At 44.8% G+C, this 57,671-nt stretch carries 57 protein-coding genes (1 of these 57 running past the window's edge); 36 read left to right on the top strand and 21 right to left on the bottom strand.

Annotated elements, in window-relative coordinates:
• Together C7Y66_RS03235 and C7Y66_RS03230 are read left to right on the top strand one after the other, a co-directional pair.
• On the top strand, positions 1 to 966 hold the 3' portion of the coding sequence (locus C7Y66_RS03235) for an ATP-dependent DNA helicase RecQ (RefSeq protein WP_106544441.1). It extends 477 nt beyond the left edge of the window; 966 of the gene's 1,443 nt are visible here — the last part of the coding sequence; its start codon lies beyond the left edge, outside the window; the stop codon is at positions 964 to 966.
• A 15-nt stretch (positions 967 to 981) separates the two neighbouring features.
• Positions 982 to 2,019, top strand: coding sequence for a low specificity L-threonine aldolase (locus C7Y66_RS03230; RefSeq protein ID WP_106544440.1), 1,038 nt, complete (start codon positions 982 to 984; stop codon positions 2,017 to 2,019).
• A 38-nt stretch (positions 2,020 to 2,057) separates the two neighbouring features.
• On the opposite strand, the gene C7Y66_RS03225 is transcribed toward C7Y66_RS03230, so the two are convergent.
• From C7Y66_RS03225 to C7Y66_RS03215, 3 genes are all read right to left on the bottom strand, one after another.
• A complete protein-coding gene (locus tag C7Y66_RS03225; protein ID WP_106544439.1) occupies positions 2,058 to 2,459 on the bottom strand; it encodes a fasciclin domain-containing protein in 402 nt (133 codons plus the stop codon).
• Between the two features lie 130 nt (positions 2,460 to 2,589).
• Positions 2,590 to 3,456, bottom strand: coding sequence for a metal ABC transporter permease (locus C7Y66_RS03220; protein WP_106544438.1), 867 nt, complete (start codon positions 3,454 to 3,456; stop codon positions 2,590 to 2,592).
• Complete coding sequence (locus tag C7Y66_RS03215) at positions 3,456 to 4,211, bottom strand: metal ABC transporter ATP-binding protein (protein WP_106544437.1); 756 nt, start codon at positions 4,209 to 4,211, stop codon at positions 3,456 to 3,458. Before C7Y66_RS03215 ends, C7Y66_RS03220 begins: the two co-directional genes overlap by 1 nt.
• A 154-nt stretch (positions 4,212 to 4,365) precedes the next feature.
• Between C7Y66_RS03215 and C7Y66_RS03210 the strand changes: the two genes are divergently transcribed.
• From C7Y66_RS03210 to C7Y66_RS03175, 8 genes are all read left to right on the top strand, one after another.
• On the top strand, positions 4,366 to 5,463 hold the full coding sequence (locus tag C7Y66_RS03210) for a metal ABC transporter substrate-binding protein (protein WP_233222505.1): 1,098 nt from the start codon (positions 4,366 to 4,368) through the stop codon (positions 5,461 to 5,463).
• 3 nt (positions 5,464 to 5,466) lie between these two features.
• On the top strand, positions 5,467 to 6,363 hold the full coding sequence (locus C7Y66_RS03205; protein WP_199197223.1) for an urease accessory protein UreD: 897 nt from the start codon (positions 5,467 to 5,469) through the stop codon (positions 6,361 to 6,363).
• A 12-nt stretch (positions 6,364 to 6,375) separates the two neighbouring features.
• Positions 6,376 to 6,678, top strand: a complete 303-nt coding sequence (ureA, locus tag C7Y66_RS03200; RefSeq protein ID WP_015156628.1) for an urease subunit gamma — start codon at positions 6,376 to 6,378, stop codon at positions 6,676 to 6,678.
• Between the two features lie 82 nt (positions 6,679 to 6,760).
• Positions 6,761 to 7,405, top strand: coding sequence for a class I SAM-dependent methyltransferase (locus tag C7Y66_RS03195; RefSeq protein WP_015156629.1), 645 nt, complete (start codon positions 6,761 to 6,763; stop codon positions 7,403 to 7,405).
• A 70-nt stretch (positions 7,406 to 7,475) separates the two neighbouring features.
• Entirely contained in the window at positions 7,476 to 7,991 is a 516-nt protein-coding gene (locus C7Y66_RS03190) for a hypothetical protein (protein WP_015156630.1), read from the top strand.
• A 58-nt stretch (positions 7,992 to 8,049) separates the two neighbouring features.
• A complete protein-coding gene (locus C7Y66_RS03185; protein ID WP_106544435.1) occupies positions 8,050 to 8,937 on the top strand; it encodes a hypothetical protein in 888 nt (295 codons plus the stop codon).
• A gap of 196 nt (positions 8,938 to 9,133) precedes the next feature.
• Positions 9,134 to 9,508 carry a hypothetical protein gene (locus tag C7Y66_RS03180; RefSeq protein WP_106544434.1) on the top strand — a complete coding sequence of 125 codons (375 nt, stop codon included), beginning with the start codon at positions 9,134 to 9,136 and terminating at the stop codon, positions 9,506 to 9,508.
• A gap of 71 nt (positions 9,509 to 9,579) precedes the next feature.
• Complete coding sequence (locus tag C7Y66_RS03175) at positions 9,580 to 10,398, top strand: glucosamine-6-phosphate deaminase (RefSeq protein ID WP_106544433.1); 819 nt, start codon at positions 9,580 to 9,582, stop codon at positions 10,396 to 10,398.
• 70 nt (positions 10,399 to 10,468) lie between these two features.
• Here the strand turns inward: C7Y66_RS03175 and C7Y66_RS03170 are convergent, their stop codons facing one another.
• Entirely contained in the window at positions 10,469 to 12,307 is a 1,839-nt protein-coding gene (locus tag C7Y66_RS03170; protein ID WP_199197222.1) for an N-acetylmuramoyl-L-alanine amidase, read from the bottom strand.
• A gap of 202 nt (positions 12,308 to 12,509) precedes the next feature.
• On the opposite strand from C7Y66_RS03170, the gene C7Y66_RS03165 reads away from it, so the two are divergent.
• Positions 12,510 to 14,147 (top strand): CTP synthase, encoded by a 1,638-nt coding sequence (locus C7Y66_RS03165; RefSeq protein WP_015156635.1) that lies wholly within the window; start codon positions 12,510 to 12,512, stop codon positions 14,145 to 14,147.
• A gap of 45 nt (positions 14,148 to 14,192) precedes the next feature.
• Here the strand turns inward: C7Y66_RS03165 and C7Y66_RS03160 are convergent, their stop codons facing one another.
• The gene (locus C7Y66_RS03160) at positions 14,193 to 14,426 is read right to left on the bottom strand and encodes a Nif11-like leader peptide family natural product precursor (protein WP_015156636.1); all 234 of its coding nucleotides are present in this window, start codon (positions 14,424 to 14,426) and stop codon (positions 14,193 to 14,195) included.
• A 324-nt stretch (positions 14,427 to 14,750) separates the two neighbouring features.
• Here C7Y66_RS03160 and dxr point away from each other — a divergent pair, with 324 nt between their 5' ends.
• The 10 genes from dxr to C7Y66_RS03110 all read left to right on the top strand — a co-directional run bounded on the left by dxr (position 14,751) and on the right by C7Y66_RS03110 (position 24,899).
• Positions 14,751 to 15,947, top strand: coding sequence for a 1-deoxy-D-xylulose-5-phosphate reductoisomerase (gene dxr, locus C7Y66_RS03155; RefSeq protein ID WP_106544431.1), 1,197 nt, complete (start codon positions 14,751 to 14,753; stop codon positions 15,945 to 15,947).
• A gap of 86 nt (positions 15,948 to 16,033) precedes the next feature.
• The gene (locus C7Y66_RS03150) at positions 16,034 to 16,690 is read left to right on the top strand and encodes a hypothetical protein (RefSeq protein WP_106544430.1); all 657 of its coding nucleotides are present in this window, start codon (positions 16,034 to 16,036) and stop codon (positions 16,688 to 16,690) included.
• Positions 16,691 to 16,768: 78 nt separating this feature from the next.
• A complete protein-coding gene (locus C7Y66_RS03145) occupies positions 16,769 to 17,251 on the top strand; it encodes an adenosine-specific kinase (protein WP_106544429.1) in 483 nt (160 codons plus the stop codon).
• A 474-nt stretch (positions 17,252 to 17,725) separates the two neighbouring features.
• On the top strand, positions 17,726 to 18,067 hold the full coding sequence (locus tag C7Y66_RS03140; protein ID WP_106544463.1) for a DUF962 domain-containing protein: 342 nt from the start codon (positions 17,726 to 17,728) through the stop codon (positions 18,065 to 18,067).
• Between the two features lie 35 nt (positions 18,068 to 18,102).
• Positions 18,103 to 19,503, top strand: a complete 1,401-nt coding sequence (locus C7Y66_RS03135) for an amidohydrolase family protein (protein WP_106544428.1) — start codon at positions 18,103 to 18,105, stop codon at positions 19,501 to 19,503.
• A 363-nt stretch (positions 19,504 to 19,866) separates the two neighbouring features.
• Positions 19,867 to 21,435 carry a B12-binding domain-containing radical SAM protein gene (locus C7Y66_RS03130; RefSeq protein WP_106544427.1) on the top strand — a complete coding sequence of 523 codons (1,569 nt, stop codon included), beginning with the start codon at positions 19,867 to 19,869 and terminating at the stop codon, positions 21,433 to 21,435.
• Positions 21,436 to 21,663: 228 nt separating this feature from the next.
• Positions 21,664 to 22,386 (top strand): rhomboid family intramembrane serine protease, encoded by a 723-nt coding sequence (locus C7Y66_RS03125; protein WP_106544426.1) that lies wholly within the window; start codon positions 21,664 to 21,666, stop codon positions 22,384 to 22,386.
• A 74-nt stretch (positions 22,387 to 22,460) separates the two neighbouring features.
• Positions 22,461 to 23,063, top strand: coding sequence for a methyltransferase domain-containing protein (locus tag C7Y66_RS03120; protein ID WP_106544425.1), 603 nt, complete (start codon positions 22,461 to 22,463; stop codon positions 23,061 to 23,063).
• A gap of 73 nt (positions 23,064 to 23,136) precedes the next feature.
• The gene (nadD, locus tag C7Y66_RS03115) at positions 23,137 to 23,757 is read left to right on the top strand and encodes a nicotinate (nicotinamide) nucleotide adenylyltransferase (protein ID WP_106544424.1); all 621 of its coding nucleotides are present in this window, start codon (positions 23,137 to 23,139) and stop codon (positions 23,755 to 23,757) included.
• Positions 23,758 to 23,885: 128 nt separating this feature from the next.
• A complete protein-coding gene (locus C7Y66_RS03110; protein WP_015156647.1) occupies positions 23,886 to 24,899 on the top strand; it encodes a type I glyceraldehyde-3-phosphate dehydrogenase in 1,014 nt (337 codons plus the stop codon).
• 66 nt (positions 24,900 to 24,965) lie between these two features.
• Here C7Y66_RS03110 and thiL read toward each other — a convergent pair whose 3' ends face one another.
• From thiL to glnA, 5 genes are all read right to left on the bottom strand, one after another.
• Positions 24,966 to 26,009: a thiamine-phosphate kinase gene (gene thiL, locus C7Y66_RS03105; RefSeq protein ID WP_106544423.1), complete on the bottom strand. Its 1,044-nt coding sequence runs from the start codon at positions 26,007 to 26,009 to the stop codon at positions 24,966 to 24,968.
• Between the two features lie 63 nt (positions 26,010 to 26,072).
• Entirely contained in the window at positions 26,073 to 26,750 is a 678-nt protein-coding gene (locus C7Y66_RS03100) for a biotin/lipoate A/B protein ligase family protein (RefSeq protein ID WP_106219021.1), read from the bottom strand.
• A gap of 181 nt (positions 26,751 to 26,931) precedes the next feature.
• Positions 26,932 to 27,426 (bottom strand): YbjN domain-containing protein, encoded by a 495-nt coding sequence (locus C7Y66_RS03095; protein ID WP_106544422.1) that lies wholly within the window; start codon positions 27,424 to 27,426, stop codon positions 26,932 to 26,934.
• A 159-nt stretch (positions 27,427 to 27,585) separates the two neighbouring features.
• On the bottom strand, positions 27,586 to 28,641 hold the full coding sequence (locus C7Y66_RS03090; protein ID WP_106544421.1) for a class I SAM-dependent methyltransferase: 1,056 nt from the start codon (positions 28,639 to 28,641) through the stop codon (positions 27,586 to 27,588).
• Between the two features lie 327 nt (positions 28,642 to 28,968).
• Complete coding sequence (glnA, locus tag C7Y66_RS03085) at positions 28,969 to 30,390, bottom strand: type I glutamate--ammonia ligase (protein WP_039713633.1); 1,422 nt, start codon at positions 30,388 to 30,390, stop codon at positions 28,969 to 28,971.
• A 369-nt stretch (positions 30,391 to 30,759) separates the two neighbouring features.
• Here glnA and apcB point away from each other — a divergent pair, with 369 nt between their 5' ends.
• Entirely contained in the window at positions 30,760 to 31,269 is a 510-nt protein-coding gene (apcB, locus tag C7Y66_RS03080; RefSeq protein ID WP_015156653.1) for an allophycocyanin subunit beta, read from the top strand.
• Between the two features lie 91 nt (positions 31,270 to 31,360).
• On the opposite strand, the gene C7Y66_RS03075 is transcribed toward apcB, so the two are convergent.
• Both C7Y66_RS03075 and C7Y66_RS03065 read right to left on the bottom strand, forming a co-directional pair.
• Positions 31,361 to 32,323: a sugar-binding transcriptional regulator gene (locus tag C7Y66_RS03075; protein ID WP_106544420.1), complete on the bottom strand. Its 963-nt coding sequence runs from the start codon at positions 32,321 to 32,323 to the stop codon at positions 31,361 to 31,363.
• 214 nt (positions 32,324 to 32,537) lie between these two features.
• Positions 32,538 to 33,341 carry an SDR family NAD(P)-dependent oxidoreductase gene (locus tag C7Y66_RS03065; RefSeq protein ID WP_106544419.1) on the bottom strand — a complete coding sequence of 268 codons (804 nt, stop codon included), beginning with the start codon at positions 33,339 to 33,341 and terminating at the stop codon, positions 32,538 to 32,540.
• A gap of 207 nt (positions 33,342 to 33,548) precedes the next feature.
• Here C7Y66_RS03065 and C7Y66_RS03060 point away from each other — a divergent pair, with 207 nt between their 5' ends.
• From C7Y66_RS03060 to C7Y66_RS03035, 6 genes are all read left to right on the top strand, one after another.
• The gene (locus C7Y66_RS03060) at positions 33,549 to 34,847 is read left to right on the top strand and encodes a sugar ABC transporter substrate-binding protein (RefSeq protein WP_084739185.1); all 1,299 of its coding nucleotides are present in this window, start codon (positions 33,549 to 33,551) and stop codon (positions 34,845 to 34,847) included.
• A 226-nt stretch (positions 34,848 to 35,073) separates the two neighbouring features.
• Positions 35,074 to 35,994, top strand: a complete 921-nt coding sequence (locus C7Y66_RS03055) for a carbohydrate ABC transporter permease (protein WP_106544418.1) — start codon at positions 35,074 to 35,076, stop codon at positions 35,992 to 35,994.
• 3 nt (positions 35,995 to 35,997) lie between these two features.
• Positions 35,998 to 36,819, top strand: coding sequence for a carbohydrate ABC transporter permease (locus C7Y66_RS03050; RefSeq protein WP_106544417.1), 822 nt, complete (start codon positions 35,998 to 36,000; stop codon positions 36,817 to 36,819).
• 100 nt (positions 36,820 to 36,919) lie between these two features.
• On the top strand, positions 36,920 to 38,065 hold the full coding sequence (locus C7Y66_RS03045; protein WP_106544416.1) for an ABC transporter ATP-binding protein: 1,146 nt from the start codon (positions 36,920 to 36,922) through the stop codon (positions 38,063 to 38,065).
• Positions 38,031 to 39,515 (top strand): mannitol dehydrogenase family protein, encoded by a 1,485-nt coding sequence (locus tag C7Y66_RS03040; RefSeq protein WP_106544415.1) that lies wholly within the window; start codon positions 38,031 to 38,033, stop codon positions 39,513 to 39,515. The genes C7Y66_RS03045 and C7Y66_RS03040 overlap by 35 nt, the downstream gene beginning before the upstream one ends.
• Positions 39,516 to 39,629: 114 nt before the next feature.
• A complete protein-coding gene (locus C7Y66_RS03035; protein ID WP_233222503.1) occupies positions 39,630 to 40,712 on the top strand; it encodes a fatty acid desaturase in 1,083 nt (360 codons plus the stop codon).
• 53 nt (positions 40,713 to 40,765) lie between these two features.
• Here C7Y66_RS03035 and C7Y66_RS03030 read toward each other — a convergent pair whose 3' ends face one another.
• The 3 genes from C7Y66_RS03030 to C7Y66_RS03020 all read right to left on the bottom strand — a co-directional run bounded on the left by C7Y66_RS03030 (position 40,766) and on the right by C7Y66_RS03020 (position 43,525).
• Positions 40,766 to 41,533: an MBL fold metallo-hydrolase gene (locus C7Y66_RS03030; RefSeq protein ID WP_106544461.1), complete on the bottom strand. Its 768-nt coding sequence runs from the start codon at positions 41,531 to 41,533 to the stop codon at positions 40,766 to 40,768.
• A gap of 55 nt (positions 41,534 to 41,588) precedes the next feature.
• A complete protein-coding gene (locus tag C7Y66_RS03025) occupies positions 41,589 to 42,605 on the bottom strand; it encodes an ABC transporter substrate-binding protein (RefSeq protein ID WP_106544413.1) in 1,017 nt (338 codons plus the stop codon).
• A gap of 80 nt (positions 42,606 to 42,685) precedes the next feature.
• Complete coding sequence (locus C7Y66_RS03020) at positions 42,686 to 43,525, bottom strand: ABC transporter ATP-binding protein (RefSeq protein WP_106544412.1); 840 nt, start codon at positions 43,523 to 43,525, stop codon at positions 42,686 to 42,688.
• 572 nt (positions 43,526 to 44,097) lie between these two features.
• On the opposite strand from C7Y66_RS03020, the gene C7Y66_RS03015 reads away from it, so the two are divergent.
• Both C7Y66_RS03015 and C7Y66_RS03010 read left to right on the top strand, forming a co-directional pair.
• Entirely contained in the window at positions 44,098 to 44,970 is an 873-nt protein-coding gene (locus tag C7Y66_RS03015; protein ID WP_233222501.1) for an ABC transporter permease, read from the top strand.
• Positions 44,971 to 45,085: 115 nt separating this feature from the next.
• The gene (locus C7Y66_RS03010) at positions 45,086 to 45,685 is read left to right on the top strand and encodes a cysteine hydrolase family protein (protein ID WP_106218314.1); all 600 of its coding nucleotides are present in this window, start codon (positions 45,086 to 45,088) and stop codon (positions 45,683 to 45,685) included.
• A 287-nt stretch (positions 45,686 to 45,972) separates the two neighbouring features.
• Here the strand turns inward: C7Y66_RS03010 and gntT are convergent, their stop codons facing one another.
• The gene (gene gntT, locus C7Y66_RS03000) at positions 45,973 to 47,379 is read right to left on the bottom strand and encodes a guanitoxin biosynthesis MATE family efflux transporter GntT (RefSeq protein ID WP_233222500.1); all 1,407 of its coding nucleotides are present in this window, start codon (positions 47,377 to 47,379) and stop codon (positions 45,973 to 45,975) included.
• A 288-nt stretch (positions 47,380 to 47,667) separates the two neighbouring features.
• Between gntT and C7Y66_RS02995 the strand changes: the two genes are divergently transcribed.
• Positions 47,668 to 48,342, top strand: a complete 675-nt coding sequence (locus C7Y66_RS02995) for an SDR family oxidoreductase (protein WP_106544410.1) — start codon at positions 47,668 to 47,670, stop codon at positions 48,340 to 48,342.
• A 185-nt stretch (positions 48,343 to 48,527) separates the two neighbouring features.
• Here C7Y66_RS02995 and C7Y66_RS02990 read toward each other — a convergent pair whose 3' ends face one another.
• Positions 48,528 to 48,734: a hypothetical protein gene (locus C7Y66_RS02990; protein WP_146149730.1), complete on the bottom strand. Its 207-nt coding sequence runs from the start codon at positions 48,732 to 48,734 to the stop codon at positions 48,528 to 48,530.
• A gap of 90 nt (positions 48,735 to 48,824) precedes the next feature.
• On the opposite strand from C7Y66_RS02990, the gene C7Y66_RS02985 reads away from it, so the two are divergent.
• The 3 genes from C7Y66_RS02985 to C7Y66_RS02975 are packed head-to-tail and all read left to right on the top strand — an operon-like array spanning position 48,825 to position 50,106.
• Complete coding sequence (locus C7Y66_RS02985; protein WP_106544408.1) at positions 48,825 to 49,286, top strand: hypothetical protein; 462 nt, start codon at positions 48,825 to 48,827, stop codon at positions 49,284 to 49,286.
• A gap of 59 nt (positions 49,287 to 49,345) precedes the next feature.
• Positions 49,346 to 49,738, top strand: a complete 393-nt coding sequence (locus C7Y66_RS02980) for a hypothetical protein (RefSeq protein WP_106544407.1) — start codon at positions 49,346 to 49,348, stop codon at positions 49,736 to 49,738.
• On the top strand, positions 49,720 to 50,106 hold the full coding sequence (locus C7Y66_RS02975) for a hypothetical protein (protein ID WP_106544406.1): 387 nt from the start codon (positions 49,720 to 49,722) through the stop codon (positions 50,104 to 50,106). The genes C7Y66_RS02980 and C7Y66_RS02975 overlap by 19 nt, the downstream gene beginning before the upstream one ends.
• 61 nt (positions 50,107 to 50,167) lie before the next feature.
• On the opposite strand, the gene C7Y66_RS02970 is transcribed toward C7Y66_RS02975, so the two are convergent.
• Positions 50,168 to 51,457, bottom strand: a complete 1,290-nt coding sequence (locus tag C7Y66_RS02970) for a S41 family peptidase (protein ID WP_106544405.1) — start codon at positions 51,455 to 51,457, stop codon at positions 50,168 to 50,170.
• A 184-nt stretch (positions 51,458 to 51,641) separates the two neighbouring features.
• Between C7Y66_RS02970 and C7Y66_RS02965 the strand changes: the two genes are divergently transcribed.
• Together C7Y66_RS02965 and C7Y66_RS02960 are read left to right on the top strand one after the other, a co-directional pair.
• Entirely contained in the window at positions 51,642 to 52,994 is a 1,353-nt protein-coding gene (locus C7Y66_RS02965) for a deoxyguanosinetriphosphate triphosphohydrolase (protein WP_370143874.1), read from the top strand.
• A gap of 342 nt (positions 52,995 to 53,336) precedes the next feature.
• Positions 53,337 to 54,341, top strand: coding sequence for a glycosyltransferase (locus C7Y66_RS02960; RefSeq protein ID WP_106544403.1), 1,005 nt, complete (start codon positions 53,337 to 53,339; stop codon positions 54,339 to 54,341).
• An 18-nt stretch (positions 54,342 to 54,359) separates the two neighbouring features.
• Here the strand turns inward: C7Y66_RS02960 and C7Y66_RS02955 are convergent, their stop codons facing one another.
• From C7Y66_RS02955 to psaD, 3 genes are all read right to left on the bottom strand, one after another.
• On the bottom strand, positions 54,360 to 55,232 hold the full coding sequence (locus tag C7Y66_RS02955) for an inositol monophosphatase family protein (RefSeq protein WP_106544402.1): 873 nt from the start codon (positions 55,230 to 55,232) through the stop codon (positions 54,360 to 54,362).
• Between the two features lie 167 nt (positions 55,233 to 55,399).
• Entirely contained in the window at positions 55,400 to 56,938 is a 1,539-nt protein-coding gene (gene trpE / locus C7Y66_RS02950; RefSeq protein ID WP_106544401.1) for an anthranilate synthase component I, read from the bottom strand.
• 239 nt (positions 56,939 to 57,177) lie between these two features.
• Positions 57,178 to 57,606, bottom strand: a complete 429-nt coding sequence (gene psaD, locus C7Y66_RS02945; protein WP_015156676.1) for a photosystem I reaction center subunit II PsaD — start codon at positions 57,604 to 57,606, stop codon at positions 57,178 to 57,180.
• Positions 57,607 to 57,671 lie beyond the last annotated feature (65 nt).

Genomic DNA, 57,671 nt, shown 5'->3' with positions numbered 1-57,671 from the left:
GCATATCGCCGTTTGGGTACAGTGCGATCGGCTTTACTTCAGTCTAAACCAGTTGGGACAAAAATTGCGATCGCCGCTTTTACTGCAACTGCCGATCCGACAACTCAGCAGACAATTCAGCAAGTCTTACAACTACAACAACCAGCAATTTTTCGTCAAAATCCCTACCGTTCCAATCTCCAGCTTCAGGTAAAAATAGTTTGGACACCTAAAGGACGGAAACAACAATTAGAGAAATTTATTCAGTCACAACAGGGGGAAGCTGGGTTAGTTTACGTGCGTACCCGCCGCGATAGCGAAAGTTTAGCAGAGTGGTTGACGCAACGAGGATATATGACTGCGGCTTATCATGCGGGTTTGAGTCCAGCAGAACGCCGTAGAATTGAAGCTAGCTGGTTAAATGGAGAAATGCAGTTTGTTGTCTGTACCAGCGCGTTCGGAATGGGGATTAATAAACCTAATGTGAGATGGGTGATACATTTCCACTCTCCCTTATTATTATCAGAATACGTGCAGGAAGTTGGGCGTGCTGGTAGAGATGGAAAACCGAGTATTGCATTGACGTTAATTAGCGAACCTACAGGATGGTTAGATCCAGAAGATAAGCAGCGTCAGCAATTTTTTGAAAATAAAATGCGATCGCAATATTTAGTAGCACAGCAATTAGCCAAAAAACTTCCAGTTAAAGGAGAAGTGGAGGCTGTAGCACGAAAATTTTCTGATGGTGCGATTGCGTTATCTCTCCTCCACAGCACTAATTTGTTAGACTGGCAAGATCCATTTTATTACACGATCCGTCAACCAATTAAACTAAAGCCACCTAAACAATTTCTTGCCGTACAGCAGATGACTCAGTATCTTACAACGAAACAGTGTCGCTGGCAGTATTTGTTAAAATGTTTTGGTTTCAGTCAAGAATTACCATTTTCAGGTTGCGGACATTGCGATCGATGCAAAAAACATTAATTATGTAGATAGATTATGGTAAACAACCCAGAACAATTTGCCAGCGATAACTACTCTGGAATTTGTCCAGAAGCTTTAGAATATATGCTGAAAGCGAATGCAGGTAGTTCGCCTGCATATGGTAACGATGAATGGACGCAAAAAGCTTCCGATTATTTTCGGCAAATCTTTGAAACTGACTGCGAAGTATTCTTCGTCTTTAACGGCACGGCTGCTAATTCTCTATCTTTAGCTGCACTTTGTCAGTCTTACCACAGTGTCATTTGTCACGAAGTCGCACATATTGAAACCGATGAATGCGGCGCGCCAGAATTTGCTTCTAATGGTTCTAAGTTATTACTAGCAAAAGGCGAAGTGGGTAAGCTAAACCCAGCGTCAGTAGAAGCGATTGTCAGCAAACGTGCAGATATTCACTTTCCCAAACCTAAAGTTATTAGCTTGACACAAGCTACAGAATTAGGAACTTTATATTCTATCGACGAACTTTTAGCAATTAAAGCAGTTGCCCAAAAATATGACTTAAAAATTCATATGGATGGCGCACGCTTTGCCAATGCTGTCGTCGCAATGAATAAAACTCCAGCAGAAATTACCTGGAAAAGTGGCGTTGATGTCTTGTGTTTTTGTGGAACGAAGAACGGTACGGCAATGGGTGAAGCAATTATCTTCTTTAATAAAAGCTTAGCAGAAGACTTTGCCTATCGCTGCAAGCAAGCGGGACAATTAGCATCGAAAATGCGATTTATTTCCGCACCTTGGCTGGGTTTGTTAGAATCAGGTGCTTGGTTAAGAAATGCGCGTCACGCTAATGAATGTGCGGAATATTTAGAAAATCAACTTTTAAACATTGAAGGTGTAGAAATTCTATTTCCCAGACAAGTCAATGGTGTGTTCGTGCAGTTATCAGAACATACTATTAATCAATTACGTGCTAAGAACTGGCAATTCTACACTTTTATCGGTGCTGGTGGTGTAAGATTTATGTGTTCTTGGGGAACGACTAAAGAAAGAATTGATGAGTTGGTTGCAGATATTAAAACGTCGATCGCCTGATGTAGAGACGTTACATGTAACGTCTCTACAGATATAAATTACCCCATTAAAATAACGCGGTTAATTACATGAATCACGCCGTTATCAGCTTCAATATCTGGTGCTAATACTGTGGCATTTTTGACTTCAAAGCTATCAGTACAATTAATCGGAATTGGCGAACCTTCCACCGAAATGACAGAATCGACTTTTGCTAAGTCAGCTTGCATCAACTTACCAGAAACAACATGGAAAGTTAAAATTCTTGCTAATTGAGGAATGTTTTGTAGTAAGGTTTGAATAGTTCCAGGTGGTAGTTGTGCAAATGCTTCGTCGTTAGGTGCAAACACCGTGAAGGGACCAGGACTTTTGAGGGTGTCTACTAACCCTGCTGCTTGTACTGCCGCTACTAAAGTATTGAAAGAACCCGCACCAACAGCAATATCGACAATGTCAGCCATGTATCTTACCTAGAGTATAAAAAAATGCTCGTATAGCAATTACCAATTACGAACATATCATAGGTAGGGACGCATAACCGTCCGCTCCTATAAGATATATATTATTCAAATGATAGAATTGACTCTACTATTATTCATTACTCAACTGCTTGGTTTTCACTTGTCGCCAACGCATAAAAACCCCATAATTGGGACTGAATAAAAAAGCTAAGGCAAATAATCCCGAAACAACTAAAACGATCGCGGGACCGGATGGTAAGTTAAAAAAGTAACTGAGATACATGCCGCTAATACTAGAAACAATCCCAATCGCCGCACCTAAAATCATCACTTGATGCAAGCGAGTGACTAGTAAATAAGCTGTTGCCCCAGGTGTAATGAGGAGGGATAATACTAAAATCACGCCTACTGCTTTCATGCTGGCGACAATTGTTAAAGCAATTAACAACATTAAACCAAAATTTAGCTGATTCACTGGTAAGCCAGCAGCTTGAGCGCCTAGCGGATCGAAAGTGTAAAATAGGAGTTCTTTGTATAAGAGGAAAACAACAATTAATACTACAGTGGCAATAATTGCCGTATCGCGGACATCATCAAATGTCACGCCGAGAATATTGCCAAATAAAAAGTGATTCAGATCGATTTTATTTTGCTTCTGAATTGTTGTGATTAAGGTAATTCCCAAGGCGAAAAAAGCTGAAAATACTATTCCCATCGCTGCATCTTCTTTAATTGGCGATCGCGTGCGTATCCAAGCGATTAGCAGCGTACTCATTACCCCAGCAATAAACGCCCCAACAAAAATATTTGCTCCAACTAAAAAGGCGATCGCGAGTCCTGGTAGTACAGAGTGACTAATCGCATCTCCTAACAAAGCTAAGCGTTGTACCATCAAGTAACTGCCGACGACAGCACACAATAAACCAACAAGAATCGCCACGATCAGCGATCGCTGCATGAACCCATACTGCAACGGCTCAATGAGTGCCTCAAGCATTAAGCAGCAGCTCCACTAAAATACATCACTTTACCACTGTAGGCGCGATAAAGATTATCTTCAGTTAACACTGAAGCGCGATCGCCTGTAGCAATTATCTCGCGATTGAGCAGAATCAAATCGTCAAAGTGCTGAATCGATTCTCCCAAGTCGTGATTCACAACTAAGACGATTTTTCCAGCTTGGGCTAATTCGTGGAAAACATCAAAAATTACAGTTTGGGTTTTTTGGTCAATTCCTACTAGTGGTTCGTCAAAGCAAAAGATTTCGGCTTCTTGAGTCAAAGCCCGTGCTAAAAATACCCGTTGCTGTTGTCCTCCCGATAGCTGTCCGATGGGACGATTTTTATATGCGTCCATTCCCACCCGTTCTAATGCAGACTGGGCGACTTTACGGCTGACAGTAGAGAAACGCTGAAATAAACCCGTTTTCTTGACTCTGCCCATCATTACCACATCCCACACCGTAGCAGGATAAGTCCAGTCAATTTGCGATCGCTGGGGAACGTATGCAACTTTTTCCAACTGCTGCACCAAAGGCTTTCCCTGGTAAAGCACGTTACCGCTAGACAGAGGAACCAGTCCCAACATTGCTTTGATCAGAGTACTTTTACCCGCACCATTTGGACCAAAAACTCCGGTCAGCCTTCCAGGTCGCACCGTACAGTTAACATCGCGTAGTGCTTCCTGCGTGCGGTACTGCACCCCTAAATGGCTGATATTAATATTTGCGGCGCTGGCGATATTCATATCCATTTTCTGTACGTTCGCAGCAGTTGACACAAACCCATGAGTATTTATTCTGGGCTGGAGTTTCAAATTAAAAGTTTTCATAACACTAACTTTTTTTGTCTACTTTGAGCATACTGTAAAAATGAAAAGAATATGAAAACATCTATAAAAGGAAATAATGTTGATGATAAGCGGGAATGATGATAGAGCAGGGAGCAGGGAGCAGGGGAGCAGGGGAGCAGGTGGGCTTCAGGTGCAACAACCACCAACCACCAACCACCAACCACCAGCAGTCAAGAATCTTCAATTCCGAATTCCGAATTCCGAATTCCGAATTCTTATTTGCCTCTTGCCTCTTGCCCTTCTATCTAGTTGTAGCCAACCAGATGCAAGCCGCACCTCTCCGGGGACAGAAAAGCCGCAAGTGGTGGCGACTAGCACCATCATTAACGACTTGGCAGAACGGGTAGGAGGAGAAGAAATTCAACTGCGGGGAATTTTGCAGCCGGGGGACGATCCCCACGTTTACGAACCAGTACCAGCCGATAGTCAGGCGTTGGAAGATGCAGACTTGATTTTGTATAACGGCTACAACTTAGAACCAGGACTGATTAAGCTGATGAATGCGGCAGGATTGCAAGGGCGTAAATTGGCTGTAGGGGAAGTTGTGAAACCTTTACAGCTAGATAAAGGCAAAGGGGAAGTCGTCCCCGATCCTCACGTTTGGGGCGATGTGGAAAACTCAATTCAAATGGTGAACCGGATTCGCGATGCTTTGATTGAATTGTCACCAGAAGATAAAGAGAAGTTTACCCAAAATGCCGCACAACTGATCGCCCAGTTGCAGAAATTAGATATATGGATGACGCAGCAAATTCAAACCATTCCCGCAGAACGACGAAAATTAGTTACGACGCACGATGCATTTCAATACTTCGGTCGCGCCTATGGAATGGCGATCGCCGGGACTCTTATTGGCATCAGTACGGAAGAACAACCCAGCGCCCAGACCGTTCAAAAATTAGTTGAAGCTGTCAGAAAAGCTGGAGTTCCCGCTATTTTTGCCGAAACTACAATTAATCCTGCTTTAATTACTACTGTTGCTCAAGAGGCGGGAGTCAAGTTAGCACCGCGCCAACTCTATTCCGACTCCATCGGTGCTGCTGGTAGTAATGGAGATTCATACATCAAAATGATGGCAGCCAATACGCAAACGATTGTAGAAGCACTGGGAGGAAAATACGAGCCATTTGAGTCAGTAACCAGTGACCAGTGACCAGTGACCAACTACAATAATTCCGTGCATCAAGAAAAAACTATTCCTTCTACCTGGCATGGCAATTTAGATATTGTGTATGCTCTGCGCAATGGCAAGACACAACCAATAAGCGATCGCGTTCAAGCACCGTTAAAAGTGCAGCGTCCGTTTTACCCAGAAGGAGACATATGCCATACTGCTATCTTGCACACGGCTGGGGGAATTGTGGGGGGCGATCGCCTTTCCATTAACCTGCAACTCCAACCGCGATCGCAAGCTTTAGTCACGACAACAGCAGCGAGTAAAATTTATCGCAGCAACGGCTTACAAGCTAGACAAATAGTCGAGATTCAGATTGATGAAGGTGCTTGTTTGGAGTGGCTGCCGCAAGAAACAATTGTCTTTAACGGCGCAAATTATCGTCAAGACTTGCGCGTAGAATTAGCTCCAGGTGGTAGCTGGTTGGGTTGGGAAATTACCAGATTTGGACGCAGCGCTAGAGGAGAAAAATTTTTACAAGGAGAATGGCGATCGTATACCGAAGTCTGGCAACAAGGACAACCTTTATGGATCGACCGACAATGGTTGCCAGGAGAAGAAGCGGTTCTCAATAGTCCCCACGGTTTAGCCGGACATTCTATTGTTGCTACTCTTGCTTGGATTGGCTGCGAAGTCTCACCGGAATTAGTAGCGCAAGTGAGAGAATTACGGGGACAAGGGGGACAAGGGAGAGCAATTCCGAATTCCGAATTCCGAATTCCGAATTCTGGAGCCACTCGCCTTCCACATGGATTATTATGTCGCTACCGTGGCTCTAGTTCAATTGAGGTGCGAAACTGGTTTACATCTGTGTGGCAGTTACTACGCTTATCATTATTAGACAGATCTAGCTGTTTACCTAGAGTTTGGCAACAATAAAAAGGACACTCAATGCAACTTACGCCGCAGGAAAAGGATAAACTACTCATCTTCACCGCTGCTTTGGTAGCAGAACGCCGTAAAACTAGAGGACTAAAACTTAACTATCCAGAGGCAGTGGCGTATATTTCTGCCGCTATTCTGGAAGGGGCGCGAGAAGGACGCACTGTCGCCGAGTTGATGAGTTTTGGTGCAACTCTCTTGATGCGAGATGAAGTCATGGAGGGAGTACCGGAGATGTTGCATGAAGTCCAGATAGAGGCAACATTCCCTGATGGAACGAAATTAGTTACCGTCCACAACCCGATTCGTTAGTTAGAAATGGGTGGAAGAATAGCTTTACACTTCGTAATTTTTTCTAAACTGAGAAGAGTAGAGGTATTTAAACGCTCGAATTATGATTTTGCGCCCTCACGACCGGATCAAGTTAGACGATACCAACGACCAGCAGTTCTATTCTTTTCCGCGATTTGTCACCCATGTAGACGATAATTTTATTCAACAACTGACTCAGTTATATCGAGAACGGCTCAAACCCCACACCCGAATTTTCGACATGATGAGTAGCTGGGTGTCCCACCTTCCAGAGGAAATGGAGTTTGCTCATGTAGAGGGACACGGGATGAATGAAGAGGAACTAGCCCGTAATCCTCGATTGCATCATTATTTCGTGCAAAATTTGAATCAGAATCCTAAATTTCCGCTACCAGACCAAGATTTCGACGCAGTATTGAATACTGTTTCGATACAATACTTGCAGTATCCGGAAGCAGTGTTTAACGAGATTCATCGGATTCTTAAACCAGGCGGAATTGTGATTATCAGCTTTTCCAACCGCATGTTTTACCAAAAAGCAATTCAAGCTTGGCGCGATGGAACGGAGTCGAGCCGGGTAGAATTAGTCAAACAGTATTTTCAAGCCATACCAGGATTCTCCGAACCCGAAGTTATTACCCATCAGTCCGGCACGAATAATTTCATTCAGTGGTTGGGTGTCGGTGTGAAAGATCCGTTTTACGCTGTCATTGCCCAACGCATCTAAAATCTTCCGAAACTAAAGCAAGCGATCGCCAGAATAAATGATAAGTGTAAAGAATCGAGCAGGAGGCGTTATGTTTTTTCGTCAAGGGCGTAAAATTTTAGTGGCGTTAATGCTGTCATTGTTACTATTTACTACAGCATGTACGGCTACAGAAACTCCAGGGCGGTTTGACCAAGCACAACAGGTCAGCAATCGGCAAAAAAGCGGTCAAGCAGTAGTCAAAGAAGCGACTCAAGGCAGCGAGTTCAATCGATTTTTCCCAGCTGCGAGCGGTGAATTTCAACGAGTTTATACCCAAGAGAAAAAAGGTTTTGCTGAGGCAAAATTGAAGAGAGGTGGTAAAGATCTGGCAATGCTGTCTATTTCTGATACTACAAGCTTGCCCACTGCCGCAGCAAAATTTAAGACGAGTACAAAACAAATTAACGGTTATCCCGCCGTAGAAGTTGGTACGACACAAACAGCAGTATTAGTCGGCGATCGCTATCAAGTTAAAGTTTTATCTCGCGATCCATCCTTTACAGCTAGCGATCGCGAAGCGTGGTTAAAGAAATTCAACCTCAATGGACTCTCAAAATTGCAATGAATTAGTCATTTCGCGATCGCAAATGACAAATGACAAATGACTAATCAAGGAGATTGATATGAGCAAATCAATTATTGAGTTGGTGGACGGACTATCTACCAATAATATGACTGTTTCCATGCTGCGATCGCTTGATTTTGTGATTCCCGGGCAGTGGAATAATTTAGTTGGTTTTGAAAATACAATTCGTACCGTTACAGGCGAAACTGACGAAAGTATTATTCAACAAGTTGGCGAACGAGCAATTTATCTCTACAACGATCGCTCTCAAGGATATCAAAGGGCGATGTGGTTATACCAAACTGTAGATAGTACTGATAAAGCTTTGGGTGCAGCAGCTTTAGCGAATAAAGTTGGAGAAAAAATTCCGCTTTTGGGTTTCTTAAATAAAGTCACTCCTAAAGCTGATAAAGCTCAAACTATCGACCTAACTTTGAAATTAGTCGTCGAGTTGCTAGCTTTTTGTCAAATTAATGGTATTCCTGGCGATAGTATTGGTGATTTCGTTACTTCCCTGGCGGATTATAGTGGCGAATCCTTGATGCGTATGGTAGCCTTAGTTTGCGTCGATGGTTTGATTCCTTTTGGTGCTGATTTTATCCAAATGGCTTTAGCAACTTTAGATCGAATCAGTCCCCAGGAATTAGAGCAAAACTCTACCTTCCAAAATATCAATAGCGATATTCCCGGGAATAATTCTGCCAGTAAGTTGAACTTTATCGGTGAAAGTTTCAACTCTGTCACGGGCTGGATGAGTGATTTAGTTGTTTCTCGTGGGTTGACACCGCAGAAAGTTGTGAGCAATCTACGAGGTTTTATGGATGTTGCTGACGATAAATTAGACTACCTCGCTGCTTTTCTCGATGTCTCGACCAATTATTACGAACATACAGGAACCCAAACCTTAGCACGACGGTTAATTGAAAGAGCCGTAGCAGAAATCTAAGTCTCGTACAGACATTTGTGGAGGCGTTATACATAGCGTCTCTACATTCGCAGCTTTTTCCACAGCATATTTCTAGTAAAATCTCTCTATAGAGGGATTGTTTTTTAGCGATCGATCCTCTACATTCTCCTATCAATAAGTCTTGCTTGTATTCGCTATACCAAATTATACCAAACTAAAACTAGTAGTAAATAATATGGAAGAAACATTTGAACTAACGGAATTACAACCTGAAGACTTAGAAACAATTAAAGTTGACTCTTTAGTAGATTTAGATAGTTTAATAGCAGAAAAATTCAATTTATTCGTGCGTCCTTATTCTACAGATATCAGAGCTGCATTAGAATTGGTAGCTTGGGATTTAGAAAACTCAGTCGCACCCCACTTTGAGTTATTTCGCGTTGAGGAACACTCGTTACCAGGATTACCTTTTGTTGCTAGCTTTATCCCAAATGGTGTTTGGGGTTACGGTGAAACTGCGCCTCTAGCAATTTGTCAAGCAGCACTATTTCGGCATAAACAAATTAAGTTCGAGCTATCAGTCAATTCGTATAGCAGCAAACAAACTTGAAAAATCGTCTACTCCCTACTCCTTGCTCCCTGTTATATATAGAGTGGCGGTACGCTTGTCAGGCTGTTTAAATGTCCGATCTTCCTCACAACTTCCAAACCGACACACTCGCTAAAATTTTTCCAGTAGATGCGCTGACAGTACGTTTGTACGATCGCGCTGATGAACTTACCACAGACGCAGCTAAAATTACGCAACGCTATTTACAAAACTTACTGACGCAGCAAGAGACTGCTAGGGTAATATTAGCAACTGGCAATTCTCAAATTGAATTTCTCTCAAAATTGGTAAATTTAGGTGAGATAGACTGGTCGCGAATTGTCTTTTTCCATCTGGATGAATATTTAGGAATTGATGCTAACCATCCGGCGAGTTTTCGGCGTTACTTGCGCGAACGAGTCGAAGAGAAAGTTCATCCAGCAGCATTTCACTATATTGATGGCGATACCGTACAACCGTTGGCAGAATGCGATCGCTATACTAAGTTATTATTGTCTCAGCCTATCGATCTATGTTGTTTGGGAATGGGAGGCAACGGACACTTGGCTTTTAACGAACCATCAGTAGCAGATTTTCAAGATCCTGACTATATAAAACTTGTAAAGTTAGAATTATCTACTCGTCAGCAACAAGTTAACCAAGGTTATTTTAATAATATTGCAGCCGTACCGCAATACGCTTTTACATTAACAATTCCAGCAATTTGTTTAGCACAAAAGATATTTTGTTTTGCTCTTGGGAAACATAAAGCTCAAGCAGTACAGCAGACTTTAGAAGGTGCGATCGCTACGAGTTGTCCTGCTACTATACTTAGAAGTCAAGCTCAGGCAACATTGTTTTTAGATGCGGATTCAGCAAGCCTTTTGGGAAAGTCAAAAGTTAAAAGTTAAAAGTTAAAAACTTAAGTTTTAGTTTTTTGTCGTGCCAAGACGCAAAGGCGCAAAGAAGAAGGCTAAGAGTTTATCTGATAGTACTAAACCATTGTGTTATTCCTTGGGCGATCGCGCTGGCTAGTTGTTGTTGTGCTTGCGGGTTGACGATCCATTCAAATTCGTGGGGGTTAATCATGAAGCCTAACTCTAATAAGATTGTTGGGGCTGAAGCGGGACGAGTTAAAGCGAGATTGTTCCAGTACAGTCCGTAGTCTGGGCGGTTCAGTTTTTGGACTAAATAACTATGTAAAAAACTGGCGAGATCGTGTGCTTGGGGATGATACCAAAAGGCAGCTAATCCTTGCGTTTTCATGGCATCACCTGCATCTGGTAGAGCATTGTAATGTAGAGAAATTGCGATCGCGGGTTCGATTTTATCGATTATGGCTACTCGATCTGGTAACGATAAATCTACGTCTTCCTCCCGCGTCAGGTAAACTTCCGCGCCTCGTTTTTCTAGCTGTTCCCGAACTAATTTAGATATTAATAAATTGATATCTTTTTCAGGATAACCCGTTGGTCCCAAAGCCCCAGTTTCCTTCCCTCCATGTCCGGGATCGAGGAGAATTTTGATTCCAGAAAGAGGAGAGTCGGTAGGGGCGCACTGCTGTGCGCCCGTACAGGGGAGTCGGGAATCGGAAACTTGGAATTTTGAATTTTGAATTTTGAATTTTGAATTTTGAATTTTAGGAGAATGACGCAGTGTCAACACCAAACTCGTTCCTTCGTAGCGCAATTTATAACCCCATTGTTGTTGAGATTTGAGGTTAAAAATATATTCCAAGCGATCGGGTGTGACTTGCTGCCAATCGAGGCGAGAGATTGTGGGGTCGTCGTCGAGGCGGATTGTATCTGTTTGAGCGGTGGTGTTATATAGAGTTAGCGTTAAGGTGCGATCGCCCTGCTGTATGCTTACGGGTACGGAGACTTGTAGCGGAAATACGATTTCTGTTGCCCCAGGTACGCGACGGGCGCTGACACTCCGAATGAGCGATCGCGGTGGGATTGCTCCTGGTATAGTTCTGGTTTCCTTACTATTAATCCAACCGCCATAATCTAAGCGCAGCCATTCCCCTTCTTTTGCTGTAACTGCTGCCCGCGTATCCTTGGGTAAAGGTGTGAGGCGAGAGTAGTCGGTACTTGCACCAGTTCGCGCTACTCCCTCATTTGCCGTGACTTCGACGACTTCTAAATTTGCAGGTGAGAGGATTGTAACTTTACCTGGACTTGATTGAGTCACGGTTTGACCGTTTAATATTAGTTGAAACTGTGGTTGAATTCCAGCACTAGGAGTGAAACCGCTAGTAATAGTATTATTGCCATCTACGAAATTCCCTAATTCTGGTAGAGTGGTACAACCTTGATATTGCCCAGATGTTAATTGTCGAGTTGGCTGATTTCGTCCGGTTAAAAGTGCGGAGTTAGCTGGTAGTTGTGCTTGCTGTAGTTGGGGGAAAAGACGAATGTTATCTTTGCCTAATTGCACGGAAACTGTAGATTGAGGAGGTGCGATCGCGCTAAAACAAACAAGTTCCCCTGGCATTCTGGCAATATCGACATTAGGAGTCAAGGAATCTTTACCAAAAGCCAATCCTACAGGTGGTACGGGGGTTGTATCTTGTCGCTGTACCTTTAGTTGCACCTGTCGATCTTGATATTGCAATATAAAAGTATTCTCCCCGACTCGCAAGGGAAAACTAGGGGCAAAATGTCCGGCGCGACTGCGTTCTATCGGTTTACCGTTAACCAAAACTTTACCCGTTGGCGGCGCTGTTCCTACCAAAAAGATGCGATCGGCTACTGTTTGATGGTTAGCAGGGGGATACACTACTGATAGTTGCTGTTCTGCCCCAACTGGACGTACCATAAGCAGGACAAAGATAGTTCCGAGAAAGAATAATCCGAAAAGTTTTTTCACGCCAAAATAGAGGAATTAGGGAGTCGGTAGGGGCGCACGGCTGTGCGCCCGTACAGGGGAGTCTTTTGACTTAATCCCCAGCCTCTCGATAATATGTCACAATTATCGGGGTGAATGGCGCTCTTGTTGCCCAAGATTAAGAAAAACTACTATGACTAAATTTGTGTTTGTGACTGGTGGCGTAGTCTCCAGCATTGGTAAGGGTATTGTAGCGGCAAGCTTGGGACGGCTGCTCAAATCGCGAGATTATTCAGTTTCTATTCTCAAACTCGACCCCTATATTAATGTCGATCCAGGTACGATGAGTCCCTTTCAACATGGGGAAGTTTTTGTCACCGAAGATGGCGCGGAAACAGATTTAGACTTAGGACACTACGAACGCTTTACTGATACTTCCATGTCGCGCCTCAATAGCGTCACGACTGGTTCAATTTATCAGGCAGTAATTAATAAAGAACGGCGTGGCGATTATATGGGGGGAACGGTACAAGTCATTCCCCATATTACGAATGAAATTAAAGAAAGGATTCAGCGCGTTGCCAAAAATACGAATCCCGATGTCGTCATTACCGAAATTGGTGGTACGGTGGGAGATATCGAATCGCTACCATTTCTCGAAGCAATTCGCCAGTTTCGTAAGGATGTAGGGCGACAAAACGTCTTGTACATGCACGTTACCCTCGTTCCCTGGATTCCTTCGGCTGGGGAAATGAAAACCAAACCGACACAACATTCTGTTAAAGAGTTGCGGTCGATCGGGATTCAACCAGATATTTTAGTCTGTCGCAGCGATCGCCCCCTACCCGACGGTTTAAAAGCAAAAATGGCTGAATTTTGTGACGTATCTGTTGAATGCGTCATTAGCTGTCAAGATGCCAGCAGTATCTATGAAGTCCCCTTAACTTTAGAAACAGAAGGGCTGGCACAGCAAACCATAGAATTGCTGCAACTCGGACAACGCCAGCCCGATCTCTCGCAATGGCAAACTATAGTACAACGACAAGCCAACCCCACTCACCAAGTTGAAGTGGCAATTGTTGGTAAGTACGTGCGTTTAAACGATGCTTATCTATCGGTAGTAGAAGCTTTGCGCCATGCAGCGATCGCGACAAATGGCGAATTACACCTGCGTTGGATCAACTCGGAAGATTTAGAAATAGAAGGGGCAGACGCTTTACTACAGGGTGTTCATGGTATCGTCGTCCCTGGAGGCTTCGGCGTGCGCGGTGTAGATGGCAAAATTGCCGCAGTAGAATACGCCCGCGAACATCAAATTCCGTTCCTCGGTTTGTGTTTGGGAATGCAATGTTCTGTGATTGAATGGGCGCGTCATGTTGCACGTTTGGAAGATGCCCACAGCGCAGAGTTTGCCCCTAATTGTCAATATCCCGTAATAAATCTTTTGCCAGAACAGCAAGATGTCGTCGATTTAGGTGGAACCATGCGGCTAGGGTTATATCCTTGCAGTCTCACACCCAATACCCTAGCGCACGCACTGTATCAAAAGCCCCTAATTTACGAACGCCATCGCCATCGCTACGAATTTAACAACGCCTACCGCAACCTATTTTTGGAGTCGGGATACGTCATTAGTGGCACTTCCCCCGATGGACGCTTGGTAGAAATTATCGAACTACCCAGCCATCCATTTTTCATTGCCTGCCAATTTCATCCAGAGTTTCAATCTCGCCCTAGTACGCCCCATCCTTTATTTAAGGGGTTTATTGAGGCGATCGCTCGACGATCGCAACCAGAGGCGATCGCGCCAACTCCAGTAGAAGTATCATAGAGCGGTTAGTAGAGACGTTATATGAAACGTCTCTCAAAGTGGACATTATCTAGGCATTAAACGCCGTCGTGGGGAAATTCCTGGGTTGATTACCGCAGCCATCTCTTCAGGAGTTAACTTGCTAATTTGAGCATCCAATTCAGCAACTGTGAATTTGTATCCTCGCTCAGATGCAATCTGAATGAAAGCTTCTGGTTCAGTTGTAGCCTTAAGTCTAGCTTGCAATGCGTCGTCTTGCAGTACGGCTTTAAAAAAGCGGGCAGCATGTTCTTGGGTCATATAAATCTCCTGCTGTTAAAGAGCAATTAAATCTAGTGACTCATTAGCGAAGTTTGACAAAGTTAACTCCACTCCCCACCCAAACCGCGATCGCACCTAATTTCCCAAAGTTTTTTTCTAGCTGCTCCTGTATCTGTGAGCATAGACCCTTTTCTGAAAAAAATTCATCAAATCTTGATATAAATTAAAGTTTTTGGTAACAATGTAAACAGAAATTAGTAATGGGTGTGACTAGTGCCTAGTGGCTAGTCACTAGCCACCAGCCACTAATCACTGCTCCCTGCTCCCTGATAAAGTGGTATTGCTGCTAATTCTGAAACAATCGTGAAAGCAATTACTCTCCTGGGATCGACTGGCTCTATTGGTACTCAAACTCTGGATATTGTGGCACAGCACCCCGACCAATTTCGGATTGTCGGGTTGGCGGCTGGACGCAATGTAGAGATGCTGGCGGCGCAAATTCGACAGTTTAAGCCGAGTATTGCTGCTATTTGCGATATAGATAAGTTATCAGAGTTGAAGGAGGCGATCGCAGATCTCGACCCACAACCGATTCTATTAGCAGGAGAAGAGGGTATTGTAGAAGTTGCCCGCTATGGCGATGCCGAAAGTGTGGTGACGGGAATTGTCGGTTGTGCGGGATTGTTACCAACAATTGCTGCAATTGAGGCGGGTAAAGATATTGCTTTGGCAAATAAGGAAACTCTGATTGCGGGTGGTCCTGTTGTCTTACCATTAGTAGAAAAATACGGGATTAAACTGTTACCCGCAGATTCAGAACACTCGGCAATTTTTCAGTGTCTTCAAGGCGTACCGGGATGTGGCTTGCGGCGAATTTTACTCACGGCTTCTGGGGGTTCTTTCCGCGATTTACCTATAGATAAGTTAGCAAATGTCACCGTTGCCGATGCTTTAAAACATCCTAACTGGACGATGGGACGGAAAATCACGATCGATTCAGCGACGTTGATGAATAAGGGATTGGAAGTGATTGAAGCTCATTACTTATTTGGATTAGATTACGATCGCATAGATATTGTGATTCATCCCCAAAGTATTATCCATTCTTTGATCGAACTACAAGATACTTCTGTATTAGCACAGTTAGGCTGGGCAGATATGCGTTTACCGTTGCTATATGCCATGTCATACCCAGAGAGAATTTATACTGACTGGAAGCAATTAGATCTTGTAGAAATTGGTAGTTTAACTTTTAAAGCCCCAGATCACGAGAAATATCCTTGTATGCAATTAGCATATAGCGCGGGTCGTGCGGGTGGATCGATGCCAGCAGTTTTAAATGCAGCTAACGAACAAGCTGTAGCCTTATTTTTAGAAGAAAAAATCCGCTTTTTAGATATTCCTCGTTGTATCGAGCTAGTTTGCGATCGCCATGCATCTGATAATTGTTCGACTCCATCTTTAGCTGACATCGTAGCAGCAGATCGTTGGGCGAGACAAGAAGTATTAACAGCAAGCGAAGATCTCAGTAGAGGCGATCGTTTAATTTCTTTACGATAGATTGCTCGACAAACTTTTGTCCATCTAACCTGCTCAACTATAGGTTCAATTGTTTTGACTTTTAGCTTTTAACTTTTGACTTTTCCATGATTGAGTTTGCTGTCAAGTGGGGTACGAAGGCATTTCCTACTGAATATATTGCTCTCTGTATCTCTATTTTGGCAGTCGTCGCCACTTGGGGCAATTTTTGGAACTCAAGAAGAACGTTTGCAGCTGCTAACTATCCTAAATTAAGAGCAGAACTCAACTGGTTGCCAAATCGAATCTTTCCTAGCTGTAGTCTTTTCAATGAAAGTGACAAAATTTCTGCTAACGATGTTCATATTACCGTGAGTGTGGCTCGGAGCGATCGCTGGTATTTCGATCGCGAAAGATGGTTTACTTACGAATACGCAGAATTAGCTAGACTCAAACCATTAGAAGGTTTTCCCCCTCCTCCAGAAGATGATTTGGTTCAATGGTGTCAAACCAGAGGTTATAAACAAAGGTTATTTATTCCAGCCGAATCTGCGCAACTGCAAAAAATCGTTCGCCAAATTGCTCATTCGGATGTCTATTATATCCATCTCAAGGTAGCTTATACATCTAACGTATTTGGAGCTAATAGAGTATGTAAAATTTCTCGAACATATAGAATAGAGCACCAGCAAAATATGTCAAAATTACCAGCGGGCGATCGCTTATTTTGGGAAACACGAAAAGAAACTCAAATTCTAGATCGAGATGAGATTTCTACAAACTAACTGCTTGATTTATCGCTCTACTTGTCATCATAAAGTATTCGGAATTGACTGCGATCGGGCAACACTGAGGAGGGAAAAATGGAACTCAAATCTGTGGCGATGGAAATTCCTGAAGGTAGCAATATTATCATCGGTCACAGTCACTTTATTAAAACTGTGGAAGACTTATACGAGATTGTCGTCGGGATCTCTGCCCAAGCAAAATTTGGGATCGCTTTCTGTGAGGCTTCTGGTCTCTGTTTGATCCGCACTGCCGGAAATGATAAAGAACTACAAGGTATAGCTACTAAGAACGCTCAGGCGATCGCGGCAGGACACAGTTTCGTGATTCTGATGAAACAAGCCTACCCGATTAACTTCCTCAATGCAATCAAACAATGCCAGGAAGTCTGCAATATCCATTGCGCGACAGCAAATCCAGTAGAAGTCATCCTAGCAGAAACTCAACAAGGACGGGGAATCTTGGGTGTTGTAGACGGATTTTCCCCCAAAGGTGTAGAGAACGCTGAGGACGTACAAGCACGACACAAGTTTTTACGCCAAATTGGATATAAGCTTTGAAAAAGTCAAAAGTCAAAAGTTAAAAGTCAAAACTGAGGAGTCAGGAGTAAGTACAATCTGTTTCACGCACCACTCACCACGCACCACTCACCAATGCCAATCCCTGAAGTGTCATAATACCGCTTTGGTAAAGCTAGGTAAATTAGGTTTAATACAAGGGTCAGTTTGTGTCTGCTGCTTTCGAGTGGCGATCGCCGCTCGAAAAACGCTTCTGTGTAATACTTAAGCGAGGCAAAATATAATGATGCAAATATCTTATATGCATTATATTTAAACTGCAAAAATAATGAAGCAACAGCCCGAACACAACGAACTGTAAGGCACGCAGGAGTATAAAGACTTATGCTATTGACTCGGTCAGACACAAAATCTTAGAAGAATATTACAGTAGTAGAAATTTTTGGCAATAGCATCGTTAATATCTTTACAATACAGCTTAAAGTTGGCGTGCGGCGTACCTGGAGGAATGTTAAGTTGAGTTACTTCCAAGAAGCTAAAGCATATTTCATAGCGAGTCATCAGAACCCGATCAACATATTTTTACATCATTTAACAGTCTTACTGGCGATATCGGCGGTTGTATTGCTGTTCTACGATTGGCGATGGACGCTAGTTTGTCTGGTACTGACACAAGTATTCGCGATCGGCGGACATGCATTTTTTGAGAAGAATAAACCTGCATTTGTCAAGTACCGCAGCGGAATTATGATTCCCGTTTCGATTTCTTGGTCGTTCGAGAATTTGTTTGGCTTGCGTCAACTTTGGAGCTATTTCAATCAAGTCAGAAGCCAGAAGTCAGAAGTCAGAAGTAATTGATAGCTACTCACTCTTAAGACATTTGAGGAAAATTCATGTATCAAGGTTTACCAGTTATTGATGCAGATGCCCACAAGCTTGAAAATCCCTTAGTCATGCGGGATTATCTAGAGCCAAAGTATCGCGATCGCGTGGGGATGGTAATCGATAGTCTGGGCGATCAGCGGGCGCGGGTAGTCGATTTTAACCCCGCTACAGGCAAAAACGATCTAACGCGGATGTTTCCCCAGCCTCAAGGCATGGGGAAAGGTGGATTTCGTAACTTACACCCGACAACTACTTGGGGCGCAACATTCAACCGCCTGCGGATTGAAGATATGGATCGGGAAGGGGTAGACGTACACGTAATTTTCGGTACGTTCAACCTGACATTTTCTAGCATCTTAGATAAAGACTTAGCGATCGCCCTATGTCGGGCTTATAACGACTATATTGCCGAAGATTGTCGTCCATATGGCGATCGCCTCAAACCAATTGGTGTCATACCTCTACAAGATGTCGATGCGGCTGTCGCCGAAATGCGTCGCTGCGTCAACGAACTAGGGATGATTGGCGTTGGTGTCGCCCCAAATATGCCGATTCCCCACCCGAAAGCACCCCAGGCTTTCCCCGATATCCGCAGTTGTAAGCCAATTAGCCATCCTGACTTCAGACCAATTCTACAAGCAGCAGTAGATTTAGATATTGCACTGGGAATCCACGGTGGTCCAGGTTCTTACATGATGGGCGGAATTTCTGACTACATGGAAACTTTTGTCCTGACTCACATCTTCGTCCAACGCAACCAACAGCAGCACGCTTTGGCGCGGATGGTATTTGATGGGGCATTTGAACAGTTTCCCACCTTGCGGGTTGGCTTTTTAGAAGGCGGTTGTGGCTGGCTACCTGATCTCGCTCATTCTTTCCACGAACATTGGGAAAAACGCATCCGCGATTTCGATCCCAAAAATCCTTATCGTCCTTCGATGATGGATGTTACGAAATTGATGCTGCAAGAACGCAAAGGACGCGATCGCGCTAACATCATCAACATGACCAAGAATCTATTCGATCTATTGTGGAATGCCGAACACGACCCCGCCAAGATCGATGATTCTAGCCTGTACGAGCATTATGACCTGCGCCATCGCGACCCGATGGAATATTTTGAACGGGGACAAATCTTTACTTCCTTTGAATCCGACGACCCCGCACCCGCCTACTTACCCGTAGCAATGGGTGAGATTGGCAAGCACTTAACTTGCTTCTCTGGAGACTACGGACACTGGGATGGTGTATTGGAAAACTGCGTCAAAGATGCAGCGGGAGTCGCTGATTACGATCGCGAACACTTAGGGTTATTGCTAGGAGGTAATGCCTTAGAGTTATATGGCGATCGTCTGCGTCGTTCTCTCCCTAGCTACCTGACAGAACAGACGACTGCTAGCGTTAGTTAGCCGATCCCCCCTACCCCCCTTAAAAAGGGGGGAGTTTAAATCTCAGTCCCCCTTTGCTAAGGGGGATTTAGGGGGATCTAAATCTTAGTCCCCTTTGCTAAGGGGGATTTAGGGGGATCTAAATCTTAGTCCCCCTTGCTAAGGGGGATTTAGGGGGATCTCATATCATAGGCAATGCCCAGCTTACATTTACGCAATTTTTAGTAGCACTAGGTTTAATAAAGTAACATAGGCTGCTAAAGTAATCTCAATTAAACCTGCTGGTAAAAACAATATTAATTATTTGCAGTTTTAAAACGGCGCAACTTAAAGGCAATCGGAACAATAATGCAACCATTTATATGTTGCAAGGGGTGGTGTTAAATGCGAGTTTTACTCCTATATCCTCTTTTTCCCAAATCATTTTGGTCTTTTGATAAAGCGATCGAACTAATTGGTCGTAAAGTGGCAATGCCTCCACTGGGACTAATTACAGTGGCAGCAATTTTGCCTCAAGAGTGGGAATTTCGCCTCGTAGACCGTAGCGTGAGATCTGAAACAAAAGCAGATTGGGAATGGGCAGATTTAGTTGTCATCTCAGGGATGATCGTCCAGAAACCAGATATGCTGCATCTAATTAGAGAAGCAAAGCGATATGGAAAATTAGTCGCTGTTGGCGGTCCCTACGTCACCTCCGTACCGGAAGCAGCCAAGGCAGCTGGGGCAGACTTTTTAGTATTGGATGAGGGCGAAATTACCTTACCGATGCTAGTAGAGGCATTGGCAAGAGGCGAGACTTCTGGGACTATTCGCTCTAACGGTGAGAAGCCTGATGTCACAACCACACCAGTTCCTAGATATGACTTGCTAGATTTAAGTGCCTACGCCGATATGTCCGTGCAATTTTCGCGGGGTTGCCCCTTCCAGTGCGAATTCTGCGACATTATCGTGTTGTACGGACGTAAACCACGTACTAAATCTCCGCAACAATTATTGGCAGAATTGCAAACTCTGTACGATTTAGGCTGGCGGCGATCGATTTTTATGGTGGATGACAATTTCATCGGCAACAAACGCAACGTCAAGCTGTTATTAAAAGAACTTGGTCCTTGGATGGCAGAAAAAGGATATCCTTTTAGCTTTTCTACCGAAGCATCGGTAGATTTAGCCCAAGACGAAGAACTTTTAGATTTGATGATTGCGGCTAACTTTAACGCCGTATTTCTAGGAATTGAAACGCCAGATACTGATAGCTTAGAACTAACACAGAAATTTCAAAACACTCGTAACTCTCTGATTGAATCAGTGCAAAAAATTAATCGAGTGGGATTGAGAGTCATGGCTGGTTTTATTATGGGCTTTGATGGCGAAAAACCTGGAGCAGGCGATCGCATTATCGATTTTGTGGAAGCAACTGCAATTCCTCAAGCTTTATTCAGTATGCTGCAAGCCTTGCCAAATACTGCTTTGTGGCATCGCCTTCAAAAAGAAGGACGTTTACTCGAAGGTAGGGGAGTAGCAAATATTCACCAAACAACCCTGATCAATTTTATTCCTACCCGTCCTGTAGAAGACATTGCCCAAGAGTATGTTAGATGTTTCTGGGAACTGTACGAACCCAGTCGCTACTTAGCTAGAGTTTACCGCCACTTCCGGCTCATGAAACCGAAATCTCTGAAGAAAAAGCTGCGGATGCCAGGTTTGATTGAAATACGCGCCATCTTAACTATCTGTTGGCGACAGGGAATTAAGCGAAATACGCGCTGGCAATTTTGGCGGCAATTATTTTCGATGTTGCGGCATAATCCTAGCGTGTTTGAGTCCTATCTGATCAACTGCGCCCACTTAGAACACTTCGTCGATTATCGCCAAATCGTCCGCGATCAAATTGAGTCACAACTAGCAGAACTCGCAGCCTTAGAAGCTACCATGCAACCGCAGCAAGTCGCTTAGAAAAGTCAAGAGTTAAAAGTCAAAAGTCAAAACTGAGGAGTCGGGGAAGAAAGAGACAAGGAAGACAAGGGGGACAAGGGAGAAAACTACCAATTACCCATTACCCATTACCCATTACCTACTCTCACTGGTCACTGGTCACTGATAATCTACCTGTAGGCTAGAAGCAATTTTTGGTGGAATCCGCTACTGTGTGGCTAGTTTCATCAATTTTGGCTAAAAAGCGTCATGGTTCCCATCCGCGATAACGTCCCGACGAAGATCGTTCCCTACGTCACTTATGGACTGGTTGCAGCTAATATTCTCGCCTTTATTTACGAGGCAGATTTGCCACCGCAACAATTAGATGGTTTTTTTCATCTATTTGCTGTCGTTCCTAGAGAGTTAACAGCTAGTTTTGCCGGAATTACTGTAAATCAACCCGTACCAGAGTGGATTACCCTCATCACCTCCCAATTCCTCCACGGAGGATTGTTGCATTTGGGAGGCAATATGTTGTTTCTCTGGATTTTTGGCAACAACGTTGAGGATCGTTTAGGACACGTCAAATATCTAATTTTTTATCTTGCCTGCGGCGTATTGGCAGCACTGGCACAATGGTTCTTTTCTCAATCTTCTGGTATTCCTTCCTTGGGTGCAAGTGGGGCGATCGCGGGAGTGATGGGTGCGTACATTCTCCGCTATCCCACAGCTGAAGTCTTGACTCTGATTCCACTAGGATTTTTCTTTCCCGCCGTCCGCATCCCTGCTTTTTATTTTCTGGGATTTTGGTTTTTACAACAAGCCGTCTACGGTGTTGCCAGTTTAGAAGCTCGAACTAATATTGGCATGGAAAGCGGCGGTATTGCTTATTGGGCGCACGCAGGCGGTTTTCTGTTTGGTGCTGTTCTCGGCTTCCTGTTTGGAATGCTAAAAACGGAACCGCAAGACCAATATTCGCAATACAGTTGACAGTTATTAGTGACTAGTGGCTGGTGACTAGAATTGAATCTAGCCACTAGTCATCAGCCACCAACCACTCATCAATGACAAATTCAGAATATTGGGAAAACCGCTACCAAGTAGGAACGGCACGCTGGGATATCGGACAAGCCGCACCACCATTTGTCAGTTTATTAAATTCTCCTCAAGCCCCAAAACCTGGTAAGATGGTAGCTTTGGGTTGCGGTCGCGGTTATGATGCCTTACTATTTGCACAGTATGGATTTGATGTCATTGGAATTGACTTTGCTCCTAGTGCGATCGCCTCAGCAACGGAATTAGCTCAAGCAACAGGTAGTTCGGCAAAATTCTTAGAGCGCGATATCTTTGAATTATCAGCAGAGTTTCCCCATTATTTTGACTATGTATTAGAACATACTTGCTTCTGCGCGATCGCCCCATCTCAGCGCCTAGCCTATGTCAAATTAGTCCGAGAAATATTACAACCTCAAGGACGACTCATCGGTTTATTCTTCACCCATTCTCGCCCAGGTGGACCACCCTTCGGCAGCACTCCAACCGAGATCCGCAACCACTTTACTCCAGACTTTGAAATTCTCTCCCTCGAACCCGTCACAAATTCAGTTCCCGAACGCCAAGGAGAAGAACATTTAGGAGTGTTTCAGGTAACAGTGACTAGTGACTAGTGGCTGGTGTCTAGAAAAGAGTCTAGCCACTGGTTCCACTAGCTACTAGCTACTCACAAATGACGAATGACAAATGACAAATGACAAAATAGGCATTTTCGGCGGTACTTTCGATCCGGTACATTGGGGACACTTGTTGGTTGCTGAGAGTGCTTGCAGTCAAGTTGAATTAGAACAGGTGATTTGGGTAGTCAATTCTCGCCCACACTACAAGCAATCGACACCATTTCAGCATCGGTGGGAAATGGTACGACAGGCGATCGCAGATCGTCGTGATTGGGAAATCGCACCCCCATCGGATACTTTTATGAAAACCACCTATGCCAGCCAAACTTTGCAGGCACTGCAAGCAAATTACCCTGATAGTTGTTGGTACTGGATTTTAGGGTTAGACACGTTTCTCACCTTACCCCGTTGGTATCATCGCCAGGAAATTGCCCCTGCTTGCGAGTGGTTAGTCGCTCCGCGTCCATTATATGAGTCAGAAAGTCCCCCAATTCAGGTATTATGCGATCGGGTAGCACAACAGTTAGCCACTGAATCAACATACATTCGCTGGCGAATTATCGATCTACCTTTAGTAGGAATTTCGGCAAGCTTAGTCAGGCAATACTGCCGCGATCGCCGTTCGATTCGCTACTTTGTCCCTGAAGCAGTGAGAATCTATATTGGCGATCGGCAGTTATATACATAACGATCCCAATGATTTGTGTGCTTTTTCTGTCAATGTCACTGAAGCTAGTTTAGAATAGAGCGCCCTTTGCGATATGATCGATTGTCAATAATAGGTATTTAATTCACTACACCAGAGGGCAAGACGCTGTGATTAGAGTTGCAATCAATGGTTTTGGGCGGATCGGACGTAACTTCATGCGTTGCTGGCTTCTGAGAGACAGCAGCGATATCGAAATAGTCGCGATCAACGATACTTCCGATCCGAAGACCAACGCTCATCTGCTGAAGTATGACACCATGTTGGGGACTTTAAAAGGCATCGACATCAGCGCAGATGAAAATTCGATTATCGTCAAGGGTAAGACGGTTAAATGCACCTCCGATCGCAATCCAGAGAACTTGCCTTGGAAAGACTGGGATATCGATCTCATTATCGAATCGACAGGTGTATTCACCAGTCGGGAAGGGGCAACCAAACACTTGAACGCTGGTGCAAAGAAGGTGCTGATCACGGCTCCAGGTAAAAATGATGATGGTACGTTTGTCTATGGCGTAAACCATCACGAATACGCGCATGAAACGCACACAATCATAAGTAATGCTAGCTGTACCACGAACTGCTTAGCGCCCATCGTCAAAGTGCTGCACGAAAAATTCGGCATCATCAAAGGCACGATGACCACCACCCACAGCTACACTGGGGATCAAAGATTACTCGATGCCAGCCACCGCGATGTCAGACGGGCAAGAGCCGCAGCTATGAACATCGTTCCTACATCTACTGGTGCTGCTAAAGCAGTGGCTTTGGTACTACCAGACTTGAAAGGTAAGCTGAACGGTGTTGCTTTGCGCGTTCCTACTCCTAACGTCTCAATGGTAGACTTGGTTGCTCAGGTTGAAAAGCCAACCTTTGCTGAAGAAGTCAATTCCACGTTGAAGGAAGCTGCTGAAGGCTCCCTCAAGGGTATTCTAGAATATAGCGATCTACCGCTAGTATCCTCGGATTACCAAGGTCACGATGCTTCTTCCATCGTTGATGCTAGCTTGACGCTTGTTATGGGCAACGACCTAGTTAAAGTCATGGCTTGGTATGACAACGAATGGGGCTACAGCCAACGGGTGTTAGATCTAGCTGAGTTAGTTGCTAGAGATTGGAAATAGGAATTTGTCATTAGTCATTGGTCGTTAGTTAAAAGCAAATGACAGATGACAATTGACCAATGACGATTAAAAATGTTGAAACCCCCGATCGCGGCTGAGAATCCGGTCGGGGTTTTTGTTAGTGCGATCGCATAGTATTATTTCCAATTCTGCGGTGATTTCGCCAATAATTGCCGCTCCTTCACCCAAATGTTCGATCAGGGCTTCAGCTGGTTGTTGAGGTAGACACAGAACTAACTCAAAATCTTCGCCGCCATACAAAGCCCATTCTACAGCCTGTTCTGCGGTAACTAAATCAGACAAAGCTGGAGGAATCGGAATTCGATCGCGATCGATCCTCGCACCAACACCGCTCATTTGGCAAATTTGGACGATCGCATCGGCTAAACCATCGCTGCTGTCCATGCCAGAAATGGGGAATTCGGAATTCGGAATTCGGAATTCGGAATTAAATGCTCTCTTTGCCTTCCCTACATCTCCTGCTAAAATTTCTTGCAAAATAGGTAAGACATCTAAGCGGGGTTTGGGGCGTTGGTGCGCCTGGATGAGAAAGGCGCGATCGCGATCGCTCAGATTTTGCCCGATTTCTGGATGTATGAGCAATTCTAAACCAGCACGAGAAGCACCATGAAAGCCTGTGATGGCGATCGCATCTCCAACTTGCGCTGTATTGCGATAAATCGTCTGGTTTGGCTCCACTTCGCCAAAAGCTGTAATCGAAACTGTAATAACTGGAGAACGACAGACATCTCCCCCTACAATCGGAGTTTGATGTAGTTTCAAACATTCATCCATGCCTTTGTAGAGGCGTTCTACCCACTCAACAGGAACCTCACCAGGTAATCCCAAGGCAACGGTAATTCCGAGCGGTCTAGCCCCCATTGCAGCTAAGTCAGAAAGGTTAGCCGCAGTCGATCGCCACCCCACATCTTCTGGACTAGTGGTAGCATCGCTAAAATGTACCCCATCCACTAGCATATCTGTGGTTACCACCAGAGATTGTTCTGGCGATGATGATATTACAGCTGCATCGTCACCGATAATTTCTGCCGGACAAAAACGCTGTAACCGCTCTAATAAACCTTGTTCGCCAATATCTTTAACTTTCACAAGAAGTCGGGAGTAGAGAGCAGGGAGCAGGGAGCAGAGAAGAAAAGGCGTTTTGTGGTAGCTTTAATCACAATCCAAATATACTTTTTCCCATTCTTGCTCGGATAGCGGCTGTACGGCGAAGTCAACATGAAAACAATTTTTGGCAGATGCAACTAAAGCATTTATAACTAATTGAATTAAATCTTCCCCTCGTCGCAGAGGTAACTTTATCGCAGCAAACGCCTCTGTGCCAAACACTTGAGCAAACAAATCCTCATCTGGTTCCAGCCGCATCGAACCATGTTGAAGGATAACACCACCCCGCCTTAGTTGAGCGCTACCAATTAATTTTGTCCCATCCTCCAAGACGAGATCCGCTCCCGTTGCCGTACCAAAGCAGTTAGGGTTGTGAATGTACCCTCGTCCAGCCGTACCATAGTGTAATTGGATACCAAGCGATCGCCACCCCTGAATCAGAAATTCACAAATTTGTTGGTATGCCTGAGTGCGGCTTCCAGATAATCCCGACATCACCACGGCATAGGTTAAATCGCCTTGATGTAAAACTGCCCTACCTCCCGTTGGACGGCGTACCAAATCGAGCGCCCTACCATTCCAAATTAAATTTTGCCAGCGATCGGGATACTGATGTTGATGGTAGCCAAGAGAAATTGCTGGCGGCGACCAAGTGTAAAACCTCAATGTAGCAGGCATTAGACCTAATTGATGCTGCTCTACTAAATAGCGATCGATCGCCATTTGGACTGTTCCTGGCGCTTCTAGGTGAGGAATTAACCGCCAGCTGCGGGAGTCGGGGAAGAGAGCTGAGGGAGTTGAGGGGGCTGAGGGAGCTGAGGAAGCAAGTGAACAACTATCCATTACCCATTACCCATTGCCCATTATTAACTACCAACTACCCATTACCCATTACCCATTACCATCAATTAACAAATTCTTGTTGTAAAGCCTCGTCATTATCATCGGCGATCGTAGCTACGACTGTAATCAGGCGGGATACCTCGCCAGCAGAAAGTTCTGCTACAGTGCGGGTAGACAAAACCACAATTTGCTCGTCAAAGATACCGAAACTGGCTTCAAAGGTATCAGACCAGTTCATTTCTAGTAACCGTCGCATTAAACCAGCATCGTTTTTGGTGGGTAATTTTAATACCGCAGACCAAACTTTGAACGTGTCTTCATCGGTTTGTCCGGTTAGTTGCACGAAGACTTCAACGCTACCATACTTAAACTTCCATAAATAGCTATTCTGAGTATGACTGACCATTGCACTTTCATCTTGCTGCAAGCTTGCAATGACAGTTTCGATCACCTCTACATGGTTAATGCCAGTACCTTCAACTAACTCTTCGAGGATTTCTTCGCTAGACATAGAGTCACTTACTACCGTTGCCGGATCGGGTCGATCGCTCGTCATAGAAATGCCTTCTAACAGCTATGAGGTCTTCTAGACCCAATTTATCGCTTTTAGGTATAGCAATTGCCTGTCTTTAGCAATAAATCTTAACTTTCTCCCGTCATTCAAAGGCGGTGACGATGCCACCGCCTTCGATCGCAATTTTTAGACTCGCAGTTGCTACACTGGCTTACATGCTACCAATACCTTACTCATGTATTGGACTTCAGCAGTGACATTCTCAAAACCTGCCTTTTCTAAACGCTCTACTAAGTCATCTGTCATGTAATGTCTGTAGTATGGCTCGTGGAAGGTTTCATAGAAGCCTGTCATTGCTGGCTCCATTTCTGGAGAATCGCTCATCTGAATTGAGTCGCAGATGATAAACCTACCACCTGGCTTGGTGACTCGGAAAGCTTCTTCGATAACTCGCTGCCGTGCGACTGCTGGCAGTTCGTGGAATAAGAATACGCTGGTCGTAGCGTGGAAGTAGTTATCCATGTATGGCAACTCTTCGGCATTAGCTTGCAGCAGTTGCGGTAGTTCCCCAGGAATTTGAGACAACATCTGATTGGCTTTACGCAAATAGGCTGGGGATAAATCCGTACCGAACAACGCTGCTTTGGGTAAAGCGGCGCGAATCATTTTTAGAGTGCGACCAGTACCGCAGGCAATATCGAGAATCTTAATTTGGCTAGCGGGTACATCATCAAAAGCACTCAAACCCTGCTTCAAGGGTGCGAGAATCCGTCGCCGCATGGCATCAGCCGAGCCACCAAATAGAATCTCTACTTGTAAATCGTAGAGATTGGCTGACAGGTCGCTCAAATAACCACCCGTTTGATGGTGGAAATTTTGCAGGTAGTAGCTGGGATAGCCAGCAATATCTACATTAGGATCGAAATCTTGGTAGTTTTTTTGTTTGGCTCTTTCCCAAATTTGCGGTAAATCGAACCATACAGCCGGATAGTAGAGGAAGAACTCATCCCAAGGGTTATCGAACAGGATATTGTGGGGATAGACTCCTGCCTCGGCATCTTGCCAGTCTACTTCTAACAGTCGTTCGTAACGCTGATTGATTTTCTGTAGCAGGTCTAGAGGCAAAGGCTTAGACTTGCGATCGCTCGGCGAAACTAGGCTCATTACCCGCGTGCTGAGCAACTTGTGAGCCAGCCCGAAGTAATTCTTGCTCTGCTGAAAAGTTTGATATGTCAGTTTTGTTAAAGTGTCAGCCATAGGTAGTTGCTGGAATCAGTTTTGAGTCGGTCTTTACCTAATCTTTAATTTATTGTAAATAAGTGTTACGAAAAATTCCTAAATCTTTCGATAGGTCTGGGGATTTTTGGTGAAAAATTTTTGAACGCTGGTATTCGATCGCGATTTTCGATTGGGTAAAACACGCAGTCTGTAGGGGCGCACAGCTGTGCGCCCCTACAAATGTCACGCACACAATCTAGAATTGCTTTGGACGCTGGTGATGCGTGCTTGCTGCATGAAAAAAGCCACCTGCAATTGGGTGGCTGAAAACTGATTTAGCGATGTAGAGGCGTTACGTGTAACGTTCTAGCAATCGTAGTAGAGGGCAAACTCATAAGGATGGGGGCGTAACCGCATCGGGTTAACTTCGTTATCAAGCTTGTAAGCAATCCAAGTTTGGAGGAAATCTTCCGTGAATACCCCAGTTGTTGTCAAGAATTCATGGTCTTTTTCCAATGCTTCTAGAGCGTCTTCTAACGAGCCTGGAGTCGAAGGAATTTTGCTTAACTCTTCTGGCGACAAGTCGTAGATATCCACGTCTAAGGGTTCGCCAGGGTCGATCTGATTCTTAATTCCGTCTAGTCCAGCGCAAAGCATAGCAGCAAAGGCTAGATAAGGGTTAGCCGTTGCATCTGGACAACGAAACTCTAACCGCTTAGCTTTGGGATTGGGTCCAGATAGCGGAATGCGGATGGAAGCAGAGCGGTTACCTTGAGAATAGGCAAGGTTTACAGGTGCTTCAAACCCAGGGACTAAGCGCTTGTAAGAGTTAGTTGTGGGATTGGTTAAAGCTAAAAGTGCAGGAGCGTGCTTGAGGATACCACCAATGTAATGTAGCCCCATTTCGCTCAAGCCAGCATACTTATCACCTGCAAACAAAGGCTGCCCATCTTTCCAAATTGATTGATGGGTGTGCATCCCAGAGCCGTTGTCGTTGAACACTGGCTTAGGCATAAAGGTGATAGTTTTGCCATACTTTCTGGCAACATTTTTGATGACGTACTTATAAATCATCAAATTGTCAGCCGACCTAATCATGGTATCGAAGCGAATACCAAGTTCGCACTGTCCGCCTGAAGCAACTTCGTGGTGATGCTTTTCGATTGGCACGCCACACTTAGCCATCGTCAGCAACATCTCAGTCCGCATATCCTGAGATGTATCTGTTGGCGCAACTGGGAAATATCCCTCTTTGTAGCGGGGTTTGTAGCCCAGGTTGCCACCCTCTTCTTTTCTACCTGTATTCCAACGCCCTTCAATGGAATCTACGTGGTAGTACCCTTCGTGCTGATTTTGGTCGAAGCGGACATCATCAAAAATGAAAAATTCGGCTTCTGGACCAAAAAAGGCTGTGTCACCGATGCCTGTGGAGATTAGGTAGTCTAGGGCTTTTTGAGCAATAGAGCGAGGATCGCGGGCGTAAGGCTCTCCTGTACGAGGTTCAATAATGCTACAGATTAGGCTTAGAGTCGGTTCTGCCATAAATGGATCGATCCAAGCGGTTTTTGGATCGGGAACCATTGCCATATCTGATTCATTAATGGCTTTCCAACCGCGAATACTAGAACCATCGAAGGCTACGCCGTCGGTGAAGCTACTTTCTTCAATTTGGTTTTGGTATACCGTCAAATGCTGCCAAATTCCAGGCGTGTCAATGAATTTTAGATCGATGACTTGAATGTTCTGATCTTGAATCATCTTCAAGACTTCTTGTGCGGTTTCGGGCATGGTGACTCCTTAATCTGCCAATGACTGAATGGAACTATTGCACTCTCAGCTTGCTGCCACGATGTGGTTTGCTGGAAGCCAGATCTTGCCACATTTGAATCATCCTAGAAAGAGAGTGAAGGCAATTTTGTAGTTTAAATGACAAAACGTCTGCCTGGAGGCTTATATTAGTTATTCCTTAACAAGCTGTATTAATTGGGACGCATGGATGGTTTCTCATCGGGGTCAAATTTAGCTTAAAATCCTTAAAGAGCAATGGTTTGCTTGTAGGCTTTCAGGCTTGAGGTGGCACGGTCAGTTGTTAACAAGTGCAATTCCTTAGCTCAACAATATCAAACCACAGATAGGAAAAATTCGGAGAGCAATCAAATGCGGGATGCAATAACAAGCTTAATTGGGACTTACGACGTGGCAGGACGGTACTTCGATCGCACTGCCTTAGAACGGCTCAAGTCCTACTTTGACACCGGAACGGCACGGGTTCAAGCAGCTGCAACAGTTAACTCAAATGCTGCATCAATTGTCAAGCAGGCTGGTTCGCAATTATTTGCCGAACAACCAGAATTGATTCGTCCTGGTGGTAATGCCTATACAACGCGGCGCTATGCCGCTTGTTTGAGAGATATGGATTATTACCTCCGTTATGCGACTTACGCGCTGGTAGCTGGCAATATGGATGTGCTAGACGAGCGCGTGCTACAAGGCTTGCGGGAGACTTATAATTCTCTGGGTGTACCAATTGGTCCTACCGTGCGCGGTATCCAAATGATGAAGGATATTGTGAAGGCACAAGCAGTAGCAGCTGGCGTAGAAAATACAGCTTTTATCGATGAACCGTTCGATCACATGACTCGCGAATTGAGCGAACGGGATATTTAATTGGTAGTTGGTAGTTGGTGGTTGGTAATTGGTGGTTGGGCGATCGCGTTCTGTTTAAATTATGAAGGCGATCGCTTTTTTACTGGCTAATTCAGATTTTGGCAAGAATTGTTTGAGCAGCTGCTTCATCGATAATTAACCCTGTAATTAGCTTGCCGCTTAAAGCAGCTAAAATGGCTTCTACCTTTTTTACGCCACCTGCTACACCAATAACGAGCCGCTGCGCGGGTTGTTCGAGCGGTACGCTGGCGACACGGCTATTCGTTCCCTGTTGCAGCAAAACTCCGTGGCGATCGTACGCCCAGCCTGCAATCTCCCCCAATGCACCCAGTTCGACTAATTCAGCTACCTCGTCATCGTTAATAAAGCCATTTTGATGTAATGGGGCATTCCAGGCAATCTGACCGATACCGACAAATGTTGCCTTGGCTTGCTCGGCAAGGGTTTTGACGGCGATGAACGATCGCTGCGTCTGCAACAGTTCCCGTTCTTCTACACTAGTCGCTACAACCGGAGTCGGTACGGGATACGCTTGCGAACCAACCCGCTCTGATAAATGCATCACGACTTCATGATGACCTGCCCGCCCGTAATGAGACATATTACCAATAGTAGAAACAATTTTATGCTGCGGTCGCTCCATTGACGGGATCTGCTCCACCATCGATCGCAATGTTCGCCCTGAAGTAAATGCCAATACTGTAGGCGTTTTTGCAATAAGATACGTTTCTAAACAGCTAGCAGCACGCACGCCAATACCGTTGAATGTGTCGCCACTTCCCGCGTCACTCGGTACGACTTCACAAAGCGATAAATCGAATTTGTCGCGTAGCGCTTCAGCTAGAGCAATGCATTCACTCAAGGGATGATCGAGCCGAAATTTGATCAGCTTTTCACTCACAGCCAGCGCAATTAGGCGTTGTGCCGCTTGCCGAGACACGCTGAGCTTTGCTGCAATTTCTTCTTGCGTATTTCCGGCTATGTAATAGAGCCATGCAGCATGAGCTGCCAGATCTAACTTGCGATCGCGTCGCTCCGAACCAGTTTCTCCCATATCCTACCTTCAGGATTTGTATATCTCTCAAAAGGAAGATTGAATTTTTGAGCATATGCTCAAAGCAAGGCATTTTGCTCAGTTCTTTACAAATTATTAAAAGTGGTAATGGGTAATTGGTAATTGGTAGTGGGTCATTGATAGTCACCTCCTTGTCCCCCTTGTCTCCCTTGTCCCCCTTGTCCCCCTTGTCCTCCTTGTCTCCCTTGTCCCCCTACTGTCCACCCGTAATCTCCAAATTAAACCCAGTAATATAGCTAGCTTCTTCACTCATGAGAAACGCTACACCGTTAGCAACTTCTTCTAAGCTTCCCAAACGGCGCATTGGGACTGAATCGATCATCTGCTGCTCGACGACTTTGGGATTGGAATCAAAGTATTGAGATCCTACAGATGCCTGTAATTCTGTCTGTCGCGTCCACATCATGCCAGGACCGATTAACGCTGGAGAGAGTGCATTGACTCTAAGACCATAAGGAGCGAGATCCTTTGCTGCTGTCTGAGTCATGCCGATAACCGCAAACTTAGAAGCAGCGTAAGCCACCATGTTCGGTGGACCTACTACCCCCGCATAACTTGCCGTATTGACAATTGCCCCGCCGCCAGATTCGCGCATATGTTGTGCGGCAGCCTTGAGAACGTGAAAAACACCGACAACATTGATGTCAATGACTTTTTGAAAGTCATCTTCTGGGTACTCGTCAGTCTTGGCAAACAAACCTTGATAGCCTGCATTATTAAAAACATAGTCGATCCGTCCCAATTGCTCTACAGCCCCAGCAAAAGCTTTGGCGACATCTTCAGAGGTTGTGACATCACAGCCAAATGTGGCGACTGGAACGTTGTACTCTGCTAGTTCTCGCGCTACATCTACCATTTTGGTTTCGTTTAAATCCAAAAGTGCCACACCTGCACCATTAGCAGCAAAACGATGTGCGGTCGCTTTGCCAATGTCTCCTGCACCGCCTGTAATCAGGATGGTCTTACCCGCAAAGTCATAGGTGGCTCTTGCTGTCATTGGTTCTACCTATTGTTGAAGAATTATTGCAAATACTCATTGACTTCTCATTTTTTAAATCGAGCCGAGTACGATCTCTATTATTGAGCTTTTGCCCAAGTTTAGAGCATAAAATCAAAATTTCATTTAATTTTTTAACATCAAAGGAGTTATGCGGTGCGTATCCCCCGCTTCGCTAAAGTACTGGTTGCATTCCTGACTGGGTTGATGCTGGTGCAACTGCTACACGCTTGTTCGTCTTCATCAGCCGCCGAGAAAACTAGATTGACGATCGCCACCGTTAACAACGGCGACATGGTTGTCATGCAGGGGCTTTCTCGCCAGTTTGAACAAGAAAACCCCAATATCGAACTCAGGTGGGTGGTGCTGGAAGAAAACGTGTTGCGCCAACGCACGACTACGGATGTTGCCAGCCAGGGAGGACAATTTGATGTCTTGACAATCGGTTCTTATGAAACCCCGATATGGGCGAGACGAGGTTGGCTAACACCATTGAACAACCTACCTGCTAGCTATGACGTAAACGATCTGCTAAAACCCATCAGAGAAGGACTTTCCAACGACGGCACGCTCTACGCGCTGCCGTTCTATGGAGAAAGTTCAATGCTGTACTACCGCAAAGATTTGTTTGCCAAAGCAGGAATTAGCGTTCCCGAACAACCAACATACGCTCAGATCGCACAGTGGGCGAGTAAAGTTCACGATCCGGCAAACGGGGTATATGGCGTTTGTCTGCGAGGAAAACCTGGCTGGGGCGAAAACATGGCATTTCTATCTACCTTGGTCAACACCTCCGGCGGGCGCTGGTTTGACATGAAGTGGCAACCTCAGCTCGATACTCCAGCCTGGAAAGAGGCAGTAGGATTTTACGTCCAACTGCTACAAAAATATGGACCCCCAGGAGCCAGTTCTAATGGATTCAACGAGAATCTCGCGTTGTTCTCGACGGGTAAATGCGGCATGTGGGTAGATGCAACCGTTGCAGCGGGACTGTTATCTAATCCGAAAGAATCCCAAGTCGCCGATCGCGTTGGCTTTGCCCGTGCGCCAATTGAAGAATATCCTAATGGATCGAACTGGCTATGGGCTTGGGCGTTAGCAATTCCTCAAACCTCAAAATCTCCCGCAGAGGCGCAAAAGTTCATCGCCTGGGCAACATCCAAGGAATACATCCAATTGGTTGCGAACAAAAATGGCTGGGTTGCCGTTCCACCAGGGACGAGGACTTCCACCTACAACAATCCCAATTATCAAAAAGCCGCACCGTTTGCTCAGATTGTCTTGAACTCAATCCAATCTGCCGATATTACCCATCCCGCCGCCGAACCAACTCCTTACAAGGGAGTTCAATATGTAGACATTCCAGAATTTCAAGCGATCGGCGCTTCTGTCGGGCAGACCATCGCCGCCGCACTGACCAACAACATTTCGGTAGATCGAGCATTGCAACAATCGCAGAGTGCAACCGAACGGTTTATGAAACACACCGGATATATTGACCAGTGAGTCGTAGGGACGGGTTTCCAAACCCGCCCCTACGACTCCCGACTCCTGTACGGGCGGGTTTCCCAAATAGACTCTGATGCTAACTACAGATTTCGGGTGAACCCGCCCCTACAATTTTTGACTTCTGTACGGGCGGGTTTACCGATCGTATTTGATTCTGACCAGTATTTCGGGTGAACCCGCCCCTACAATTTTTGACTTTTGACTTTTAACTTTTGACTTACTTATGTCTTCCTCATTAGCTGTAAAGCCTCAACAGGCAACGCCACCACCTGCCAAACGTTCCAGGCGACAGACATCGACTCTACCTTTAGTTGCGCCTTCGGTCATTGTGCTGCTGCTGTGGATGATTGTGCCTCTGGCGATGACCTTATGGTTTTCCTTTCAGCGATACAACCTGCTGAATCCAGATGCCCGCCGATTCATCGGAATTGAAAATTTCACCTTCATCCTCACCGATCCGGCATTGTGGACGGCGATCGCCACCACTTTAATTCTGGTCGCTTCGGTGTTAGCAATTACGATCGCGCTAGGCACGTTACTCGCGGTCTTATTTGACCAAGACTTTCCCGGTCGCGGGATTGCGCGGGTACTGGCGATCTCTCCATTCTTCGTCATGCCTACAGTCAGCGCCTTGATCTGGAAAAATATGTTGATGCATCCAGTCAACGGACTGTTTGCTCAAATCACAAGAGGTTTGGGATTAGGGGCGATCGATTGGTTTGCCGATTTTCCCTTGCTGGCGATTATCATCATTGTTTCCTGGGAATGGCTGCCCTTTGCATTGCTAATTTTACTCACTGCCATTCAGTCTTTAGACCGCGAACAGTTAGAGGCGGCGCGAATGGATGGAGCAAATGCGATCGCCTTATTTCGTTTCGTTATGCTACCGCATTTGAGTCGCGCTATTGCCGTAGTGGCTGCGATCGAGACGATTTTCTTCCTGACCATCTTTGCTGAGATTTTCGTCACTACTGGCGGTGGACCAGGACTGGCAACTACCAACCTTGCCTACTACATTTTCCTCAAAGCCTTGCTGGAATTTGATGTTGGTGGTGCTTCAGCGGGTGGATTAATTGCCGTCATCCTTGCCAACATCGTCGCGATCTTTTTGATGCGTAGCGTTGCTCGTAATTTGGATACTTAAATCATGGCACGTAAAAATTCCCGCCTCTGGCTCTGGACAATTCTAGGATGGTTAGCCGCTGCCATCTTGTTTTTTCCAATTTTCTGGATGTTTATTACCAGTTTCAAAACCGAAGTGGCAGCTGTTTCTACTCCGCCGCAATTGTTTTTCCAACCCACATTAGAAAACTATGTTGCCATTCAAGATCGGGCAGATTATTTCAACTATGCGTTTAACAGCGTAGCCGTCTCACTCGGCTCGACAATACTGGCGCTACTGCTTGCCGTACCTGCTGCCTATGCAATGGCATTCTTCCCTACTAAGCGCACTAAAGGAACCTTGCTGTGGATGCTGTCTACCAAAATGCTGCCACCCGTGGGCGTATTAGTCCCGATCTACATTCTCTGTCGCAACTTGGGATTGCTAGATACCCGCATCGGTTTGATTATTATTTATACCCTGATTAACTTACCGATTGTCGTTTGGATGATCTACAGCTTCTTCAAAGAAGTTCCCAAAGATATTCTCGAAGCCGATCGCATGGATGGGGCAAACACGCGCCAAGAACTGCTCCACGTCTTGCTACCCCTAGCATTACCTGGAATTGCATCCACCGCGCTGCTTTCCATCATTTTGTCATGGAACGAAGCCTTCTGGAGCTTAAACCTGACGACAGCAGATGCAGCCCCACTCACAGCATTTATTGCCTCATTTTCCAGTCCCCAAGGGCTATTCTGGGCAAAACTCTCCGCCGCATCAACATTGGCGATCGCCCCCATCCTGATCTTCGGTTGGCTCAGTCAACGGCAACTGGTACGGGGGTTGACGTTTGGAGCAGTGAAGTAAGAATTCGGAATTCGGAATTCGGAATTCGGAATTAATCGATCTCGTACCATGCAACTACCAATTACCAACTACCAATTACCAATCACCAATTCCCAAAATTATGTCAACAGTTACTTTAAGAAATATCCATAAACGGTATGCCGATACTGAGGTGATTAAAGGTATCGATCTTGATATCGGCGATCGCGAATTTGTTGTCTTTGTCGGTCCTTCTGGTTGTGGCAAATCAACTTTGTTACGGGCGATCGCCGGACTGGAGGAAATCACATCTGGCGATTTACTCATTGATGGCGTGAGAGTGAATGACGTACCACCAGATAAGCGCGGGTTAGCAATGGTGTTTCAAACCTATGCCTTGTATCCCCACATGACGGTAGCAGAGAATATGGCGTTTAGTCTGCGCCTAGCGGGTGTTCCCAAGGCTCAGCGTCTTGAAAGAGCGAAAGAAGTTGCCCGTATCCTTCAATTAGAACCGCTATTAAATCGGAAGCCTAGAGAACTATCGGGAGGACAACGCCAACGGGTAGCGATCGGTCGGGCTTTGGTGCGCAAACCTAAAGTCTTTTTGTTCGACGAGCCGCTGTCCAACTTGGATGCAGCCTTGCGCGTACAGATGCGGATCGAACTTGCTAGCCTTCATGATACTTTGCAAGCCACGATGATATACGTGACGCACGATCAAGTGGAGGCGATGACACTAGCTGACAAAATTGTGGTGTTGCAGGGTGGTATTGTCGAGCAAGTCGGATCGCCTTTGGAACTGTACCACCATCCCCGCAATTTATTCGTGGCTGGGTTTATCGGTTCGCCTAAAATGAATTTTCTCTCAGTGACGGTGACATCTGTAAATAATTCTGGGACAACAGTTGCACTGCCTGGTGAGGCAACAGTCACAATTCCCGTTCAGCCTGGATTGTCGGTGGGAGATCGCGCCACGCTAGGAATTCGTCCCGAACATTTGCGAGTCGATCGCCATAACGCTACACTCAACGGCGAAGTGCTAGTTGTAGAACGGTTGGGTGGAGAAACTTTTCTCTACGTCAAGATTGCGGGTGGCGACACGTTAATTGTGCAAACAGACGGAGATAATCCCAGCCGGATGCACGATCTCGCACCGCTCCAGATTAACGGCGATCTCTGCCATTTATTTAACCAGCAAGGTGAAGCTATTCCTAAAGTTCGTCGCCACCATTTAACTACTGATGAATTCTATGAACAGCAATATCAGCAAAGGTTCAGCAATTAAGCTGAATGAAGCTTCCTTATCTCGTTTGCCGAACAACATCCGCGTTCCCAATTACGATCGCCACTCCTTAGTTAATGGCATCGTCCACATTGGTGTCGGTGGATTCCATCGCGCGCATCAGGCGTTGTATCTTGATAACTATTTGCAGCAAACTCGCGATCGCGAATGGGGTATTTGCGGGGTGGGACTGCTGGAATTCGATCGCCGGATGCGCGATGCTTTGCATTCCCAAGATTGTTTGTATACTTTGGTGGAACGCTCGACCGAAGGCGATTGGGCGCGTGTTATTGGCTCGATTACACGCTATCTCTTTGCTCCAGATAATCGCGCCCGCGTTATTGACGCACTGGCAGATCCCCACTGTCGAATTGTGACGCTGACGATTACAGAAGCAGGCTATTACTACATTGAAGGTAGCGGCGAATTTGATGCTAACCATCCGACAATTCAGCACGATCTGCAACATCCACACGAACCAATTGGGGTCTATGGCTTTTTGACAGCAGCACTGAATAAGCGTCGCCAACAAGGATTGCCACCGTTTACGGTGTTATCATGTGACAACTTACAAGGCAACGGTAATATTGCCCGTAAAATGTTAACTGCCTTTGCTCGAATGCAAAATCCAGAGTTAGGAAATTGGATTAGCGATCGCGTCACCTTTCCTAACTGCATGGTCGATCGCATTACTCCCGCGACAACAGCAGCCGATATCAAAATGGTGGCGGAGCAATTTCAGATTGATGATGCCTTTCCAGTTGTGGCAGAACCATTCCTTCAGTGGGTGGTTGAGGATAACTTTTGTGCGGGTAGACCGGATTTAGAATCTGTAGGCGTACAAATGACCGATGACGTTCATCCTTACGAGATGATGAAAATTCGGTTACTCAACGCTAGTCACTTACTCATAGGCTATCTCGGCACTTTAGCAGGCTATACCTACGTGCATGAGGTAATGGCAGATCCAGCGATCCGGCAAGCCGTCGATCGCTTGATGGCAGAAGTTACGCCCACACTCCAGCCCGTACCAGGAATCGATTTAGACGCTTACAAACAGACGTTAATTCAACGATTTGCCAATCCCAAGATTCAAGATCGATTGCCACGCTTATGCCTCAATAGTGCTGCTAAGATGCCAAAATTTATTCTGGGTTCGTTGCGTGACGCTCTACAACAGGATGGGGCGATCGAATATATGAGTCTGACGATTGCTGCTTGGTTCCGTTACCTGAAGGGACAGGATGACCAAGGCAACGCGATCGAGATCGACGATCCTATGGCAGATATTTTGACACAACGCGCTCGTTCCGGCGGCTCCGATCCTCGACCTTTACTCGGTATATCTGAGATTTTTGGCGACTTATCGCGATCGTCGCGTTTTGTGGATGCAGTTGGAAATTACTTACACAGTTTAGATGAATTTGGAGCCAAAGGAACGCTAGCTCGATAGCGATCGTTTCCTACTGTTCTCTTTCTCCAACTAACTGTATTTTTCAAAACATATTTCATGCATGGACACCCGTATGCTGAATCCGAGGCTAGATTCGGAAATCCATTTAGTGATATGACTACGGCAGCTACCCCAGATGCAAGTTTCTATATCAACGATCGCAACTACTGGATTAACGGTGCGGCGTTAGCCTACGTCTTGGTAGGATACAGCTTTGCAATTTTCTGCATCGTGCAGCATTTGTGGTGGTTAAACCTCTTGGGTACGGTGTTATTAACCCATACGCTAATTTGGGCAGCATACTTCGTCCATGAATTTATTCATGGCAACATTTTTCGTACCCCGCGTTGGAATAGTGCATTTGCGCAGGTAATGTTATTTCTGACAGGTTCTTGCTACAGTCGTTATCGCGATGTTGCCAGCAACCATTTAGCCCACCATAAAAACAGGGCTGACTTTTCTGCTTTTTCCCTACCAGATTTCCTGCAAACTGCACCAAAGCCGATACTACGCCTAATTGTGGCGCTGGAATGGCTTTATTTTCCTGCCGTTAACTTTTTGTTGCGGTGGTTTAATGCCCTTTCTCCATTTTTGGGACAACAGCGCCGAGATGAGCGAGTGCGTAACGGTTTACTGTTATTACTGCGAGGTAGTCTATTTACAGCCTTAGCTATCTACTCTCCTCGTGCTATTGTTCTTTACTTTTTCGCTTATATTTGCTTTATCAACATCCTGAGATTTATTGATTGCTTTCAGCACACGTACACCGTGTTTCAACTAGGTCAACCCTTACCGCAATACAGTTTGGAACATGAGGAAGCAAATACTTTCTCTAACCTCATTTCTCTGCGGTGGTCTTGGCTGAATCTATTGCTGCTAAACTTTGGCTATCACAATGCCCATCATCGAGTTATCCGTTGTCCTTGGTATCTTTTGCCTAAATTAGATGCCGAACTATATCCCCGCAATTATCGTCAGTACGTGACGCTACCTCAACTCATCGCTAACTACCATCGTTTTCGGATTCATCGCTTATTCTACGGTCAAGGAATGGTTGTGGATACCGAGAAGGGGTTGAATCTAGATAACTTTGTCGGGGCAGTTGGAGTCTCTTTTCTATTTTCGCGAGAGCCGATAGACTGGTTGAAGCTTGCTGCTAGTGATGATGATGGCGCGCTAAGCGTTCGCGAAGTGTAGCGCAGATAAGACTCGATCCCCCAACAATCCTCCGATCCTCGGGGGGCAATGCCCTACACTTGAATTTCCGAAGGACACCCTGGTTTACGCCTTGCTGCTAAATACTCGGCGATGATTTGTTGATATCTCTCTTTGCCAAAAATAGTGTAGTGACCGGGATAAACCGTCTCTATTGGCAGTTTTTGTAACCGTTCGTAGGTAGCAATATAAGTAGGGATATCACTGCAATGAAGTTCGTCTAACAACTCGCCATCATAAATCACATCTCCAGAGAACAAATCTTGAGATTTGGGTTCATATAAAGCAATACAGCCAGGGGAATGTCCAGGCAAATGTAGCACCTCGAAGGCGCGATCGCCTAAATCTAATACGTCTCCTTCTTGGAGAATTTGTGTAGGTTCTGCTGCATTTAAGGTATATGTTTCGACTGTAAATCCAGGGTAAGGTAGCAAGTCGAAATGTTCTTCTAATACCCAACCTTGTGCTGGCGTACACAACGCCTCATAATCATCTCCTTTTTGCAGTGCTTCGGCTTCCGCCGCATGAATGGCGCGTTCGTCGAATTCGTGCATCCCACCCGCATGATCGAAGTGAATGTGAGAGGCGATCGCCAACAACGGTTTATCAATTAAACTAGCAATGTATTGCCGCAAACTCGCAACCCCTAGCCCAGTATCGATCAAAAGATCGCGATCGCGACCTTTAATTAACCAGAGATTTGCCCGATTCCACCAATAGTAATGCGGTTCGCTAATTAGGTAGAGGTTGTCACTAATTTTTTGCGTCGAAAACCAGCTTTGACAGACAGCTTTAGAGTGCATCATGGTGAGTGGTAGTAAGGTGGGCAATGCCACCTTACAATTTGGATGATAAAGTTTAAGTTGATTTGACTATAGAATCATCGTACAAAGATTTCAGCTCAAGAGGTTTAGGAACTATTTTAAAGTCATAAGCAGCTCTTGCCGTCAGCTCGAAATTTTTCATTGCATTATTGGGATGATTTAAATTAAATGCAATTGACTTGTTACTGTCCAAATCAAAAATCTTGACTCCCGCAATTTGTTCTTTTGCTTCCTCTGGGGTGACTCCTAACTTTTGAGCAGCAATTTTGATTGCTTCTTCATCACCAGAATTCACTAACTTAACTCCCTTATCGATCGCCCGCAAATAAGCCTGAAGCTCCGCTTTGCGGCTTTCAATCAGTTTTTGTCTTACGACTAATACATCAGCAATTAAATTCGTATCTTTAGTAGTAAAAATAATTTTTCCTCCACTTTCCTTAGCTGCTTTAGTTAACCAGGGTTCGTAAGATACGGCAGCATCGACACGTTTGGCAGCAAATGCCGCTGCTGCATCTGCGGCAGTTAAATCTCTTGTGATGACATCTTGTTCGGTCAATCCGCCTTTCTCTAAGTAGCTACGTAATAAAACCTTCTCAAATAATATATTTTCTCTAGCAACGGTTTTCCCTTTCATATCTTTGGGACTGTTGATATTATGACCTAAAATACCATCCGATCCATTTGAATAATCGACAACATAGAACATCCGAATTGACGGATCTTTGCTAATCATTTGTACTGCATCTCCTGATGTTACCCAGCCTACGTCAACTTTTCCAGCTAGAAATGCAGTAATACCTTCTGTTGCACTCTGAAAGAAAGTTTCTTGCACCTTGATGCCTTCTTGACTAAAAAAGTCTTTTTGGAGTGCGACATAGTGACCTGAATATCCAGGCCAAGGATTAATACCAGAAATCAATACTTGAGGTTGAGGCGCAGGAGATGAAGGGGAAGAAGATGAAGTTGTTGAAGTTTGAGGAGAACAAGCAACAGCCCATAATAAAGATACCAAAGCCAGCACAATCAAACGTCTTGCAGGAAATTTAACCATCACTTACACTCTATTTCTGAAAGTTGCACGAATAAATCTTTCTTTCCGACTTCCATACGGGCGGGTTTCCAAACCCGCCCCTACCGACTCCCGTACTCACCGCGCAAAGCGTGCAGAATTTGACGTTTTATCTCAACAAATTCCGATGAGAGTTTAATTTCTAAATGACGATTGGCTGGCAAATTGACAGGTATTTCTAGTTGTAGCCGACCGGGATGACTGCTCATGACATAAATGCGCTGGGAAAGAAAGATTGCTTCTTCGACATCATGAGTAATCATCAAGACAGTCGTATGAGTTTGCTCCCAAAGTTCTAACAAAAATTGCTGCATTTGTTCTTTGGTTTGAGCGTCCAAAGCACCGAAAGGTTCGTCCATCAATAGCACTTCTGGTTCGTTGGCTAAAGCACGAGCGATCGCAACTCGTTGTTTCATTCCACCTGATAATTGTTTTGGGTAAGCTTTAGCAAACTGAGTTAAGCCAACTACGTTCAAGTAGTATGCTACCCGCTCTCGCTGCTCCGCTTTGGACATTTTACGCAACTGCAAACCAAATGCAATATTTTGCGAGACTGTTAGCCAAGGATAAAGCGTGTAGCCTTGAAACACCATACCGCGATCGCTCCCAGGACGACCAGTCACAGCCTGACCGTCAACTAATACTTGACCTGCGGAAGGAGTTGTGAGTCCAGCCACGATATTAAGTAGAGTAGATTTACCACACCCAGATACACCAACCAAACAAACAAATTCTCTAGGGTCAAGTTGGAAGTTAATCTTTTCTAGTACTACCAATTCCTTACCACGATTGGAATAGGATTTGCAGATTTCTCGGACTTCCAACTTAGGTTGATTTAGATCGGCTCGTCCCGATTGGGTTGATTGTTCCCGCAATTGACCGTTGAAGCGGGTATCAAGCATAAGCTACGCATTCCTACATCTAAAAATTATCGCGATCTATACTTTTGTCAAGTTGCTCTAATTCAGTTAATCTCAAGCCATTCAGTAAAATTGTTAATTGAGATACAGATTTTTGGCTATGAATGATGCCTCTTCAAAGGTAATAGTTTGCTAACATACGATTCACGACTTCCGACTTCTCAATATAGCTTTAAAGCGCGATCGCCAATCAAATATTTTTATCAGTACGATCGCAGTTGCAAGAGAAAAAAACAAAGGAGCGATCGCCGCGCAAATTGTTGTCAATAGGGTACAAAGTATTACCTGAATGGAAGTAAACTAGTTTACACCAATTTCTTCCAATTATGATACTTAATTTGAGTATAAATAAATACAAACATATAAATTCAGCAACTGTAATAGTATTAAAATAAGCTGCCCAAATCTTGCTTTTCTCTACACTATGCTTTTTAGTAGCAGAAGACTGAGACAACCGATCGACAATTCAGCAAAATAACGGAATTCTTCACAGCGATTAACTCACATCCTCTGCTGCTCCAGTTACTGAAAGTTTCTAAAGTATTTGCTAATAGATGGAGGTAATACCACTGGTGGCTCAATCTAGTTTCAGTAATTCAGATCTAGCTTCGCCTCGTCAAAACCGCTATCTCGAACCTTCGGTGTTTTGGAGCATCCGCCAAGGTTTCCCCCGTTGGCTGGCAATGGCGATCGCCGCAACATCTCTCGCAGTACCGTTAATATTATGGGCGATCGCGAGTTACGCGGGTTGGGTTCCGCCAATGTTTCTCCCCACACCAACGGCGGTTCTCCAAGCTGGCATAGATATGTTGACTCAGGACAATCTTATTATGGATGTCCTCGTAAGCTGCGGTCGGGTTCTCGGCGGTTTTCTATTTGCCGCAATTATTGGAGTACCAATGGGAATCGCAATGGGAACTTTCTACAGCATGGAAAGCCTATTCGCTCCCATTGTCGGTACGGTGAGATATATGCCTGTCACCGCATTTGTACCGCTAATTGTGATTTGGGTTGGTTTAGGTGAAGAAGCCAAGATACTAATTGTCTTCTTGGGTGTCGTACTGTACAACGCCATCATGGTAGCAGATGCGGTCAAATTCATTCCCAACGAGATGATTAATGTTGCCTATACTTTAGGGGCAAATCGTCGCGATGTCCTGTTCAAAGTGATTGTACCAGCAACATTTCCTAGCGTTCTAGATACTCTACGAGTTAATATTTCTGGAGCTTGGAACTTTTTAGTCATTGCCGAATTGGTAGCAGCTCAAAGCGGTTTAGGTTTCAAAATTATTCAAGCTCAACGATTTCTGCAAACAGAGAAAGTATTATTTTGTATTGCTTTAATTGGCGCGATCGGTCTGCTAATTGACTACGGTTTGAAGTGGCTCTCCAGACAGCTTACCCCTTGGGCAGATCAAACCCGATAGAATCAGTTATCAGTTATCAATGTAGAGACGTTACATGTAAAGTCTTTACAAAGTTATCAGTAACAAAAGACCAATTACCAACTACCAACTACAAATTACCAATTACCAATCAGTGATGAACCTCAAGCTAGAGCCAAATAAAACTGCCTTAATTTGTGTCGATCTGCAAACTGGAGCGTTCACAGGAGATTGCACGCTTTCCTATGTTGGTATTGCTCAATTGTTGCCCAAGGCAAAGCGAGTTTTAGCAGCAGCGCGTCAAGCAAAACTACCAATTATTCACTGTAAAGAAGTCCATCGTAAAGAAATGGTGGATTTTGGACGGGAGTTAGATGGTGCAGAACCGATTCACTGTTTGGAAACTTGGGCTAGTACTGATTATTATTGTGAATTAGCTCCAATTGACGGAGAATTTACAATTAGCAAACGTCGCTACAGCTGTTTTTTTGGTACGGATTTAGAGATCCTGCTGCGGGGGTTGAAGGTAGATACTTTAGTATTAATTGGTATGATGACGAACGTTTGCGTGCATTACACGGCAGCGGATGCTCATCAGCACGATTACCACTTCCACGTTATTGAAGATTGCTGTGCTGGTTCCGATTGGGACGCACATTGGGCAGCGCTAACGGCGATGGAATATTTGCAAACAGGTGCGAGAATTTCACACGCTGCATTTGTTGAAGCGATATCAGGTAAAGTTCCAGCAGCTTGAGACGAGTATTTTTGGATGCAGGGATTGGTCAATACATCTCTGTTGTGATGCCAAGATTTTGAAGATCCCCCAACCCCCTTTTTAAGGGGGCTTTGTTCTCTCTGTTTGATGGCAAGAAGCAGGCGATACCATTTTGATCTGACTGCGCCACGGAAGATCCCCCCAACCCCCCTTAACAAGGGGGGCTATGAGCGACCGATTTAGTGCAAGGATAAATAGAATTGGTACGAGGAGTTAGAAAAACAACGCCGTAAAAAGAGACTTTGTTCCCCCCTTTTTAAGGGGGGCTAGGGGGGATCGGATCTCTGGCAACGATCGATAGAATTAGTCTTGAGGGTTCTCGGCACAAATATTGCCAAACTCAAAGCTCTGACAACCATAAATAAAGCCAGAGACAACCAGAGTAGATGAGTGTTACGGAAATACCACGCAGCGATAGCCGTTGGTGCAAATCCCAGCAAAGCAGCCGCAAGCACCGAAATTCTCAAAATTCGACCTGCGGTTAAGCCGAGAAAGTAGCCATCCAGCATATAGGCGATCGCCCCAAATCCCAAAACTGGTAGTAACCAGCCTACATAACTGCTAATTCGTCCCAAAATTGCACTATGGTTAGTCAATAACCCGAATAAGGGCATGGGAATGAGAATGAAGGCGATCGCAAACAGTATCCCTACGCTCAAACTTGCTGTTCCAGATACCCATATGAGTTGGGTTAATTGAGCGATCGCACCTCTGCCAAGAAAAACTCCGGCTAGGGTTTCGGTGGCGAAGGCAAGTCCATCAATAAAATATGCTGTCAGCGTCACTACTTGTAACAGCACTGTGTTGGTAGATAAAATCTCCGTTCCCAAGGTCGAACTGAGGTTGGTAAATACAGCAAATGTGGAAACTAGAGCAAAGGTGCGGGCTAGAATTTCACCATTCAGCGAGAATGCTGCCCGTAGATCGCTGGAATTGAGAATTTGTCTGACGAATGATGCTTTTGCTGGATGCTGATGTATTTTTACAAGTGGGATTTCTCGATTGATTAAAATCAGCCCTACTAGCAACATGAGATACTGAGCGATCGCCGTTCCTAGTCCTGCTCCAGTACTTTGCCATCCCCAACGCACGATAAACAAGTAATTTAGCACCACATTAGATAGATTACCGACAGCCGAGAGCAAAAACACCTTACCACTCTGCGATCGCCCCAAGAACCAACCAATGAGTACAAAGTTGAGCAAGGTCGCTGGTGCGCCCCAAATGAGAGCATCGTAATATGCTTGACCGGATGCTTTGACTTCTGGTGTCGCACTCAGGAGGGCGAAGCCTAGCATTCTCAAAGGCTGTTGCAAAACTAAAATTAATAATCCCAACGAGAGTGCTATTAAGCCGTTACGTAAGCCTATAAGTATGACTCCTTCTCGATCTTCCCGCCCGATCGCTTGAGCAGTCATCCCCGTTGTTCCCATCCGTAAAAAGCCAAATGTCCAGTAAATGTAATTAAATAGGACAGTTGCTAAAGCTACTCCTGCTAGGTAACGAATTTCCGGCAAATGTCCCAAAAAGGCGACATCCACTAACCCAGCTAAGGGAACCATGAGGTTTGAGAGAATGTTGACGATCGCCAGTTGGAAGAAGTGACGCAGAAAGCTAGAACGAGATGGCAATGCTTTTAAACCCCCTGCATACTTTCCCCTACTGCTTAGCAAGTCAAAAGTTAAAAGTTAAAAGTCAAAATTGTGAAACTCACTATAGTGTCTCTATAACTAAATACCACAGTAGACGATTCAATCAATTTCTACATCGCTATTACTAGCCAGCCCGTGTAGAGACGTTACATGTAACGTCTCTACACGAGAAACGTTCACCAATCAAATTGGATTGCTATATCAGTCAAAGACTTTGCCGGGAGAGATTTGAGACATCATACGTCAAAAGGTGTAATCGATCGTCCACAATGAATTGTGTAGCTTGCATACTAGATTGAAATTAGAAACATGACGGATAGTTCTTACATTTTTCTGGCTGGTGCGAGTCGCGGTGTGGGGCGGGAAATTGCTAAATGCCTGGTACAACAAGGTTTGCAGGTAAAAGCATTGTTGCGGACAGCGGCGGCGCAAGCGGAATTAGAAGCGATGGGAATTTCGGTAGTTTTTGGCGATGCGTTGAATGTTGAAGACGTAGAACGGGCAATGCTGGGAGATTCCATCTCTACAGTTATTAGCACGATTGGCGGTTTACCAAAAGATGGAGTCAGAGCCGACTATTTAGGCAATAAGAATCTCATTGATGGAGCGGTGCAAGCAGGCGCACAAAAGTTTATTTTGGTATCTTCTATCGGTAGCGGCAATAGTGTAGCAGCTATACCTCCGCAAGCTTTAGCGACTTTGAAAGATGTTTTAGTCGAGAAGGAACAAGCAGAAAACTATCTTGCGGCAAGTGGTTTGACTTATACGGTCATTCGTCCTGGGGGGTTGAAATCGGAACCAGCAACAGGTAATGGTTTGCTAACAGCAGATCCGCGTGTTGCGGGAACGATTCATCGCGCTGATGTGGCTCAACTGATTTGTCGTTGCTTGAATTCGGAAAAAGCGAATAATCAAATTCTCTCTGCCGTGGATCGGGAAATGCTTTACACTCCAACTCAATTTGAGGAATTTAGTTTGAACTGAATGCTTTCACCCAGCCGAGTCGAATAGACAACGACAGGGCGATCGCGGCAAGGGCAAACCAGACTATACTTTCTCCAGCAGTCGCGATCGCAGGTAAAATTGATTGCGTCTGTCCATTGACGGTTCAGGACTTCTACAGCGTATCTATGCAACTGTACGAACAGGACACCCTTCCATTGGCTTCACTATATGCCCCAGTCTGGCAATCGCATCATCAAATTGACAATCCTACTGCTATTGACAGCCTGTTCCTCGTCTACCTCATCCTCTACACCCCCGCCAATAGATAAATTATCAAAAACAGCCACATTCTCAATTGCTGGGCAGAACTTGCATCTGCCCTTGGTAGCTGTATCTGTGGGTGGAGCTGCATATGCATGGGTTCTATGCACCCCAGCAACCCACCGTTTCTGTTCAATCCCTTTTGATGAAATTACCAAGCAAGCTATGGAGCCGCGCAAGCTCGTCCCTGTCAAAGCACTATGGACACTCGCGAGGACTCATACATACCAATACCGGAGCTATGCCCAAAGCTCTCGCAAAAATGGGCGCAAATCGCCTGCAACAAGGGAGCTAGAGAGCTATTTTTGCACAATCTGCGTGATTTTTACCTTGTTGAAGAGAAATACTCAGACCTGTTGCTGGGCGGAATTCAAGGTTACAAGGAAGACTTAGGCGATATTGTCAAGAGAATGCCTCTGACGACAAAAACACCTGCACTGGTATGCAACTCCACTCCTGAGAAACCTGGATATGGTTTGTGCATTAGCGCCCTGAAACTCGGAAACAACTTGGTGGCAGTTTGGGTTCTCGGACACAGCGATTCAAACAAAGCCGCATTGGAGCAGCAAGCCAAGACAATCCGCGCACTCGTCCAGTTCGGGTTTGCCGAGAAAGAGGATTTTGCTGCACTTGAAGCCGTGCTTCACAACGCTCACAATTGACTAGTGAGAGCAATGTAATAATAGAATTTTAATAATAATAGAATTTTAACTAAAGTTCCATGACCGTTGCTCAGTCTGCAAAACCATCTAGCAGTAACATTGCCGTAACGCTAAAACGACTCATCGATCTTTTAGAAGAGGATGAGACAGATGAGTATGGCATTTTGCAACCGAGTCAATCGGCGTTTAAGCTAGCCATGCGATTTGTTGTGGAAGCTTACGAAGCAATGGGTGATAGCTTTCCAAGAGCATCAGCATCTACGGATGAGAAAGGTGGAATTAGACTGACATGGAGCAAGTTAGAACCTGAATGCGAAGTCAGACTGGTTTGCCCTGCCGATGCTGAGCAACAGGCGTATCTGTACCATGAATTAGGAGACACTTACGCTGTAGAACAGAATGTGACAACATCCATTTTGGTGCAGTGGTTGGAATGGCTGAATCAAGCGTAAGCCAGTTTGAGCCTTTATCAGAAGATGCCATTGTTTATCGGGCGATACTGCGAAAACAGTGGATTGATGAAGATACAGGAAGAGTTAAGGCAGATGCCTATTTTCTACGAGCCAATGAGTATGGACTTTCCGTTAATTTGGCAAGTGCTTGTTCTCCAAAGCAATGTGCTGGATTGTTTCGCAAGTGTTACGGGGTAGCAAGTCTTGAGGTTGGTCGTGTGAGGGAAATTGGTTTAGATGTAGAACAGGATTCCACAAACCATGCGAATATCATCAGACTACCATATCGAGAAGATAACTTAGCTGAGGCAGAACGGTTAGCGGGTCTATTGGCAAAGCGATCGCGTATTGTATGGAAACCAGAGTAAAGCGATCGCTTTTTGACTTCCAAGTAAATCGATCGCTCCAAACTTTTTTGTCACAGAACCGTCATTTGTCTTTTTGAGATGAGGAAGATTGCGACGTAATTAAAGCGATCGCCCTTTCTTTTTGCGGGTCTGCGCCTTGGGCGTATTCTAAAGTAAAGGGAACGGTAATATCTGGAGCGATCGGCTTGCCTTCTAGTCTATATTTACCGTCAATTATCACGTCAGCGACGGCTAAATAAAGAACGCTGCCATCTGGCATGATAAAAGGACGACCTCCTACTACTGCGCCTGCTGTAGGGGAACCGACTACAGAACCAATTTTATAACGCTGGAAGCCAAACGCTAAAATTTCTTTACCGCTTCTACTACCTTCATTAACGACCATTACGACAGGTTTTTTCCATTGATAGTTTGCTGTAGACGATTGGCGATCGCGTCCTGTCATGGTAACGCTGGGACCATTGGCAGTATATATATTAAGATAATTGGGCGATGCGCCACCCCATCCATCCCGCAAGTCTAAAACTAATCCATCGGCATCTTTGAGGCGACCGTACATTAAATCTTCTTCAAGTTGCTGCTGGTATTCGTCACCTGCATACGACCAAATATGTACGTAACCGATTTTTTTACCTTCTTTCTGAATAATTTGGGTACTGGCTTGCTGTGCCTTGAGAAACATCGTCGTAGCATCATATATCTGCGGCGTAACCTCAATTTCTTGCTGAGTTTGAGTATCAGCATTTCGCTGAATTGCGATCGCAACTGGCTTACCAACATTTGTAAAAGATTGAATTGGTTGGTAAGGTTTGCCATCTATGCTAATAATGCGATCGCCGACTTTTAATTTGGCTTTCGCCGCCGGACTTCCTGCTAAAATGCCACTAATAAAAGTTTTGCCTTGAATCTCTTTGGTAAAAATACCAATTCCAGGATATTCAATCTTACCTTGAGGCAAGAATTTTTTTAACTGTTTCTGTAAGTCAGGATTGCGTTTGGCAAAAATACCCAAAAGTTGATAATATGCAGGCTCATCTGCGGTGTAATAGCGCGTGTGAGATGTCCGTAACTGGGACAGCATTTGATTGACAACGGTAGCAAATTCTGGTGTCGATTTTGCTCGAACTGCTTGAGACTTATATTGCTCTCGCATTGCTTTCCAGTCTACGCCGTTGAATTTAGGGTCGAAAAAGTTTTCATTAACCGTTTGCCAGACGCGATCGAATACCTGTGCTTGCGGTTTTGCTAGCAGCGATGGTATTGGTGCAAACCAGATTAGCAACAGAGTAGAAATACTAATTAAACAGGCGATCGCCCAACGATTTGACCGAGACAGTTTAAATCTCTGCATTGTGGAAGGTTGAGAATTTCGAGCCGGATCTCTAGTCTAGTGCGATCGCTACTCTTACGACTGTCACGTTGTGTTAGGTGAATTAAGCGCGATCTCTCCTTATCTGGGGTAGCACAAGCAATAAGTGAGGAATAGACTTATTGTAGGTTTATCCACTGATAAGGGGTATAGAATGGCTACCTTAATGGCATGGTCTAAATTACTATCTCGTAAACGCTTGGGAGAAACTTTTTTAGAAACTTACGAGGCAGAAATTCCAGCACAAAATCGGACATCATTTCAAAGAGACTTCGATCGCATTGTTTTCTCTTCTTCTTTTAGAAGATTAAAGGATAAAACACAAGTCTTTCCTCTATTTAATAACGATTACGTTCGCAACCGTCTCATTCATAGTTTAGAAGCATCTTGTGTGGGACGTTCCCTCGGCACAATTGTCGGGGAAGAAATTATTAAAAGACATAGTAAAAATTTACATGATTATATTGCCTCTGATTTTGGCGATATTATTGCTGCTGCTTGTCTATCACACGATATTGGCAATCCGCCATTTGGTCATACTGGTGAAGAGGCGATTCAAGAGTGGTTTAAATCGGCTCGCGCTCAGCCAGTATTACAACAGTTAAATTTACAACAACAAGCCGATCTCACCTGCTTTGAAGGTAATGCTCAAGGATTCAGAATTATAACTCAAAAAGAGAAACAAGCCGATCGCATTGGTTTGCAACTTACCTATGCAACGTTAGGTACTTTCATGAAATATCCTAGAGAATCTTCGATCTCTGGTGATTTTTTTCAACAATATCAAGGCAAAAGTATCGCTAAGCATGGTTTTTTTCAAGCAGAAAAAAATTTAGTCGAACAAATTGCCGCTGAAGTTGGCTTGATTCGTCGTGATGCAAAGTCTGCTTGGTGGTGCAGGCATCCACTTGTATTTTTGATAGAAGCAGCTGACGATATTTGTTATCATATTGTCGATCTAGAAGATGGCTTTCGCATGGGTTATATCACCTATGAAGAAGCAGAAAACTTATTAAAGACTCTACTTAAAGAAGACAATTTAGAATATTTGGGTAGCGATTTATTAGATAACATTAAATATTTGCGTTCCAAAGCAATCCACCAACTAATTCTTGAAGCTAAGCATATTTTTTTAGACTTCGAGTCTGAAATATTATCTGGAGAATTTGACGCACCTTTAACATCAGTCATTCCTTCGGCAGATAGTCTTAAAGAAATTGTCGATATTACCCGTAGAAAAGTCTACGAATCTTGCGAAGTGATTGAAGTTAAAGTAGCAGGCTATGAAGTTTTAGGAGGTTTGTTAGAAGAGTTTATTACTGCTATTAGTCAAGAGGATCTTTCTAAGAGCTATTTAATCAAAAAATTACTACCTAATTTTAAAACAGATGATGAAAACTTAGATTTATACAATAAAATTTTGAAAGTCACAGATTATATTTCTGGCATGACTGATTCTTATGCCGTCTCAGTTTATAAAAAAATCAAAGGCATTTCTCTGCCTCGGGGCGGGAAGTAAGCTGCAATTTTGACTCTTTGTCAGCAGACTTGACTTATCCTTGCTTAGCATAAGTCGCGCATACTATTGAAAGAAAAAGCCAGCCAAAAGTAAAGGTATAAGCAGCAAAGCAGAGATAATCAACAGCAAAGTCCCAGGTTCAATTTTGATTTCGTTTTTATCGGGTTCGGGCATTTTGCACCTACAAGCAAACACTCATACTTTCAGGATAAAAGATTGTTGTCTACCAGTTAAAGCCCTTTTAAGTTGAGAAATGTAAACATAGCTTGCCTCAGATGAGGATGAATGAGGTTGAATTTGGTTTGGATGAGCTAACTTACAGGCAGAATATGAGGCGATCGCATGAGAAAATTATATTTCTTAGTACCTGGAACGGGTGGTAAGTTTGCCTGTGGTGGGCTATGGGCGGAGTTAAAAACTCTAAATCTGGCAAAACAGATTTGTGATGCAGAAGCCGTAACATATCGTCAGCGAGAAAAGGATACGCCATTTTTACCAGATCTGCTGCAAAGCGATCTGAATCCAGACGAGATCGTATTTGTATTGAGTTGGGGATTTGATGTCGCCAAACTCGCTAATCAGCTCAAACAATATCATGCAATCTACCACGCTCATAGTACGAATTATGGATTTAGGCTTTCAGCCAATATTCCAATTATTACTGTCAGTCGTCATACAATGGGGTATTGGGGACAGCGATCGCCACATTCTCTAATTTATTATCTGCCCAATCAAATTAGCGATGAGTTTCACAATTTTAATCGCCAGCGCGATATAGACGTTTTAGTTCAAGCACGAAAATCTTCTCAATATCTCATCCAAGAATTAATTCCTGCTTTAGAACAAAGCTGTCGCGTAGTCGTCGTGAATTCTTATGTTGAAGATTTAGCGGAACTCTTTAATCGAGCTAAAGTTTACCTATATGATTCAGCAGAATATTGGGCGCAACAGGGAGTAACTGAAGGATTTGGACTGCAACCTCTAGAAGCGATGGCATGTGGTTGTCAGGTTTTTTCCAGTGTCAATGGCGGTTTATCCGATTACTTAGATCCTGGGTTCAATTGTTATAAAATTGCTGGCTATGCGCGAGAATTTGACGTGCAGCGGATTCTAGAAGTTATAAATCGCCCTCAATTACCTTTTCTCTCTGAGGCTATTTTAACTGAGTACAGGACTGAGAATATTTTGAAACGTCTACAGGCAATTTTACAGGATATTAATATCTTTTTTGACAAGCGATCGTCTTATGCTCATCCAATTCCAGATTTGACACCAATGAGAATTGCTCAGTTAAACTTAAAAAGATTCATGAGTAAGTTGAGCAAAAAATATTTGAAAGCACGATAGGAAAATGCGATCGAATGCTTACTCTGCCAAACTTTGCACTGCTGCTAATAAGTGCTGGTGTACCGATTCCGATGTAGCGACTATGAGTCCAGGTAGGCTGTAGTCCTTGCAGGTGTGTAAGGGAGGGAGAACGGAACCATCATGAGTGGTGACAATACAGCCAGCTTCTCTGGCAAGAAAAGCGAGTGCAGCACCATCGATGAATTTACCAGAGGCGATCGCTGCTCCAGCTATTTCACCAGTTAAAATACTGTTGAGGTTGGAAACTTGAATTTCCCGCGAGTAGGCAGTGGCTATATCTATGACTTCGTAGTCCTGTTGTTTCAATCTCGATTGAAGCGCACTCATCCCCCATCCTAAGAGAATAGTCGGCTTTGGCTGTCCGACTCGTAATGGTTTACAGGCTGCTAAATCCTGTGTCAAAGTTCCTTGGAAAGCGCCTTCGCCACGTAGCGCGTAGTAGTAGGTATTTTGGGCGGGAGAGATGGCTATGACTGCTTCAAAGTCATCCCAATTGAGAATGCTGAGAATGATTTGATAATTTGCATGTCCGTCGAGGTAGAACTGAGTCCCATCGATTGGGTCTAGCGTCACGAGATAGTCACCGTCACCACCCAAATCGATCGCGCGGAAATATTTTGTATTGCGCGATTGTTCGTATTCTTCCCCGTAAAATCGGATGTGGGGAAAGTTTGCCAGAAGTGCCACTTCCACTAGATTCTGAATCGCCAGATCTGCATCGGTCAAAGCCGCAGCAAAGAAATTATCTCCTTCTCCTTTAGCAGGGAGTGCGGCAATCTCAGATTGAATCCGATCTGCGTAGGCTGCTGCTACTTGAAGATGGGGAAATAAACTTTCGACGATCGCGCGCGGACTCGGTGACTGTGACATAATTCAACTGCTGGAGGACTGAGCAATAGTAGCAAATCCCCAATCTCTTGGCAGCGTCTCTAGAACACAAATTTCACAACCGTTTTCAATTGGGTACAATACATATGTTGTAGGGGCGTACAGATGTGCGCCCCTACCAATGACTGTCAACACAAATTGCTACAAATTTAATTTTTTTCCAAACAACGAATAGCGACTAAAAGACCCCTAGCTTTATTGAGAGTTTCTTCGTACTCTTTTTCTGGGTCAGAGTCGGCTACTATACCAGCACCAGCTTGGACGCTAGCAGCACCATCACGCACAACCATAGTACGGATGGCGATCGCGCTATTTAACTGCCCTTCAAAGTCATAATAACCATAGACCCCAGAATAAACCCCACGACGGCATTTTTCTAATTCGTGAATAATTTCCATTGCCCGAATTTTTGGCGCACCACTGACCGTACCAGCCGGAAAACAAGCTTTAAGCAAATCCCATGCTATCTTATCTGGTGCGAGTTCTCCCACGACATTGCTAACAATGTGCATGACATGAGAATAGCGCTCGATCGCCATTAATTCATCAACTTTCACCGTACCGCTTTTACACGCCCGTCCCAAATCGTTACGTCCCAAGTCAACTAACATGACGTGTTCGGCTATTTCTTTCGGATCTTTCAACAGATCTTCTGCATAGGCTGCATCTTCCTGGGGTGTTTTTCCCCTCGGACGAGTCCCCGCAATCGGGCGCAAAGTTGCCACCATAGTTCCATTTGGATCTCGTTCTGCTTTCACCATCACTTCAGGACTAGAACCGATAATTTGCCAGTCTTGGAAGTGGAAATAAGCCATATAAGGCGAGGGGTTAATCAGGCGCAGAGAACGATATAAAGCAAACGGATCGCCCTCATAGGTTGTCGTAAGGCGCTGGGAGAGGACGACTTGAAAAATATCGCCAGCTTTAATGTATGCCTTTGCCCGATTGACATTGGTACAGAACTGTTCCCTCGTTACATTACTTGTATATTCTTTTTCCCCCTTGTCCCCCTTGTCCTCCTTGTCTCCCTTGTCTCTTTCTGGGGGTTGCCATTCTAAAACCGTATCCCGATGCGATAGGGGCAGTTGGAGTTTCTCAACCATTTGACGCACGCGATCGCCTGCTTGTTGATATGCTTGCTGGAGATCGGCATTGTTGCGCACGTCGGCATAGGCGATCGCCCAGATTTTGCGCTTGACTTGATCGAAAATGAGTAATTGGTCTATCTGCATCCACAAACCATCCGGCTGGTCGCTTTCTGTGGCTGGATAAACTGGAACCCTGGGTTCGATCCAACGGATTAATTCGTATCCCCAGAACCCAAACAAACCGCCAATACCAGGAGGAAGTTGAGGTAACTTCACCGGATGATAAGGTTCTAAACACGATGCTAGGGCAGCAAACGGATCGCCCTCAATCGTGACTTGCGTACCATCGCGATAAGTTTGAATTGTGCGATCGCCTTTTGCCGCTAAAGTCCATAGCGGATCGCACCCCAAGAAGCTATAGCGCCCAATATTTTCGCCTCCTTCGACCGATTCCAACAAAAAGCTATAAGGCTGTCCCGCACACACCTTATACCAAGCAGATACAGGTGTATCTAAATCCGCTACCCATTCTTGGTAAACCGGAATGAAATTACCTTGTGTCGCTAACTGCTGGAATTGAGCAAAATCGGGAAAAATCATGATGAACAAGTCAAAAGTCAAAAGTTAGAAGTCAAAACACTAGATAACCAAAATGTATGGCGAGTATCGCCTACCTTCTGTACGGAAAACTGAAAAAAGTGAATGTAGGGTGGGCATTGCCCACCCCACTTAGAAAGTCTTATACTATTGCCTTTTTTATTAACAAAAAACAGAGACCAGAAACTAAAAACTAGAAATCGTAATATCCCTAGCCCCTAGTCTCCAGTCCCTAGCCCCGATTAGGGTGCGTCGTATGGCTGTACACCGCTGAACTTCAACTTGGCTGGGCTGGGGTTGCTGCCAATGTTGCGATCGACGTAACGTACTTTTGGACGACCTTGGTTGACTTTTTCTGGGAAGACACCATCAGCCGGATGAATCATCTGAGTTTCCCCATTAGGATAAACTCGATAGATTTTGTAGTCGTTAATTTTGAATTTCGCCCGCAGTTGTTGCCCGCCCAAAGCGATACCATACTCTTTGCGAGCAATTTCTAGCTTATTTTTGCCCTGCCTCATGATGGCTGAACCACCTGTAGGCATTTCAAAAACTTGCTCCTTGGGGCTAGTCCAAGTGATAACGTATTTTTCTTCTCTTTCTGCTTTGGTCAGCAAGCCACCAGTGCCGCCACCAAATATAGGTGTTTGTCCCTCAAGTGTTTCTGCCATAGATTTCTCTCTCAAGGTTTTTAGGGCATCCTATCACTGAGATAGCGTCTATTTAGCCACTATGT

The sequence above is a fragment of the Chroococcidiopsis sp. CCALA 051 genome (assembly GCF_003015105.1).
Classification (GTDB): Bacteria; Cyanobacteriota; Cyanobacteriia; order Cyanobacteriales; family Chroococcidiopsidaceae; genus Chroococcidiopsis; species Chroococcidiopsis thermalis.
The sequence above is the reverse complement of the archived record's forward strand: the minus strand, read 5'-3'. Positions and strand labels throughout refer to the sequence as shown.

Bases quoted from the DNA above. Each gene is read 5' to 3' on its own strand.
- C7Y66_RS03230 (WP_106544440.1), top strand. From the start codon at position 982: ATGGTAAACAACCCAGAACAATTTGCCAGCGATAACTACTCTGGAATT.
- C7Y66_RS03225 (WP_106544439.1), bottom strand. From the start codon at position 2,459: ATGGCTGACATTGTCGATATTGCTGTTGGTGCGGGTTCTTTCAATACT.
- C7Y66_RS03220 (WP_106544438.1), bottom strand. From the start codon at position 3,456: ATGCTTGAGGCACTCATTGAGCCGTTGCAGTATGGGTTCATGCAGCGA.
- C7Y66_RS03215 (WP_106544437.1), bottom strand. From the start codon at position 4,211: ATGGATATGAATATCGCCAGCGCCGCAAATATTAATATCAGCCATTTA.
- C7Y66_RS03210 (WP_233222505.1), top strand. From the start codon at position 4,366: ATGTTGATGATAAGCGGGAATGATGATAGAGCAGGGAGCAGGGAGCAG.
- ureA (WP_015156628.1), top strand. From the start codon at position 6,376: ATGCAACTTACGCCGCAGGAAAAGGATAAACTACTCATCTTCACCGCT.
- C7Y66_RS03195 (WP_015156629.1), top strand. From the start codon at position 6,761: ATGATTTTGCGCCCTCACGACCGGATCAAGTTAGACGATACCAACGAC.
- C7Y66_RS03190 (WP_015156630.1), top strand. From the start codon at position 7,476: ATGTTTTTTCGTCAAGGGCGTAAAATTTTAGTGGCGTTAATGCTGTCA.
- C7Y66_RS03185 (WP_106544435.1), top strand. From the start codon at position 8,050: ATGAGCAAATCAATTATTGAGTTGGTGGACGGACTATCTACCAATAAT.
- C7Y66_RS03180 (WP_106544434.1), top strand. From the start codon at position 9,134: ATGGAAGAAACATTTGAACTAACGGAATTACAACCTGAAGACTTAGAA.
- C7Y66_RS03175 (WP_106544433.1), top strand. From the start codon at position 9,580: ATGTCCGATCTTCCTCACAACTTCCAAACCGACACACTCGCTAAAATT.
- C7Y66_RS03170 (WP_199197222.1), bottom strand. From the start codon at position 12,307: ATGGTACGTCCAGTTGGGGCAGAACAGCAACTATCAGTAGTGTATCCC.
- C7Y66_RS03165 (WP_015156635.1), top strand. From the start codon at position 12,510: ATGACTAAATTTGTGTTTGTGACTGGTGGCGTAGTCTCCAGCATTGGT.
- C7Y66_RS03160 (WP_015156636.1), bottom strand. From the start codon at position 14,426: ATGACCCAAGAACATGCTGCCCGCTTTTTTAAAGCCGTACTGCAAGAC.
- C7Y66_RS03150 (WP_106544430.1), top strand. From the start codon at position 16,034: ATGATTGAGTTTGCTGTCAAGTGGGGTACGAAGGCATTTCCTACTGAA.
- C7Y66_RS03145 (WP_106544429.1), top strand. From the start codon at position 16,769: ATGGAACTCAAATCTGTGGCGATGGAAATTCCTGAAGGTAGCAATATT.
- C7Y66_RS03135 (WP_106544428.1), top strand. From the start codon at position 18,103: ATGTATCAAGGTTTACCAGTTATTGATGCAGATGCCCACAAGCTTGAA.
- C7Y66_RS03130 (WP_106544427.1), top strand. From the start codon at position 19,867: ATGCGAGTTTTACTCCTATATCCTCTTTTTCCCAAATCATTTTGGTCT.
- C7Y66_RS03125 (WP_106544426.1), top strand. From the start codon at position 21,664: ATGGTTCCCATCCGCGATAACGTCCCGACGAAGATCGTTCCCTACGTC.
- C7Y66_RS03120 (WP_106544425.1), top strand. From the start codon at position 22,461: ATGACAAATTCAGAATATTGGGAAAACCGCTACCAAGTAGGAACGGCA.
- nadD (WP_106544424.1), top strand. From the start codon at position 23,137: ATGACAAATGACAAAATAGGCATTTTCGGCGGTACTTTCGATCCGGTA.
- C7Y66_RS03100 (WP_106219021.1), bottom strand. From the start codon at position 26,750: ATGGCGATCGATCGCTATTTAGTAGAGCAGCATCAATTAGGTCTAATG.
- C7Y66_RS03095 (WP_106544422.1), bottom strand. From the start codon at position 27,426: ATGACGAGCGATCGACCCGATCCGGCAACGGTAGTAAGTGACTCTATG.
- C7Y66_RS03090 (WP_106544421.1), bottom strand. From the start codon at position 28,641: ATGGCTGACACTTTAACAAAACTGACATATCAAACTTTTCAGCAGAGC.
- glnA (WP_039713633.1), bottom strand. From the start codon at position 30,390: ATGCCCGAAACCGCACAAGAAGTCTTGAAGATGATTCAAGATCAGAAC.
- apcB (WP_015156653.1), top strand. From the start codon at position 30,760: ATGCGGGATGCAATAACAAGCTTAATTGGGACTTACGACGTGGCAGGA.
- C7Y66_RS03075 (WP_106544420.1), bottom strand. From the start codon at position 32,323: ATGGGAGAAACTGGTTCGGAGCGACGCGATCGCAAGTTAGATCTGGCA.
- C7Y66_RS03065 (WP_106544419.1), bottom strand. From the start codon at position 33,341: ATGACAGCAAGAGCCACCTATGACTTTGCGGGTAAGACCATCCTGATT.
- C7Y66_RS03060 (WP_084739185.1), top strand. From the start codon at position 33,549: ATGCTGGTGCAACTGCTACACGCTTGTTCGTCTTCATCAGCCGCCGAG.
- C7Y66_RS03055 (WP_106544418.1), top strand. From the start codon at position 35,074: ATGTCTTCCTCATTAGCTGTAAAGCCTCAACAGGCAACGCCACCACCT.
- C7Y66_RS03050 (WP_106544417.1), top strand. From the start codon at position 35,998: ATGGCACGTAAAAATTCCCGCCTCTGGCTCTGGACAATTCTAGGATGG.
- C7Y66_RS03045 (WP_106544416.1), top strand. From the start codon at position 36,920: ATGTCAACAGTTACTTTAAGAAATATCCATAAACGGTATGCCGATACT.
- C7Y66_RS03040 (WP_106544415.1), top strand. From the start codon at position 38,031: ATGAACAGCAATATCAGCAAAGGTTCAGCAATTAAGCTGAATGAAGCT.
- C7Y66_RS03035 (WP_233222503.1), top strand. From the start codon at position 39,630: ATGACTACGGCAGCTACCCCAGATGCAAGTTTCTATATCAACGATCGC.
- C7Y66_RS03030 (WP_106544461.1), bottom strand. From the start codon at position 41,533: ATGCACTCTAAAGCTGTCTGTCAAAGCTGGTTTTCGACGCAAAAAATT.
- C7Y66_RS03025 (WP_106544413.1), bottom strand. From the start codon at position 42,605: ATGGTTAAATTTCCTGCAAGACGTTTGATTGTGCTGGCTTTGGTATCT.
- C7Y66_RS03020 (WP_106544412.1), bottom strand. From the start codon at position 43,525: ATGCTTGATACCCGCTTCAACGGTCAATTGCGGGAACAATCAACCCAA.
- C7Y66_RS03015 (WP_233222501.1), top strand. From the start codon at position 44,098: ATGGAGGTAATACCACTGGTGGCTCAATCTAGTTTCAGTAATTCAGAT.
- C7Y66_RS03010 (WP_106218314.1), top strand. From the start codon at position 45,086: ATGAACCTCAAGCTAGAGCCAAATAAAACTGCCTTAATTTGTGTCGAT.
- C7Y66_RS02995 (WP_106544410.1), top strand. From the start codon at position 47,668: ATGACGGATAGTTCTTACATTTTTCTGGCTGGTGCGAGTCGCGGTGTG.
- C7Y66_RS02985 (WP_106544408.1), top strand. From the start codon at position 48,825: ATGGACACTCGCGAGGACTCATACATACCAATACCGGAGCTATGCCCA.
- C7Y66_RS02980 (WP_106544407.1), top strand. From the start codon at position 49,346: ATGACCGTTGCTCAGTCTGCAAAACCATCTAGCAGTAACATTGCCGTA.
- C7Y66_RS02975 (WP_106544406.1), top strand. From the start codon at position 49,720: ATGGCTGAATCAAGCGTAAGCCAGTTTGAGCCTTTATCAGAAGATGCC.
- C7Y66_RS02970 (WP_106544405.1), bottom strand. From the start codon at position 51,457: ATGCAGAGATTTAAACTGTCTCGGTCAAATCGTTGGGCGATCGCCTGT.
- C7Y66_RS02965 (WP_370143874.1), top strand. From the start codon at position 51,642: ATGGCATGGTCTAAATTACTATCTCGTAAACGCTTGGGAGAAACTTTT.
- C7Y66_RS02960 (WP_106544403.1), top strand. From the start codon at position 53,337: ATGAGAAAATTATATTTCTTAGTACCTGGAACGGGTGGTAAGTTTGCC.
- C7Y66_RS02955 (WP_106544402.1), bottom strand. From the start codon at position 55,232: ATGTCACAGTCACCGAGTCCGCGCGCGATCGTCGAAAGTTTATTTCCC.
- trpE (WP_106544401.1), bottom strand. From the start codon at position 56,938: ATGATTTTTCCCGATTTTGCTCAATTCCAGCAGTTAGCGACACAAGGT.
- psaD (WP_015156676.1), bottom strand. From the start codon at position 57,606: ATGGCAGAAACACTTGAGGGACAAACACCTATATTTGGTGGCGGCACT.